Source organism: Actinoplanes italicus (genome assembly GCF_003001815.1).
Lineage (GTDB): Bacteria > Actinomycetota > Actinomycetes > Mycobacteriales > Micromonosporaceae > Actinoplanes > Actinoplanes italicus.
Genome location: NZ_PVMZ01000008.1, coordinates 57,672 through 115,342, shown reverse-complemented (window position 1 = coordinate 115,342; position 57,671 = coordinate 57,672). Strand labels below are relative to the sequence as shown.

52 protein-coding genes (2 of these 52 cut by a window edge) are annotated in these 57,671 nt (G+C 70.8%); 31 read left to right on the top strand and 21 right to left on the bottom strand.

Features of this window, described 5'->3' with window-relative positions; genetic code table 11:
- Positions 1–512: the 5' portion of a transglycosylase domain-containing protein gene (locus tag CLV67_RS20615; RefSeq protein WP_106320795.1), read on the bottom strand. The gene continues 1,900 nt to the left of window position 1, outside the view; the window shows 512 of its 2,412 coding nt (coding positions 1–512); the start codon lies at positions 510–512; its stop codon lies off the left edge, out of view.
- 307 nt (positions 513–819) lie between these two features.
- On the opposite strand from CLV67_RS20615, the gene CLV67_RS20610 reads away from it, so the two are divergent.
- Positions 820–1,122, top strand: coding sequence for a WhiB family transcriptional regulator (locus CLV67_RS20610; protein ID WP_041832981.1), 303 nt, complete (start codon positions 820–822; stop codon positions 1,120–1,122).
- Between the two features lie 35 nt (positions 1,123–1,157).
- On the opposite strand, the gene bagB is transcribed toward CLV67_RS20610, so the two are convergent.
- Genes bagB through CLV67_RS20595 form a run of 3 tightly spaced genes read right to left on the bottom strand, consistent with a single transcriptional unit; the run spans position 1,158 to position 4,124 of the window.
- Positions 1,158–2,297 carry an ArsA family ATPase gene (bagB, locus tag CLV67_RS20605; RefSeq protein ID WP_106320793.1) on the bottom strand — a complete coding sequence of 380 codons (1,140 nt, stop codon included), beginning with the start codon at positions 2,295–2,297 and terminating at the stop codon, positions 1,158–1,160.
- Positions 2,298–2,334: 37 nt separating this feature from the next.
- Positions 2,335–3,288 (bottom strand): ATPase BagA, encoded by a 954-nt coding sequence (bagA, locus tag CLV67_RS20600; protein WP_106320791.1) that lies wholly within the window; start codon positions 3,286–3,288, stop codon positions 2,335–2,337.
- Positions 3,289–3,311: 23 nt separating this feature from the next.
- On the bottom strand, positions 3,312–4,124 hold the full coding sequence (locus CLV67_RS20595; RefSeq protein WP_203737508.1) for an Rv0361 family membrane protein: 813 nt from the start codon (positions 4,122–4,124) through the stop codon (positions 3,312–3,314).
- 134 nt (positions 4,125–4,258) lie between these two features.
- Between CLV67_RS20595 and sp36 the strand changes: the two genes are divergently transcribed.
- From sp36 to CLV67_RS20570, 5 genes are all read left to right on the top strand, one after another.
- The gene (sp36, locus tag CLV67_RS51140) at positions 4,259–4,411 is read left to right on the top strand and encodes a Sp36 family protein (RefSeq protein WP_146169236.1); all 153 of its coding nucleotides are present in this window, start codon (positions 4,259–4,261) and stop codon (positions 4,409–4,411) included.
- Positions 4,408–4,899: a RidA family protein gene (locus tag CLV67_RS20585; protein ID WP_106320787.1), complete on the top strand. Its 492-nt coding sequence runs from the start codon at positions 4,408–4,410 to the stop codon at positions 4,897–4,899. Before sp36 ends, CLV67_RS20585 begins: the two co-directional genes overlap by 4 nt.
- Positions 4,900–4,994: 95 nt before the next feature.
- Positions 4,995–5,792 (top strand): MBL fold metallo-hydrolase, encoded by a 798-nt coding sequence (locus CLV67_RS20580; RefSeq protein WP_106321324.1) that lies wholly within the window; start codon positions 4,995–4,997, stop codon positions 5,790–5,792.
- Positions 5,789–9,391: an adenylate/guanylate cyclase domain-containing protein gene (locus tag CLV67_RS20575; protein WP_106320785.1), complete on the top strand. Its 3,603-nt coding sequence runs from the start codon at positions 5,789–5,791 to the stop codon at positions 9,389–9,391. The genes CLV67_RS20580 and CLV67_RS20575 overlap by 4 nt, the downstream gene beginning before the upstream one ends.
- 31 nt (positions 9,392–9,422) lie before the next feature.
- The gene (locus CLV67_RS20570; protein WP_106320783.1) at positions 9,423–10,418 is read left to right on the top strand and encodes a serine/threonine-protein kinase; all 996 of its coding nucleotides are present in this window, start codon (positions 9,423–9,425) and stop codon (positions 10,416–10,418) included.
- A 10-nt stretch (positions 10,419–10,428) separates the two neighbouring features.
- On the opposite strand, the gene CLV67_RS20565 is transcribed toward CLV67_RS20570, so the two are convergent.
- The 3 genes from CLV67_RS20565 to CLV67_RS20555 form a co-directional block, all read right to left on the bottom strand.
- Positions 10,429–12,435, bottom strand: coding sequence for an ATP-binding protein (locus CLV67_RS20565; RefSeq protein ID WP_106320781.1), 2,007 nt, complete (start codon positions 12,433–12,435; stop codon positions 10,429–10,431).
- A gap of 11 nt (positions 12,436–12,446) precedes the next feature.
- Complete coding sequence (locus CLV67_RS20560) at positions 12,447–13,790, bottom strand: carboxyl transferase domain-containing protein (protein ID WP_106320779.1); 1,344 nt, start codon at positions 13,788–13,790, stop codon at positions 12,447–12,449.
- Positions 13,791–13,950: 160 nt separating this feature from the next.
- Complete coding sequence (locus CLV67_RS20555; RefSeq protein ID WP_014447921.1) at positions 13,951–14,628, bottom strand: Crp/Fnr family transcriptional regulator; 678 nt, start codon at positions 14,626–14,628, stop codon at positions 13,951–13,953.
- A 206-nt stretch (positions 14,629–14,834) separates the two neighbouring features.
- Between CLV67_RS20555 and CLV67_RS20550 the strand changes: the two genes are divergently transcribed.
- Genes CLV67_RS20550 through CLV67_RS20530 form a run of 5 tightly spaced genes read left to right on the top strand, consistent with a single transcriptional unit; the run spans position 14,835 to position 19,358 of the window.
- Positions 14,835–16,001 (top strand): CapA family protein, encoded by a 1,167-nt coding sequence (locus tag CLV67_RS20550; protein ID WP_106320777.1) that lies wholly within the window; start codon positions 14,835–14,837, stop codon positions 15,999–16,001.
- A 22-nt stretch (positions 16,002–16,023) separates the two neighbouring features.
- Positions 16,024–16,899, top strand: a complete 876-nt coding sequence (gene nth / locus CLV67_RS20545) for an endonuclease III (protein WP_373873188.1) — start codon at positions 16,024–16,026, stop codon at positions 16,897–16,899.
- The gene (locus CLV67_RS20540) at positions 16,896–17,441 is read left to right on the top strand and encodes a TlpA family protein disulfide reductase (RefSeq protein WP_106320775.1); all 546 of its coding nucleotides are present in this window, start codon (positions 16,896–16,898) and stop codon (positions 17,439–17,441) included. The genes nth and CLV67_RS20540 overlap by 4 nt, the downstream gene beginning before the upstream one ends.
- Positions 17,438–18,151 carry an NUDIX hydrolase gene (locus CLV67_RS20535; RefSeq protein ID WP_106320773.1) on the top strand — a complete coding sequence of 238 codons (714 nt, stop codon included), beginning with the start codon at positions 17,438–17,440 and terminating at the stop codon, positions 18,149–18,151. Before CLV67_RS20540 ends, CLV67_RS20535 begins: the two co-directional genes overlap by 4 nt.
- A 28-nt stretch (positions 18,152–18,179) precedes the next feature.
- Positions 18,180–19,358 carry a MarP family serine protease gene (locus tag CLV67_RS20530; protein ID WP_106320771.1) on the top strand — a complete coding sequence of 393 codons (1,179 nt, stop codon included), beginning with the start codon at positions 18,180–18,182 and terminating at the stop codon, positions 19,356–19,358.
- Between the two features lie 261 nt (positions 19,359–19,619).
- Here CLV67_RS20530 and mycP read toward each other — a convergent pair whose 3' ends face one another.
- Both mycP and eccCa read right to left on the bottom strand, forming a co-directional pair.
- Entirely contained in the window at positions 19,620–20,879 is a 1,260-nt protein-coding gene (gene mycP / locus CLV67_RS20525; RefSeq protein WP_106321320.1) for a type VII secretion-associated serine protease mycosin, read from the bottom strand.
- 221 nt (positions 20,880–21,100) lie between these two features.
- Positions 21,101–25,042, bottom strand: coding sequence for a type VII secretion protein EccCa (eccCa, locus tag CLV67_RS20520; protein WP_106320769.1), 3,942 nt, complete (start codon positions 25,040–25,042; stop codon positions 21,101–21,103).
- 156 nt (positions 25,043–25,198) lie between these two features.
- Between eccCa and eccD the strand changes: the two genes are divergently transcribed.
- Positions 25,199–26,617, top strand: a complete 1,419-nt coding sequence (eccD, locus tag CLV67_RS20515) for a type VII secretion integral membrane protein EccD (protein ID WP_106320767.1) — start codon at positions 25,199–25,201, stop codon at positions 26,615–26,617.
- A 383-nt stretch (positions 26,618–27,000) separates the two neighbouring features.
- Here the strand turns inward: eccD and CLV67_RS20510 are convergent, their stop codons facing one another.
- Positions 27,001–27,507, bottom strand: a complete 507-nt coding sequence (locus tag CLV67_RS20510) for an inorganic diphosphatase (protein WP_106320765.1) — start codon at positions 27,505–27,507, stop codon at positions 27,001–27,003.
- Between the two features lie 944 nt (positions 27,508–28,451).
- Entirely contained in the window at positions 28,452–28,982 is a 531-nt protein-coding gene (locus CLV67_RS20505) for a hypothetical protein (protein WP_106320763.1), read from the bottom strand.
- Between the two features lie 1,642 nt (positions 28,983–30,624).
- On the opposite strand from CLV67_RS20505, the gene dacB reads away from it, so the two are divergent.
- From dacB to folE, 6 genes are all read left to right on the top strand, one after another.
- Positions 30,625–32,136, top strand: coding sequence for a D-alanyl-D-alanine carboxypeptidase/D-alanyl-D-alanine endopeptidase (dacB, locus tag CLV67_RS20500; RefSeq protein ID WP_307833889.1), 1,512 nt, complete (start codon positions 30,625–30,627; stop codon positions 32,134–32,136).
- Positions 32,137–32,203: 67 nt separating this feature from the next.
- Positions 32,204–33,244, top strand: a complete 1,041-nt coding sequence (locus CLV67_RS20495) for a zinc-dependent metalloprotease (RefSeq protein ID WP_106320760.1) — start codon at positions 32,204–32,206, stop codon at positions 33,242–33,244.
- Positions 33,245–33,246: 2 nt separating this feature from the next.
- Positions 33,247–34,221 carry a tRNA lysidine(34) synthetase TilS gene (tilS, locus tag CLV67_RS20490; RefSeq protein ID WP_106320758.1) on the top strand — a complete coding sequence of 325 codons (975 nt, stop codon included), beginning with the start codon at positions 33,247–33,249 and terminating at the stop codon, positions 34,219–34,221.
- A 65-nt stretch (positions 34,222–34,286) separates the two neighbouring features.
- Complete coding sequence (gene hpt, locus CLV67_RS20485) at positions 34,287–34,862, top strand: hypoxanthine phosphoribosyltransferase (RefSeq protein ID WP_106320757.1); 576 nt, start codon at positions 34,287–34,289, stop codon at positions 34,860–34,862.
- A 276-nt stretch (positions 34,863–35,138) separates the two neighbouring features.
- Positions 35,139–37,154: an ATP-dependent zinc metalloprotease FtsH gene (gene ftsH, locus CLV67_RS20480; protein ID WP_106320755.1), complete on the top strand. Its 2,016-nt coding sequence runs from the start codon at positions 35,139–35,141 to the stop codon at positions 37,152–37,154.
- A gap of 65 nt (positions 37,155–37,219) precedes the next feature.
- Complete coding sequence (gene folE, locus CLV67_RS20475) at positions 37,220–37,864, top strand: GTP cyclohydrolase I FolE (protein WP_203737520.1); 645 nt, start codon at positions 37,220–37,222, stop codon at positions 37,862–37,864.
- A gap of 53 nt (positions 37,865–37,917) precedes the next feature.
- Here the strand turns inward: folE and CLV67_RS20470 are convergent, their stop codons facing one another.
- The 3 genes from CLV67_RS20470 to CLV67_RS20460 all read right to left on the bottom strand — a co-directional run bounded on the left by CLV67_RS20470 (position 37,918) and on the right by CLV67_RS20460 (position 41,612).
- On the bottom strand, positions 37,918–38,178 hold the full coding sequence (locus CLV67_RS20470; protein ID WP_106320753.1) for a hypothetical protein: 261 nt from the start codon (positions 38,176–38,178) through the stop codon (positions 37,918–37,920).
- Between the two features lie 162 nt (positions 38,179–38,340).
- Positions 38,341–39,018, bottom strand: coding sequence for a hypothetical protein (locus tag CLV67_RS20465; protein WP_106320751.1), 678 nt, complete (start codon positions 39,016–39,018; stop codon positions 38,341–38,343).
- Positions 39,015–41,612, bottom strand: coding sequence for an FtsK/SpoIIIE domain-containing protein (locus tag CLV67_RS20460; protein WP_106320749.1), 2,598 nt, complete (start codon positions 41,610–41,612; stop codon positions 39,015–39,017). The genes CLV67_RS20465 and CLV67_RS20460 overlap by 4 nt, the downstream gene beginning before the upstream one ends.
- A gap of 193 nt (positions 41,613–41,805) precedes the next feature.
- On the opposite strand from CLV67_RS20460, the gene CLV67_RS20455 reads away from it, so the two are divergent.
- The 5 genes from CLV67_RS20455 (at position 41,806) to CLV67_RS20435 (ending at position 44,406) form a co-directional block, all read left to right on the top strand.
- Positions 41,806–42,159, top strand: coding sequence for a hypothetical protein (locus tag CLV67_RS20455; protein WP_106320747.1), 354 nt, complete (start codon positions 41,806–41,808; stop codon positions 42,157–42,159).
- Positions 42,156–42,485, top strand: a complete 330-nt coding sequence (locus CLV67_RS20450; protein WP_106320745.1) for a hypothetical protein — start codon at positions 42,156–42,158, stop codon at positions 42,483–42,485. Before CLV67_RS20455 ends, CLV67_RS20450 begins: the two co-directional genes overlap by 4 nt.
- The gene (locus tag CLV67_RS20445; RefSeq protein WP_106320743.1) at positions 42,482–43,477 is read left to right on the top strand and encodes a WXG100-like domain-containing protein; all 996 of its coding nucleotides are present in this window, start codon (positions 42,482–42,484) and stop codon (positions 43,475–43,477) included. The genes CLV67_RS20450 and CLV67_RS20445 overlap by 4 nt, the downstream gene beginning before the upstream one ends.
- Positions 43,478–43,494: 17 nt before the next feature.
- On the top strand, positions 43,495–43,779 hold the full coding sequence (locus CLV67_RS20440) for a hypothetical protein (protein WP_106320741.1): 285 nt from the start codon (positions 43,495–43,497) through the stop codon (positions 43,777–43,779).
- 123 nt (positions 43,780–43,902) lie between these two features.
- Positions 43,903–44,406, top strand: coding sequence for an Rv0361 family membrane protein (locus CLV67_RS20435; protein WP_239166710.1), 504 nt, complete (start codon positions 43,903–43,905; stop codon positions 44,404–44,406).
- 3 nt (positions 44,407–44,409) lie between these two features.
- Here the strand turns inward: CLV67_RS20435 and CLV67_RS20430 are convergent, their stop codons facing one another.
- Genes CLV67_RS20430 through CLV67_RS20400 form a run of 7 tightly spaced genes read right to left on the bottom strand, consistent with a single transcriptional unit; the run spans position 44,410 to position 52,617 of the window.
- Positions 44,410–45,012 (bottom strand): hypothetical protein, encoded by a 603-nt coding sequence (locus tag CLV67_RS20430; RefSeq protein WP_106320737.1) that lies wholly within the window; start codon positions 45,010–45,012, stop codon positions 44,410–44,412.
- Positions 45,009–46,127, bottom strand: a complete 1,119-nt coding sequence (locus CLV67_RS20425) for a M23 family metallopeptidase (protein ID WP_106320735.1) — start codon at positions 46,125–46,127, stop codon at positions 45,009–45,011. The genes CLV67_RS20430 and CLV67_RS20425 overlap by 4 nt, the downstream gene beginning before the upstream one ends.
- The gene (locus tag CLV67_RS20420) at positions 46,124–46,666 is read right to left on the bottom strand and encodes a hypothetical protein (protein ID WP_106320733.1); all 543 of its coding nucleotides are present in this window, start codon (positions 46,664–46,666) and stop codon (positions 46,124–46,126) included. Before CLV67_RS20420 ends, CLV67_RS20425 begins: the two co-directional genes overlap by 4 nt.
- A gap of 5 nt (positions 46,667–46,671) precedes the next feature.
- Positions 46,672–48,609: a DMT family transporter gene (locus tag CLV67_RS20415; protein WP_106320731.1), complete on the bottom strand. Its 1,938-nt coding sequence runs from the start codon at positions 48,607–48,609 to the stop codon at positions 46,672–46,674.
- 1 nt (position 48,610) lies between these two features.
- Positions 48,611–51,952 (bottom strand): ATP-binding protein, encoded by a 3,342-nt coding sequence (locus CLV67_RS20410; protein ID WP_106320729.1) that lies wholly within the window; start codon positions 51,950–51,952, stop codon positions 48,611–48,613.
- A gap of 37 nt (positions 51,953–51,989) precedes the next feature.
- Positions 51,990–52,352, bottom strand: coding sequence for a hypothetical protein (locus CLV67_RS20405; RefSeq protein ID WP_106320727.1), 363 nt, complete (start codon positions 52,350–52,352; stop codon positions 51,990–51,992).
- Position 52,353: 1 nt separating this feature from the next.
- A complete protein-coding gene (locus tag CLV67_RS20400) occupies positions 52,354–52,617 on the bottom strand; it encodes a hypothetical protein (RefSeq protein ID WP_106320725.1) in 264 nt (87 codons plus the stop codon).
- Positions 52,618–52,979: 362 nt separating this feature from the next.
- Here CLV67_RS20400 and folP point away from each other — a divergent pair, with 362 nt between their 5' ends.
- From folP to CLV67_RS20360, 8 genes are all read left to right on the top strand, one after another.
- Entirely contained in the window at positions 52,980–53,795 is an 816-nt protein-coding gene (gene folP / locus CLV67_RS20395; protein ID WP_106320723.1) for a dihydropteroate synthase, read from the top strand.
- Positions 53,792–54,154, top strand: coding sequence for a dihydroneopterin aldolase (gene folB / locus CLV67_RS20390; RefSeq protein ID WP_106320721.1), 363 nt, complete (start codon positions 53,792–53,794; stop codon positions 54,152–54,154). The genes folP and folB overlap by 4 nt, the downstream gene beginning before the upstream one ends.
- Complete coding sequence (gene folK, locus CLV67_RS20385; protein WP_106320719.1) at positions 54,151–54,672, top strand: 2-amino-4-hydroxy-6-hydroxymethyldihydropteridine diphosphokinase; 522 nt, start codon at positions 54,151–54,153, stop codon at positions 54,670–54,672. The genes folB and folK overlap by 4 nt, the downstream gene beginning before the upstream one ends.
- A gap of 59 nt (positions 54,673–54,731) precedes the next feature.
- Positions 54,732–55,199, top strand: coding sequence for a DUF3180 domain-containing protein (locus tag CLV67_RS20380; protein ID WP_106321314.1), 468 nt, complete (start codon positions 54,732–54,734; stop codon positions 55,197–55,199).
- 128 nt (positions 55,200–55,327) lie between these two features.
- Positions 55,328–56,563, top strand: coding sequence for an ABC transporter permease (locus tag CLV67_RS20375; RefSeq protein WP_106320717.1), 1,236 nt, complete (start codon positions 55,328–55,330; stop codon positions 56,561–56,563).
- Positions 56,564–56,567: 4 nt separating this feature from the next.
- The gene (locus tag CLV67_RS20370; RefSeq protein WP_106320715.1) at positions 56,568–56,861 is read left to right on the top strand and encodes a hypothetical protein; all 294 of its coding nucleotides are present in this window, start codon (positions 56,568–56,570) and stop codon (positions 56,859–56,861) included.
- A gap of 47 nt (positions 56,862–56,908) precedes the next feature.
- On the top strand, positions 56,909–57,400 hold the full coding sequence (locus tag CLV67_RS20365; protein ID WP_106320713.1) for a hypothetical protein: 492 nt from the start codon (positions 56,909–56,911) through the stop codon (positions 57,398–57,400).
- 132 nt (positions 57,401–57,532) lie between these two features.
- A protein-coding gene (locus CLV67_RS20360) for a hypothetical protein (protein WP_106320711.1) crosses the window boundary here: on the top strand, positions 57,533–57,671 show its beginning. It continues 1,121 nt past the right edge of the window; only the first 139 of its 1,260 coding nucleotides appear in the window; the start codon lies at positions 57,533–57,535; the stop codon falls past the right edge of the window.

Sequence of the window (57,671 nt, the reverse complement as noted above, 5' to 3'; positions counted from 1 at the left end):
TTGCGTTTCGGGCTGTCCTCCGTCGCGTCGATCACCTCCTGCGGGTTGGTGGCCGAGTAGGCCAGCGACATCCGCACGTACTGCATGGTCAGGGTGGAGGCACCCTGTTGCGATCCGCCGTTCTGATTGCTCACGAACGCGCGCGCGATGCCCTTGACGTCGACACCGTTGTGTTCGTAGAACTTGCGGTCCTCCGCGGCCAGGATCGCGGCCTGCATGTTCTTCGAGATGTCCTTCAGCGGGACGTCGCTGCGGAACTCGTCGTAGAACACGGCGATCTGCGTCTTGCCGTCGGACGCGTACACCCGCGTGATCTGTGGGGAGCTGAACTCCTTGAGCTCACTGGGCAGGCCCGCGAAGGTCTGACCGCCGGCCTTGGCGGCCAGACCGGTCATCGCCGCGGCCGGGAACGCGGCGGCGGCCACCACGACTCCGGCGAGCAGGCCACAGACCAGCAGCGAGGTCGCGTTCGTGAAGATGTTGTGATCGCGTCTGCGAAACCAGGAGGACACGCGAGCAGGGTACGCGAACAACGCACGCGACCGCCCGCCGAGAATCCCCCTCTCGCCCGAATCGAGTGTGACGTGTCACCCGTCCCGGCGGATCGATTTCCCACATCTGCACCAAAGATGCCCCCGTTCGGTCACCGTCACTCGGCCGCTATGCCCGGAACTACCGGCCTATACGTATTTGAGGGACAACGTTGCGTAATCACCCAACTACAGAGCATGATGGTGCGGCGAGACACGGACGCCGGTCGGGCATGGGGGAACAGGGGCCGCCGGCGTCAGGGGGTGACAGCAAGGGGGGACGTTTACCGTGGGGATGATCAGCGACTGGCCCAGCATGGCGGCGTGTCAGAGTGGCGACCCTGACGCGTTGTTCGTGCAGGGCGCCGAGCAGAACGTGGCGAAGAGGATTTGCCGCAGCTGCCCGGTCCGCTACGAGTGCCTCGCCGACGCCCTGGACAACCGCATCGAGTTCGGCGTCTGGGGAGGCATGACGGAACGGGAGCGGCGAGCCCTGCTCCGCCGGCACCCGCATGTGGCGAGCTGGCGGAAGATGTTCGAGGCCGCACTGCGGGAGAAGGGCGCCGACAAGGTGCTCGTCTCCACCCGCTGATCAGGCGAGGTCCGTCTGATCGGTGAAATCGCCGGTCAGGCGAGCAGCGCTCCGATCGTTCGCAGCCCGTCGACGTCGTGGACGTCGGCGGGCTGTGCCGTGATCCGCGCGGACGGCACCGCGGGGAACGCCTCGGTGAATCCGGCCGCGACCGCGGCCTCGCGCTCGACCTTGCGCAGCAGTGCGGCGTGGATGCGCAGCACGTCGGCGGCCGTCTGCTGGTCGCCGGCCTCGTCGAGCCGATCGGCCGCCGCCTCGCTCTCGGCCGCACCCAGCCCGGCCAGTTCGGTGTGGTGCATTCGGTTGAGCACCAGCCCGGCCAGTGGCATCCGCTCGGCGACCAGGCGCTCGGCGAAATATGCGGCTTCCCGGATCGCGTCCCGCTCCGGGGCCGCGACCAGCAGGAACGCGGTCTGCGGGTCCTGCAGGATCCGGTACGTCTGGTCGGCGCGCTGGCGGAATCCGCCGAACATCGAATCCAGCGCGGCCACAAAACCGGACAGGTCGGTCAGCAGCTGCGCGCCGAGAACCTTCTGCACGGTCTTGGAGAACAGCCCGAACGATGCGGTGACCAGGCTGAACACGCTGCGACCACCGGTCCGGGCGGGCGCCAGCAGCAGCCGCAGCATCCGGCCGTCGAGGAACCGGGACAGCCGGGCCGGCGCGTCCAGGAAGTCGAGCGCCGAACGCGACGGCGGAGTGTCCACCACGATCAGGTCCCACTCGTCAGCGGCCCGCAGCTGACCCAGCTTCTCCATCGCCATGTACTCCTGAGTGCCGGCGAAGGTGGAGCTCATGGCCTGGTAGAACGGGTTCGCGAAGATCTCGGCGGCACGTTTCGGGTTGGTGTGCTGCTCCACCACCTCGTCGAAGGTGCGTTTCATGTCCAGCATCATGGCGTGCAGCTCGCCGCCACCCGCCTCGGCGATGCCCTTGACCTGGCGAGGCGTGTTGTCCAGCTCGGTGAGGCCCATGGACTGGGCGAGCCGGCGGGCCGGGTCGATGGTGAGCACCACCGTGCGCCGGCCGTGCACCTCAGCGGCCCGCAGCCCGAGAGCCGCGGCCGTGGTGGTCTTGCCGACTCCGCCGGCTCCGCAGCACACCACGATGCGGATGGCCGGGTCGGCCAGCAGACCGTCGACGTCGAGCCGTGGAGCCGTCAATTCAGCCACCATTTCAGGGTAGTGCGTCTTGATCGGACATTCCGCTCGATCAGGCTCGCATCAGGAGCCCGGCGAGCTCGGTCAGGGAATCGCGGCTGACTCCGTCCGGGAGCAGCGGCAGCTCGACGATCGGGCGCCCGAGCTCGGTCAGCTCCAGACGCAGCGACTCCTCCAGCTCCCGCCGGGTCAGATGGGCCTGCGCCTCGGTGGCCAGCTGATTGACCGTGGCCGAAGCCGAGGACAACCCGGCCGCGACGAGTCCGCGCTTGATCTCCGCCTTCGTGACCCGGCCACCGGCCAGCAGCGGGGGCCGGGCTCCGTTCACCACGATCCGCCCGACCGGGATGTGCAGCGCGGAGAGCTCGGTGATGGCGTCCAGCGTCTCCTGGACCGGCATCTCCTCCAGCAGCGTCACCACGTGCACCGCGGTCATCGGTGAGCGCAGCAGGGACGCCACGCCCTCGCTCTGCGTCTTGATCGGACCCACCTTGACCAGGCGGGCGGTCTCCTCGGTCACGTTCAGGAATCGGCCGACCCGCCCGGTCGGCGGCGCGTCGAGGACCACCGCGTCGTAGACCCGGCGGCCGTCCTGCGTCCGGGTGGTCGACTCCTTCACCTTTCCGGTGAGCAGCACGTCGCGCAGGCCGGGGGCGATCGTGGTGGCGAAGTCGATGGCGCCGACCTTGCGCAGCGCCCGCCCGGCGGCGCCGAGCTTGTAGAACATGTCCAGGTACTCGAGGAGGGCCTCCTCGGGGTCCACGGCCAGTGCGCGGACCTCACCGCCGCCGGTCGTGGTCGCCACCCGGCGCTCCGCGTAGGGGAGTGGCTCCAGGCCGAACAACTGGGCGATGCCCTGCCGGCCCTCCACCTCGACGAGCAGCGTGCGCCGGCCGCCCGCTGCCAGGCCCAGTGCCAGGGCCGCGGCCACGGTGCTCTTTCCGGTGCCGCCCTTGCCGGTCACCACGTGCAACCGTTCCGGCCAGTTGCGGTGTTCGTCGCCCATGGGATCCACGTTACGGCGACCTGTCAGCCGGCGACCTCACACACCAGCCAGCCGGTCTTGCGGACGACGGTGAAACGGAGATCCTGCGAGGCGGTCCGCTCGTCCTCCGTCGACATGACGACGCGTACGTCCACCCGCGCCCGGTCGTCGTCGCGGTCGGCCACGGCCGGCTCGTCCCAGCGGAAGGCCGGGCCCTGATAGCCGTCCGCGTACGTGCTGATCTGTTCCACCCGGCTCGCGAGTTTCGCCTCGTCCCGCGATTTGCTGCAGACCAGATCGCGGGCCGCCGTCGCGTCCTGTTGCGTGTAGACCGCGGTCAGGAAGCGGTTGACCGCGGTGGTCGGATCGGGTGAACCGGGATTGTCGGCGTCCCTGAGCAGGTAGTACGCCGAGACGGCGCCACCACCGCAGAGCGCCATCGTGGCCACCGTCGCCATCGACAGGAACACCGCCGAGCGCTGTCGTGAGTCGATGCCCGCGGGCGGGCGGCCGGTCGGCTCGCCCACCCAGATCGGCTCCGGCTGCGGCTGGATCTCGGCCGGCGGCGAATGTTCGTACGCCAGATGTTCCGGGGGTTGGTGTCGCCACTCTCCGGGTTTCTCGTGCCGGGCGTGCCAGGGACCGGTGGGCGGCGGCTGATGCCACACCGGCGTGGGCGACATCACCTCGGCGGAGATCGCGGGTAATTCCGAGGTGGCGTCCGACGCCGCGGCCTCGTGCGGCGGCTCCGGCACCGGGATCGGCTCGTCGGGCGGGATCGGTGTGGGCGGCTCCGGCTCGGGCGTCGGCGGCGGCTCCGGGTGCCCGCCGGGCTCGTTCCGTGCGTGCTGCGTCATGTCATCCTCCGCTCATCGCATTCAGTGATGGCATGTGCGCTGTGCGTGCACAACTCCCCGGTCAGCCTAGCCAACGGCCGTCCGTCCCGCGTCCTAAGCTGATCGCGACATCCGACGTGAGGAGAGCACTAGCCATGCAGAAGTGGGAGTACGTGACCGTGCCCCTGCTGGTCCACGCGACCAAGCAGATCCTCGACAACTGGGGCGAGGACGGCTGGGAGCTCGTCCAGGTGGTCCCCGGACCGAACCCGGAGCAGCTGGTCGCGTACATGAAGCGGCCCAAGTGACCACGCCCGCCCCGGTCGCTGGGGACGGCGCGGTCGACGCCTACGCGAAGCTCACCGAGCTGGGTCTGACCCTGCCGGCGGTGGTGCCGCCGGTCGGGTCGTACGTGCCCGCCGTGCAGTCCGGCAACTACGTCTACACCTCGGGCCAGCTGCCGTTCGTCGACGGCAAGCTGCCGCAGACCGGCAAGGTCGGCGCCGAGGTGAGCCCCGAGGAGGCGGCCGGGCTGGCGCGGCTCTGCGCCGTCAACGCCCTCGCCGCGATCGACGCCCTGGTGGGCCTGGGCCGGATCGTCAAGATCGTCAAGGTGGTCGGCTTCGTCGCCTCGGCGCCCGGCTTCACCGGCCAGCCCGCGGTGATCAACGGGGCCTCGGACCTATTCGCCGCGGTCCTCGGCGAGCAGGGCCGGCATGCCCGCAGCGCCGTCGGCGTCTCCGAGCTGCCCCTGGGCTCCCCGGTCGAGGTCGAGGTCATCGCCGAAGTGGCGTGATCTTGCGGTGATTCGGCAGCATTTGCTCACCGATGGTGACCGGATCGGACATCGTGTCTCGGTCACGGTCGCCGGGCCGACGTACGATTCGGGTCATGCGGGGTGCTGAGCCCGAGTCGGCCGAGGTCGACCGGCTACCGGGTTGGGTGACGTTGCTGCGGGCACCCAACCCGGGGCCGATGACGCTGGACGGCACCAACACGTGGATCCTGCGGGCGCCCGGCGGCGGAGACGCGACGGTGATCGACCCCGGCCCGCTCGACGAGGGCCACCTGCGGCGGATCGCCGAGCACGGGTCGATCGGGCGCATCTTGGTCACACACGGTCATCACGACCACGTCGAGGGCGCCGCCCGGCTCTCCGAGCTGCTCGGCGGCACTCCCGTTCGGGCGGGTTCACCGGCACACTGCGTGGGTGGTGAGCCGTTGGACCCACGCGAGCCCCTGGATGGGAACGGGCTCGAAATACGCGTGCTCGACACTCCGGGGCACACCAGCGATTCGGTGTCGTTTCTCGTCGAGTGTGGGGACGACCGTGCGATGTTCACCGGTGACACCATCCTGGGGCGCGGGACCACCGTGGTCGCCCGTCCCGACGGCGACCTCGGGGCCTACCTCCGCAGTCTCGAGCTGCTCAGCGCGTACCCGGCGGTCCTGATGCTGCCGGGTCATGGCCCGGTCCGGGCCGATACGGCCGAGCGGGCGCTCTTCTACCTGGATCACCGCCGGGAGCGGCTGGCGCAGGTGACGGCAGCCATGGCGGCCGGCGCGGACACCCCCGCGGCCGTGGTCGACCTGGTCTATCCGGACCTCGATCCGGCGCTGCGGTTCGCCGCCGAGTGGTCCGCGGATGCCCAGCTGGAATATCTGCGCCGACAGCAGGACGCGCCGTGACCTGCCCGGTCTGCGGGACCGTCCCGGTCCCCGGCGCCCGCTTCTGCCACCACTGCGGTGCCGGGCTCCCGGCCGCGGCCGTGCTCCCGGCCGCCGAGCGGCGCATCGTCACGGTGCTCTTCGGCGACCTCTCCGACTTCACCTCGTTCTCCGAGGACCTGGATCCGGAACGGGTCGGCGCGGTGACCGACCGGGTGCTGGCCTCGCTGGCCGGCGCCGTGAAGACCTTCGGCGGGCACGTCGACAAGCTGACCGGTGACGGGATCATGGCGGTCTTCGGCGCCCCGGTGGCGCACGAGGACGACGCCGAGCGGGCCGTCCGGGCCGCGCTGAGCATGCAGCGTGCTGTCCGCCGGGTGCTCGACGACGAACGAGGTGGCGGGGCCCCGCTCGGGCTGCGGATCGGACTCAACACCGGCGAGGTGGTCGCCGGCATGCAGGCCGGCATCGAATACACCGTCATCGGCGACACGGTGAACACCGCGGCCCGGCTCGCCGACGCCGCCACCATCGGCGGCGTCTACGCCGGTGAGCGGACCAGCGCCGGTACCCGGCACGTGGCCTCCTGGCGGCAGTTGCGGCCGCTCAAGCTCAAGGGAAAGCGGGAGCCCGTCCCGACGTACGAGCTGCTCGGTCTGCACGACGCCCCCGGCACCCGCTCCGGCCTCGGTGACGAGGCGCCGTTCGTGGGCCGGGAGGCCGAGCTGGGCCGGGTCTCCGGCCGGCTGGCCGAGGCGATCGACACCGGTACCCCCAAGATCCTGGTGATGACCGCGGAGGCGGGCATCGGCAAGTCCCGGTTCGCCGGTGAGGTCAAGCGCCTCGCCGCCGGGTACTCCGGGCACGGCGCCCGGGTTTTGCGGGTGCGGTGCCGGGCCTTCGGCGAACGCCGCCGGTACGCGCCACTGGCCGACCTGGTCCGCAAGGCGGCAGGTCTGCCCAAGGACGTGGCGACCTCGGTGGCCCGCACCGTGGTGGACGAACGGCTTCGTAAGCTGGGCGGCCGGCTCGGCGTCACCCTCGACAACGATCGGCTGCTGGTCCTGCTCGGGTACGGCGAGGCGCCGGACCGCAAGGTCGGGCCCACCGCGCCCGCCGACCGCCCGGCCAGTGCGCGCCGGACCGACGCCGAGGCCATCTCGATCGCGGTGGCCAAACTGCTCGACGCGATGGCCGCCGAGGAACCGCTGATGGTGATCGTGGACGACCTCCACGACGCCACCGACACCACGGTCGACGCGATCGGGCGCACCCTCAACCTGCTGGACGGCCCGGTCGTGGCGCTGCTGCTGGCCCGGCCCGAGCTGGTGCGGTCCGCGGGTGCGATGGCGCGGCTCGCCGACGCCGAGGTGCACGCCCTGCCTCCGCTGCGCGGCGCCGACGCGTCCCGCCTGCTCACGTCCTATCTGCACGGCGGCAAGCTGCCACCGGCCGACAGCGACCGGCTGCTCGCCACCGCTCAGGGCAACCCGTTCTACCTGGCCGAGATGGTCACCCTGCTGATGGAGCGCGGCGCGCTCACTCCCGCGGTCGGAGCCAACGCGGCCGGCCGCTGGCAGCTGGCGGCCGGATCGCTGGGCAGCAGGCTGCTTTCCCGTGACCTGGCCGCGGTCCTCGCCGCTCGTATAGACGCCCTCTCGCCGGATCCGCGGTCGGTGCTGCGGGACGCCTCGGTAGCCGGCACGACCGTGCCCAGCGGCGTTCTGGAGGCCCTTCAGGAGCGTCGTGCGCTCGCTGACACCCGGCCCGGTGTGGTGGTCGCCGTCGAACTCGAACGGGCCGTCGACGAGCTGCTGCAGCGCCGCATGCTGCACCGGTCGCGGTCCGGGGGCTACCAGTTCTCCACCCCGCTGATGCGGGAGGCGGCGTACGCCGGGATCGGCAAGGGTGACCTGGCCGAGCGGCATGCCTACCTGGCCTCCTGGGCGGCACCGGAGAGCGTGGCGCAGCCCGGCCACGACGGCGCGGTCCGGCTCAACCTGGTCGGCGGCGAGCGCGACGCGTTCATCGCCATGCACGCCGAGCACGCGGTCGAGCTGGCCGACGCGGTGCGGCTGCGGCCGGACGCACCGGCGCGCCAGGTGGCCCCGCTCGGTGTCGCCGCGCTCGGCCGGCTGGCCCGCCAGGCCCTCGCCGACATCGAACCGGCAGCCGCCATCGAGTACGCGGACCGCGCCACCGCCCTGTCCAAGGACGGTTTGCCGCTGCCGGACCAGCTCGTGCTGGCCCGGGCACTGCTGCGGCTGGGCCGTGCCGAGGAGGCGCTGGCGCTCGGCGAGAAGATCTCGGTGGCCGCCTCCGGGGAGCCGGTGTGCCGCGCCGAGGCGATGATCGTGGTGGGCCGGGCATATGAGGCGCTCGGCGACACCGGGCGGGCGGTGACCTCCTGGCAGGAGGCGCTCGACGTGGCGACCGAGGCGCAGCTGCTGCCGGAGCGGGCCAACGCGATGCGCCGGCTCGGCATGGCCGACTTCCTGAACGGGCGGCTCAGCCAGGCGAGCAGCCGGTTCGCCGCCGCCTACCAGGTCACGCTGGCCGCCGGTGACCGCCACGGGCAGGCCTGGGCCCTGCAGAGCCTGGCCTGGGTGACCACCACCCGTGGCGACTTCGCCGGCACCGACGCGGTGCTGGGCCGGGCCGCGCGGCTCTTCGCCGAGTTGGGTGACCCGGTCGGGCGGGCCTGGCTGCGCGGCACCACGGCGTTCGCCCGGCTGCTGGCCGGCCGGCTGCAGGAGGCGCGCCGGCTGGCCCGGCTGTTCCTGCCGTTCGGTGACCGGGTCGGCGAGGGCTGGGCGGTCGGCACGTTGCGGGTCGTCGAGGCGTACGCGGCTGCGGAACTCGGCGATCTCCGCGCGGCCGACGGTCAGGCGCGCCGGGCGTACAGGGAGTTCCTCGACGTCAACGACGACTGGGGCTGTGGGCTGGCGCTGGTGGTGCGGGGCGCGATCGCCCGCGGGCTGAACGAGCCGGAGCACGCGTACGATCTGCTCACCGACGCACTCGGCTATGCCGACAGGACCGGCCACCCGCTGCTGCTCGGGATGGCCGGGACGTTGCGAGGGTTCGTCGCCCTGCAGAGTGGCGATCTGGAGGCGGCCGAGGCGGACGCGCGACGGGTGATGACCGCGGTCGAGCCGCACAACCCGCTGGCGCCCGCGCAGGTGGGTCCACGGGTGCTGCTGGCCGAGGCGCGCAACCGGGCCGGTGACGCGGCGACCGCGATCGGGCTGCTCGCGCCGATCGCCAGTGACACGTCCACGCCCTCCCTGCTCTTCTCGCGGCGGCACGCGCTGGCGTCGTACGCCTCCGCTCTGCTCGCCGACGGCCGGGTCGACACGGCACTCACCTGGATCGAGCGGGCGACCGCCGCGCCGGCCGAGGACGTGCGCAGCTCGGTGATCGCCGCCATGGTCCGCGCCCGGGTGCTGGCGGCCGCCGACCGGTGCGACGAAGCCCGGGCCGCCGCCGAGGAGGCCGTCCGGCTGGCACACGCGACCGAGCAGGCCAGCGAGCGAGGGGTCGCCGCTGAGCTGCGGGAAACCCTTTCCGTGACGGTCGTCGAGGAAACTGTCGCCTACGCGTCTGACGTGCCCGGATGATCTTCCGGGTGACTGGCGTATTTTCTATTCCGTGACGGAGACTCCGCCTGGTGCCCTGCCCGTACCGTACGTGCCAGGCATGTCCGGCTTGTCGGTCATGGCGCGGGGCGGTTATGCCACCGTGTACCGGGCCACCCAGGATTCAGTCGGGCGCGATGTCGCCATCAAGATGGAAAATCGGACGCTCGACAATCCGCGCGACCAGGCCCGGTTCCTGCGCGAGGCGCGGGCGGCCGGGCGCATGTCGTCGCACCCGCACGTCGTGGACCTGTTCGACGTCGGTGTCACGGTCGACCAGCACCCGTACCTGATCATGGAGTTGTGCGACGGGTCGTACCTGGACCGGATGCGCGTCGCCCCGCTCAACGCCGTCGAGGCCCGTGACGTCGGCATCAAGATCGCCGATGCTCTGGTGCACTCGCACGCCAACGGGGTGCTGCACCGCGACGTGAAGCCGGCCAACATCCTCTACTCCGAGTTCAACGCCGCAGTCCTCGCCGACTTCGGCCTCGCCGTGCTCGGTGAGATGCGCGACTCCTCGGTGACCCTCGAGGTGCTCACCCCGGCGTACGCGCCGCCCGAGATGTTCCGCCACGACACCCCGTCCGGCGCGGCCGACGTGTACGCGCTCTGCGCCACCCTCTACGCGGTGATGAGCGGCCGGCCGCCGCGCTGGGCGACCAACCGCAGTCCCAGCCTGCTCACCCTGATGGACCTGTTCCACCAGCCCATCCCGGAGCTGCCGAACGCGCCGAAGGCGCTGACCGACGTGCTGCGATACGGCATGAACAACGACCCGGCCTCCCGGCCGACCGCTCAGCAACTGCGCGACCTGCTCAACAACCTGCACCTGGACCCGAGAACACCGCAGCCGCCGCCGACCGTGTACCCCACGCCGTCGGCCGGCCACGTGCCACCACCGCGACCACGACCGGTCCCGCCGTCCACGCCGACCCTCGACGAGACGCCCACGGTCCACCAGAACCAGAAGAACAAGGGGTTCTTCCAGAAGTGGTTCGGCGGCTGACGCGCCCGGCCTACTCGGGGTCGAGGACCGCCAGCAACTCGCCGGTGTCCACCTCGGCCCCCGGCTGAACCGGCAGTGACGAGACCACGCCGGCGGACGGCGCGTGCACCGGATGCTCGAGCTTCATCGCCTCCAGCGTCAGCAGCAGCTCGCCGGCCCGGACGCGTTGCCCCGGCACGACCAGCACCCGCCGGACCGCACCGGGAAGCGGCGCGATCAGGGAGCTCTCCGCCGCCTCGGGAGCCGGCAGCGGGAACCGGGAGATCTCCCGCAACGCGACCGACCCCTCCGGACTGTCGACATAGGAGACGTCGCCGACCCGGTGGACGTGCACGGCCATCCGGATGCCCTGCACGTTGAGGACCACCCGCTCCGCGCCGGCCTGCACCACGACCACGGGCGGGTGCTCGTCGGCGACCGGTGCCTGACCCAGCCCGGCCAGATCCAGCTCCTCGGGGTCGACGGCGCGGACCCACCAGCCGGCCAGGTTGCCCTGGCGGTTCATCCGGTAGCCGACCTCGACCGGGCCGGTGGGGCCGTCGTACACCGCCGTCTGCGAGCCGGAGGGGACGTTGCGCCAGCCGGACGGCAGCGAGTTGAGCACCGGCGCGGCGGCCCGCCGTGCCGCGGCGCCGGCGAGGGCGGCGGCGAGGCAGGAGAGCCGGACCGCGTCGACCGAGGAGAGCAGCGGGGCGAACACCTCGGGATGCCGGTCCAGGAACCCGGTGTCCACGTCGCCTGCCCGGAAGGCGTGATGCCGCAACACCCGGACCAGCAGATCCCGATTCGAGACAACACCATGCAGATGGGTACGGGCAAGCGCGGACGCCAGCATGCGAGCGGCCTCCTGGCGGCTCGGCGCCCAGGCCACCAGCTTCGCCAGCATCGGGTCGTGGTGCATGCCGATCACCGAGCCGTCCGAGACCCCGGCGTCCAGCCGCAGACCGGGCTGTGCCAGTGGGCGGAACTGCCCGGCGATGTCCGGCACCGCGAACCGGTGCAGCGTCCCGGCCGCCGGCAGCCAGGCGTAGGCCGGGTCCTCGGCACAGATGCGCACCTCGATGGCGTGCCCGCGGATCGGCGGCGGGCCCGGCATCGGCACGCTGCCGCCCTCGGCCACCAGCAGCTGGAGGCGGACCAGGTCGTAGCCGGACACGCACTCGGTGACCGCGTGATCGGCCTGCAGCGTCGGGGTGAGCTCGAGGAACCAGAAGTCGCCCTGTGCGTCGAGCAGGAATTCGACCGCTCCGGCGCCGACGTAGCCCAGCGCCCGGACCGCCACGATCGCGGCCCGGCACAGGTCCTCGCGCAGTGCCACGTCGACCGCGGGGGACGGGGTCTCCTCGACGATCTTCTGGTAGCGGCGCTGGACCGAGCATTCGCGCTCACCGAACGGCACGACCGCGCCCTGGGCGTCGGCCAGGATCGGCACCTCAATGTGGCGGACGTTGCTGACGTACGGCTCACAGAAGACGTCGCCGCCGACCTCGCGCCGGGTGGAGGCCACCGCCTCGGCCAGGGTGCTCGCGTCGCGTACCACCCGGATCCCGTGCCCGCCGGTGCCGGTCGCCGGTTTGATCAGCACCGGGAAGCCCGGCACCCGGTCCGGGTCGGTGAAGGTCGGCAGCACCGGGACCTGGGCCTCGGCGACCAGCTTCTTCGTCTCGATCTTGGCGGCCAGGGTGCGCAGTGTGGCCGGCGGTGGACCGATCCAGATCATCCCGGCGTCGACGACCGCCTGCGCGAAAGCGGGATCCTCGGCGAGCATTCCGATACCCGGATGTACGGCGTTGGCGCCGGCCCGCTGGGCGGCCGCGATCAGCGCCTCGGTCTGCAGATAGGTCGCCGACGGCGTGTTGCCCGGCAGATGGACCGCGTAGTCGGCCTCGATGACGTGCGGCGCATCGGAGTCGACGTCGGAGTAGACGGCGACCGTCTCGATGCCGACCAGCCTGCAGGTGGCGAACACCCGGCGGGCGACCTCTCCACGGTCAGCCACCAGAAGTCGTCGGATCACTGGTCTACCTTTCAAGATCGGAACACGCCGACGTGGCCGGCACCCTCCACGGCCGCGCTGTGCACGGCGGAGAGGCAGAGGCCGAGGACCGTACGGGTGTCGCGTGGGTCGATGACGCCGTCATCGGCTCTGCTCGTTTCGGCCGACGGCCAGCTGAACCGGAAGCGAGGCTCATCGCTGCGCTCCCCGTTGGCCTCGCCGACGGTGAGCACCAGGTGAGGCACGGTGGACCGGGCGATCGCGTGCGCCATCGGGGCGTCGTGCCTGGTGTCCGGCTCGTCGGCGGCCGGTGCGCCGGCGTGCAGCAGGAAGAGGACCGGGGTCGAGGTCGTGTTCGCCAGGTGCAGGAAGTGGACCACCTTCTGCGCCTCGACCGCGGTGTAGGAGCGGCATGGCACGGCTATCACCGCGATCGGGTAGCCGTGCAGCTCACCCCAGCCGGCCACCAGAGCGGTCGCCATACCGGGCTTGAACTCGTCGAAGTCGCTGTCGTCGAGGATCCGGGCGAGCACCTCGCGCGGCTCGAACACGGCCGGATCGGCGGCGGCCAGGGTCAGCAGGCCCTCCACGTCGTGCCGGGGCGGCCGCGGACGCCGTGTGCTCGCCGGCCGGCCGAGCTTGCGCCAGTTCAGCCGCCGGACACACTGCCGGGCCAGGCGCAGCCCGTCCCGCTCGTCCTCGGCCAGCTGGTCCGCGGGTCCGTCCGGTCCCGCCGGGACGACCGGCGTGGCGCGTACGTCCACGCTGGTGTGACCGTTTATCGGCTGTGGGTGGATGGTCAGCACCTTGGCATGCCCTCGTACCCGGATCGTGTAGTCGCAGAGCGCCGGCAGGTAGGCGGCGTCCCCCGTGGCGGCACCGAAGACCACGCAGATCGAGGGGACCCGGTCCGGTGGGAACAGGCCGCCGGAGGAGGTGTCACCCGCCGATTCCACCAGGTTGACCATCGGCAGGCGGTTGGCCGAGGCGATGGTGGTGGCCCGGCGGATCTTCTCGGCGGTGTACGGGTTGACCGAACCCTCGTCCACGGTTGGGTCGTTCGCCATCACAACGCACTCGACGCCCTCGATCACGCCGATCCCGGTCACCACGCTGGCCCCGACCGGGAACTCGGATCCACGAGCGGCGACCGGGCACAGCTCGAGAAATGGGCTGTCCTGGTCGAGCAGCATCTCGATGCGCTCGCGGGGCAGCAGTTTGCCGCGGGCGTGGTGCCGGGTCACGTACTTCTCGCCGCCGCCCGCACGGGCCTCGTCGAGGGCGGATTCGAGCTCGGCGAGGCGTTGCATGGTGGTGCCGCGCCCCTCGAGATAGGCGGGGTCACGCGTGTCCAGCGTGGTGTCGAGCACGGTCATCTCGCCACACCCCTGCCTGCCTTCAATGCCGCGCCCTTCCCTGTCCATACCGATGCCTCTCGGCCACCTCCGTAACGAGTGGCCGAGGTGATGCGACACGGACAGGTGTAACGACACGATTAAGGGGCTGTCCTTTCGGACAGCCCCTTATAAGCGAAGGTCAGACGCGTGCGCGGCGGGCCAGGCGCTCCGGGTCGAGGATGATCACGCTCTTGCCGTCGAGCCGCAGCCAGGCGCGCGAGGCGAAGTCGGCGAGAGCCTTGTTGACCGTCTCGCGGGAGGCACCGACCAGCTGGGCCAGCTCCTCCTGGGTGAGGTCGTGGGTCACCCGCAGGACGCCGCCGTCACGGGTGCCGAAACGGCCCGCCATCTGCAGCAGATTCTTCGCGACGCGACCGGGCACGTCTGTGAAGATCAGATCAGCGAGTGCGTCGTTCGTACGACGCAGCCGCCGGGCCAGAACGCGGAGCAGTTGCTCGGCGATCTCCGGCCGGTTGTTCAGCCACGGGCGCAGTGACGACTTCTTCAGCCGGGCCAGCCGGCTGTCGGTCACCGCGGTCGCGGTTGCCGTCCGCGGCCCCGGGTCGAACAGGGAGAGCTCACCAAGCATGTCCGACGGGCCCATGATGGAGACGAGATTCTGCCGGCCGTCCGCGGCGCGGCGTCCGAGCTTGATCTTCCCCGACAGAACGATATACAGGCTGTCGCCGGCCTCGCCCTCGTTGAAGACGACGTCGCCCTTACGGACTTCGATCGTGTCCATCTCCTTGGCGAGCGCCTCGGCGGCTTCCGGGTCAACGCCCTGGAAGATTCCGCTGCGAGCCAGTACCTCATCCATCGCCGCACCTCCGAAAACGCGCAACGTCTGCGCTCGATCAGTCTAGGCGCATGCGGGCGGGAAACGGGCGGCCACCCCTTGATCCAGATACTGGACGGTAACCAGAAATGCCGTGACCGGTGCTGACAATTCAGCGGTCCGGGCATATCAGGACAGGCCTTTCGTCTGTCGATCCCGCTTGCGGAACGAAGGTATCGTCCGCGTCGATGAATCCGCACCCCCCGACCCACCGTAAAAAGCGACCCGTTTCGGTCGTCGCTATTGCCGCTCTTGTTCTGGTAGGGGCCGGTTTGGGGGGATGTGGCCTCACCGGAGGTGACCCGGAACCAGTCTGGAATCCCCCGGCCGGCACGTCGGCGTCGAGCGGATCCAGCGCGAAACCCGTCGAGGAGTCCGCGCAGGTCGAGTCGATCAGTCTCTCCGCCACCGGCGACATCATGATGAGCAGCGCCCCGGGCGGCCTCCCGCCGAACAACGGCGAGGGCTTCTTCGACTCGGTCACCGAGGCTCTGAAGTCCGATCTCGTCATGGGCAACCTGGAGCAGCCGCTCACCGCCGACACCGGCACCTCCAAGTGCGGCAGCCCGAAGTCGGCCAACTGCTTCGCCTTCCGGTCGCCGCCGTCCTACGCCGGGCACCTCAAGGACGGCGGGTTCCAGCTGCTCAACACGGCGAACAACCACGCCAAGGACTTCGGGTCCCAGGGGTACGAGAACACCGTGGAAGCCCTGGAGAAGGCCGGGCTCGAACACACCGGCGCCGAGGGCCAGATCACCGTGGTCGACGTCAAGGGCGTCAAGGTCGCGGTGCTCGGATTCTCGTCGTACGCCGGCGCGAACCCCCTGAACGACCTGGACGCGGCCGCGACCGTCGTCGAGAAGGCGGCGGATCAGGCCGACCTGGTCGTGGTGCAGGTGCACATGGGCGCCGAAGGCTCCGAGAAGAACCACGTGAAGCCGGGCACCGAGACCTTCTTCGGCGAGAACCGGGGCGACCCGATGAAGTTCAGCCGCACCGTCATCGACGCCGGGGCCGACCTGGTCGTCGGACACGGGCCGCACGTGCTCCGGGGCATGGAGTTCTACAAGGGCAAGCTCATCGCGTACAGCCTCGGCAACTTCGCCGGCGGCGGGCGGACACTGTCGCGCAACGGCGTCCTGAAGTACGGCGGGGTGCTGCACGTGTCGCTCACCAAGGATGGGAAGTACGTGGGTGGGAAGTTCGTCTCCACGTACATGAACGACAACGGCCTGCCCACCCGGGACAAGGCGAACGAGCGCGGACGGAAGCTGGTGGCCGAGCTGTCCGAGGCCGATTTCGGCGACACCGGGGCGGTCGTCGGCACCGACGGAAGCATCAAACCGCCGGCGTGAAGTGCCGACGTACTCTTTACCGGTGACTCGACCCCGCGCAGCGACTCTCGCACCCAAGCGCTTCGCGGGCGAGACGGTGCTCGGCCGCAAACGCCGGGCCCGCAAGATGGCCCGGGTGCTGGCCGAGACGCATCCCGACGCGCACTGCGAGCTCGACTTCACCAACCCGCTCGAGCTGGCCGTCGCGACGATCCTGTCTGCGCAGACCACCGACGTCCGAGTCAATCTGGTCACCCCGGAGCTCTTCCGGAAGTACCGGACGGCCGCCGACTACGCGGGCGCCGACCGGGCCGAGATGGAGACGCTGCTCCGGCCGACCGGCTTCTTCCGCTCCAAGACCAACTCGCTGATCGGGCTCGGTCAGGCGCTGCTCGAACACCATGACGGGCAGGTCCCGCGCAAGCTGGAGCAGCTGGTGAAACTGCCCGGCATCGGCCGCAAGACCGCCAACGTGGTCCTCGGCAACGCGTTCGACGTACCCGGCATCACCGTCGACACCCACTTCCGGCGTCTGACCAACCGGTTCGGCTGGGTCGACGAGCAGGACGAGGTGAAGATCGAGTTCCTCGTCGCCGAGCTGATCGAGAAACGCGACTGGACCATGCTGTCGCACCGGGTGATCTTCCACGGGCGCCGGGTCTGCCATGCGCGGACGCCCGCGTGCGGGGCGTGCACCCTGGCCGCGATGTGTCCGTCGTACGGGACCGGGCCGACCGAGGCGGCTCCGGCGGCGAAGCTGCTGAAGGGGCCGCGGGCGCGCGATCTGGCCGCGGCCGCCGGTGTCGACCCCGACCTGGTCCCGGCCTCCGCCCTGACGCCCGTCCTCTCGCCCGTTCCGGAGGACGTCGTTTCGTCGACCCCGGAGGACGCTGTTTCCTCGGCCCCGGAGGGCCTGTGAGAGGGCTTCTCCCGGCTCTGGGTGCCTTTCTGGTCCTCTCCGCCTGCACCGCCGAGGTCGACGCCCCTGAGGTGCCCTCGCCGTTCGCGGCCTGCGACGGTCTGAGCGGCGCCCCGGCGGCGGGTGGTCGTCTGCCCGATGTGGCGCTTCCGTGCTTCACCGGCGGCACCGAGGTGCGACTGCGAGATCTGCGCGGTCCCGCGGTGATCAACATCTGGGCCTCCTGGTGCGCCCCGTGCCGCGAAGAGCTGCCGGTCATGCAGGGACTGGCCGACCGGGCCGACGGCCGGTTCACCGTCATCGGCGTGGACAGCGGTGACCGCCGGTCCGCCGCGGCCGACTTCGCCACCGACCGGAGTGTCACCTTTCCGACTCTCTTCGACGAGGGCAAGAAGTTCGCCGACGCGCTCGGGGTGGCCACCCTGCCCGCCACCGTGTTCATCGATGCCGACGGGGGGATGAACGTGCATCGCACAGCCATGGACGTCGACCAGTTGATCGAACAGATGAAGAAACACACCGGCGTTACGGTGACCCGATGAGCAAGGGCGAGGTGCTGGCCCGGCCGGATGGGCTCCCCGACTGGTTCGAGCCGCTGCTCACCAGAGTCGACCAGTGCCGGACCGAGGACTTCACCACCCTGCGCAAACCGTCCGGGACGGGCGGCCGGTCCAGCGCGGTCCTGGTACTGCTGGGTGAGGACGAGCCGGGCCGTCCCGATCTGCTCATCCTCCAGCGCGCCGCGACCATGCGGAACCACGCCGGGCAGCCCGCGTTCCCCGGCGGCGCCACCGACCCGGACGACGCCCACGCGCCCGCCACGGCTTTGCGTGAGGCCGAGGAGGAGGTCGGTCTCGACCCGTCCTCGGCCGAGGTGCTGGCGCTCCTGCCGGACCTCTGGATCCCGGTCAGCGGCTTCGTGGTCAGCCCGGTTCTCGCATGGTGGCGAAAACCACATCCGGTGCATCCGTTGCAGCCGGCCGAGGTCGCTCACGTGGCCCGTCTGCCGATCAGTGAACTCGCCGACCCCGCGAACCGTATCCGGGTGCGACATCCGAGCGGCTGGATCGGTCCCGCGTTCCAGGTCCGAGGCCTGCTCGTCTGGGGATTCACGGCGGGAGTGATCGCTGCGTTGCTGGACATGGCCGGTTGGTCGCTCCCGTGGGAGCCGGGCCGCCTCGTCGAACTTCCGGACGCCACCGCCCCCGTTCCGGCCGCCCGCGGCGGTGCGCCGGATGAGGTGGTGCCGTGAGATGGCCTCCGACTTCTACGCTGAGTGAGTGCCTGTGGTCGATATTCTCCTGATCGTGGTCATGGTGCTGTTCGCGATCAGCGGATACCGCCAGGGCTTCGTCATCGGCGCGCTGTCGCTCGGTGGCTTCTTCAGCGGCGTTCTCATCGGTCTGCAGCTCGGTCCGCTGCTGGCCCGGCAGTTCGAGAACGGGACGGTGCGCCTGGTCGTCGCGCTCGGCGTCATCCTCGTGCTCGCGGTCCTCGGCCAGACCCTCGCCGGCTGGCTCGGCACCAATCTGCGGCAGGTGATCGAGAGCCGGCCCGTGCAGTACCTGGACGACGCCGGTGGCGCGCTCGTCTCGGTGGTCGCGGTGCTCTTCGCCGCCTGGCTGGTCGCGGTTCCGTTCGGCTCGACGCCGTTCCCGGCGATCAACGCCGCGGTCCGGGACAGCGCCATCCTCGGCGGGGTCACCGAGTTGGTCCCCGAGGAGGTGCGGTCCCTCTCCTCCGGTCTGCGCGACACCCTGGACACCAACGGCTTCCCCGACGTGTTCGGCGGTCTTGCCCGAACCCAGGCACGTGAGGTCGCCGCCCCCGACCCCGCGCTCGCCGGATCCAAGGTCGTCAAGGACTCCAAGAGCTCGGTACTGAAGATCCTCGGCTCGGCGCCGAGCTGCTCCCGTCGCATCGAGGGCACCGGGTTCGTCTACGCCAAGGAGCGCGTGATGACGAACGCGCACGTGGTCGCCGGCACCCGTGAGGTGGTCGTGGAGAGCGGTGGCCGGGAGGTCGAGGGCAAGGTCGTCGTCTACGACCCCAAGCGTGATCTGGCCGTCCTCTACGTGCCCGGCCTCAAGGCACCGGTGATGTCGTTCGTCGGCAAGGAAGCGGCGACCGGTGCCAGTGCGATCGTGCTCGGCTATCCGCAGGACGGGCCGTACAACGCCCAGTCCGCCCGGATCCGCGACGTCGGTGACATCACCGGCCCGGACATCTACGAGTCCGGCGACGTGACCCGGGAGATCTACACGATCAAGTCGCTGGTCCGCAGCGGCAACTCGGGCGGCCCGCTGATCGACCCCAACGGCGACGTCCTCGGCGTGATCTTCGCGGCGGCCGCCGATGACAAGAACGTGGGCTTCGCCCTCACCGCCGACGAGGCCGCCGGGGTGGCTCAGGCCGGCCGGGCCAATACCCAGGAGGTCCGCACCGGCGAGTGCGCCTAGCCAGGCCAGCCTGCCCGACGGTGGCTAGCTGTGCCCGCCGACGGCTAGGACAGCCCGTGGGGTGGCGCTGCTCGGCGAAGCGGCGGCACCGCTCGGCCCGTGGCGGCGAAGCGGCGGCACCGCTCGGCGTGGCGGCGAAGCGGCGGCACCGCTCGGCGTGGCGGCGAAGCGGCGGCACCGCTCGGCGTGGCGGCGAAGTGGCGGCACCGCTCGGCCCGTGGCGGCGGTCAGCCGGTGGTGGCGGTCAGCCGGTGGTGGCGGTCAGCCGGTGGTGGCGGCGAAGCGGCGGATCGTGATGGCGGCGGCGATCGCTGAGAGCAGGAACAGGGCGATCGCGATCCACCGGGCCATCGGGGTGCCGGTCGGTTCGGGTTTGGCCGGGGCCGCCCATCCACCGACGTTGCCGCCGGGCACCGCCGGTGGGACGCCGGCCGGCTGGGTGCTCTCCTGCGGAGCCGACTGCGCCTGCCCGGAGACCGGAGCGCTGCCGAACCGTGCCACCCCGGGCGACGGCGTGTTGTCGAGCGGGTTGCCGGTCACGAACGGCACGTCCGCGGTGAGTGCCGCGACCGGGTTGATCAGGCCGTACCCGAACTCCGGATCCCGGCCCGGTTCGCCACGGTCGTCGGCGGTCCGGATGATCCGGTTGATCACCTCGCCGGCCGACATGTCCGGCCAGCGGGACCTGATCAGAGCAGCGGTGGCCGACACCATCGGCGCCGCGAAGCTGGTGCCCTGGATCCGCCAGTATCCCAGCGGCCGGGCGCCGACCAGATCGGTCGCGGGGGCGGTCACGACGGTCTCCTTGCCCCGGATCGAGCCGCTCCACAGGCCCTGGCCGTCGCGTTCGGTGCCGCCGACCGCGATCACGCCGGGCTCACGGGCCGGGTACCACACGCCGACGTTCGAGCTCTTCTGCGTGCTCGTGCCGGTGGCGTTGCCGGTGCACGCGATCACCACGACGTCCTTGGCGAACGCGTAGTCGATGGCGGCGGCGAGAGTCGGGCTGGAGCCGCTGCCGCCGAGCGACAGGTTGATCACCTTGGCGCCGTTGTCGACCGCCCAGCGCACGCCCTTGGCGACGATCAGGGAGTCGTCGTACTTGTTGTCCTCGTCGAGCACGCGTACCGGCAGAATCTTGGCTCTGGGAGCGATGCCCACGACGCCGGCCTGGTCATCGGACTTGCCCGCGATGATCGCCGAGACCGAGGTGCCGTGACCGACGGGGTCGCTCTCGCCGCTGTCGGTCTTCCGGTCGACCAGGTCGATGCCGGTCAGCACCTGGCCCTCCAGATCGACATGGTGCGCGTCGACACCGGAGTCGATCACCGCGACGGTGACGCCGGAGCCGTCCGCGTAGTTCCACGCCTCGGTCAGGTTCAGCGCACTCAGCTGCCACTGATCGGCCCGGACCTGGTCGCCGGTGAGGATCGGCTCGTTGAGGGGGAGTGCGGGCGCGGCGGAGGCGGCGGTGGCCGGGGCGCCGAACGCGATCAGACCGGCCAGGGCGGCCGCTCCCATCCGCCGGAGGGTGCCGACGGCCGTGGCCTGTCCGGCCCGGTCTCGATGCTCACTGGTCACTGGTCGGCGTCGCCATTCTGAAACGGTCGGCAGCTTCGGTCAGTCACTACAGGTTCGATGAGTCGCCTCGATGGGTGCGTCGTCAGTCGATGGAGGGAGATTACTCCTACACATCGGCGTGTCGCTGCGGTCCGTCATGACCAATCGCACGCTGTGTCTGTTCATTTCCCCGAATCGCGGAACGGTGGCACGTGCGCGACCTGAATCAGTCGCGTACCCTCACGCCGCGTGATCAGGCGACCACGGCCGGGTGGCAGCGGCGTGGGTTTGACGTTGCCGATGAGCGCGCCCTCCTCCGGCGAGCCGGACATGACCATGCCGGGTGCGGACAGCTCCCGCAGGCGCTGGATCACCGGCTCGTAGAGCGCGCGCCCGGCGCCACCGGAGCGCCGGGTCAGCACCAGGTGCAGGCCGATGTCACGGGCCTGCGGGAGGTACTCCACGAGTGGCGTCAGCGGGTTCGTCGGGCCGGACACCACCAGGTCGTAGTCGTCGACCAGCACGAACAGCTCCGGACCCGTCCACCACGAGCGCTCCCGCAGCTCGCGGGCGGTCACGTCGGGGCCGGGCAGGCGGCGCTGCATGTACCCGGCCGCGGACAGGATCAGATCCTGTGTCTGCTGAGCCTGCATGCCGTACCCGATCCGGTGTTCTGATTCTGGAAGGTCCATCAGGCTGCGCCGATAGTCGACCAGGATGATCCGGCACTCCTCGGGCCGGAACCGTTGGGTCAGCGTGGTCGCGATCGACCGCAGGAACGACGTCTTGCCGCTCTCACCCTCGCCGAAGAGAAGGAAGTGCGGGTCGGTCGCGAAATCGATCTCGACGGGCCGCAGATCCGCCTCGGCGATGCCGATCGGAATCCGCAGGCCGCTGCCACGGTCGGCCTCCAGAGCGGTGTACGGAACCGAGGCCGGGAGCAGCCGCACCCGCGGCGCCGGCTGGCCGTCCCACGCCGACGCGATCGACTTGACCAGCGCCGGGGTCTCGCCGATCGAACTGACCTCGGGCCGGACCGTGAGCAGGTGCAGCCCCTTCGTCCGATCGGTCGGGTGCGCGATCATGCCGCGGCCGGGGGTCGCGTCCGGCACCGACTCCGCGGCCCGCCGGGCGATGATCGAGTCGGACGGGTCGCCGAGCCGCAGCTCAAGCCGGGAGCCGAAGAGATCCCGGACCGCCGGGCGGAAGTCCATCCAGCGGGACGCGGCCGCCACCAGATGGATGCCGTAGGACAGGCCCCGGGTGGCGAGATCGGTGAGGACCGGCTCCAGCTCCTCGTAGTCCTTGCGGACGCTGCTCCAGCCGTCGACCACCAGGAACACGTCACCGAACGGGTCGTTGCCGCCCGTCCGCCGGCTCCGGTAGGCGGCCATCGACTCCACGCCGAGCTCGGTGAACCTGGCCTCCCGCTCGGCGAGCAGGGTCGTCATCTCGCCGACGGTACGGCGTACGCCCTCCGCCTCGAGCCGCCCGAACACCCCGCCGACATGCGGCAGGTCCCGTAGCGTCGCGAGACCGCCACCGCCGAAGTCGAGGCAGTAGATCTGCACCTCGGCCGGGGTGTGGGTGAGTGCCAGCCCGCAGACCAGGGTGCGCAGCGCCGTCGACTTGCCGCTGAGCGTGCCACCGACCACGGCCACGTGCCCGGCCGCGCCGGCCAGCTGCAGCCACATGACGTCGCGCAGCTGGTCACGCGGCTTGTCGATGACCGCGATCGGCACCTGGAGGCGGTTGTGCAGCGCCGGGTTGGTGAAGGTGAGCCCGCGCCCCGGCGTGACACCGACCGGGCCGAGCAGGTCGTCGAGCACCGCCGATTCGTCCAGCGGCGGCAGCCACACCTGGTGTGCCGGTGGGCCCTGGCCGATCAGCTTCTCGATCAGCACGTCGGCCAGTTTCGGCCCGTCCTGGTCGGCCACCGGCGTGGGCGCGGCGGCCGGTGCCGCCACGTGCTGAGTGGTCCACGGGAGCACCTGGACGCTGCCGTGGTCGGCCCGCCGGCCGGAGCCACCGGAGCGACGCACCGGCCCGCCCACGTAGGCGGCCTTGAACCGGATCATCGGCTCGGTGCCGAACTTCATGTAGCCGTTGCCGGGGGAGCGCGGCAGCTCGTACGCGTCCGGAACGCCGAGCACGGCCCGCGACTCCAGCGCCGAGAACGTCCGCAGACCGATCCGGTACGACAGATGCGTGTCCAGGCCGCGCAACCGGCCGTCCTCGAGCCGCTGGCTGGCCAGCAGCAGGTGCACGCCGAGCGACCGGCCGAGCCGCCCGATCTGCAGGAAGATGTCGATGAAGTGCGGCCGTTTCTCGAGCATCTCGGTGAACTCGTCACAGACCACGAACAGCGTCGGCAGGGGAGCCAGCGGCGCACCACCGGCCCGTGCCTTCTCGTAGTCGAACTGCCCCGCGTAGTTGCCCGCCTTGCGCAGCAGCTCCTGCCGCCGGCTCAGCTCGCCCTCCAGCGCGTCGGCCATCCGGTCGACCAGGGGCAGCGCGTCCTCCAGGTTGGTGACCAGCGCGGCCGTGTGCGGCAGCCGGTCACAGGCGGCGAACGCGGCGCCGCCCTTGAAGTCGATCAGGACGAAGTTCAGGATCTCCGACGAGTGCGATGCGGCGAGTGCCAGCACCAGCGTGCGCAGCAGCTCCGACTTGCCCGAACCGGTGGCGCCGACGAGCAGCCCGTGCGGGCCCATGCCGTCCTGCGCCGACTCCTTGAGGTCCAGCTCGACCGGCATGCCGTCGTCGCTCACCCCGATCGGCACCCGCAGCCGGTCCCGGTGCGGGCGGGCCGGCCAGCCACGGGACACGCTGAAGTTCTCCGGGTCGCCGATGCCGAGCAGCTCCGGCAGGCCGGTCTCGGTCGTGGACGGTGCGCCGCCACCCGGGTCCGGCGCGGTGGCGAGCCGCAGCGGCGCCAGCCGCCGGGCCACCGACTCGGCCTCGTCGACGGTCAGCCCGTCGGCCCGGCCCGCCTCGCTCTCGTGATCCATCGTCCAGGTGCCGAGGATCCCGTCGGTGCGGACCTCCAGCACCAGCGACGACCGGTCGAGCAGCCGGGGCGGCATGGTGTCCAGGTCGAGGACGGTCAGCCCGTCCAGCGCGTCGTCGAGCCGGGTATTGGCCGGCTCGGCGCCGTCGACCACGACCAGGACGTGCGGGGTGCTCCCACCGCTGTGGCCGGGCTGGAACCGTGGCCGCGAGCCGATGACCTGCTCCAGGAGCTCGGCCAGCCGTGGCTCGTCACCGGCCACCAGGCGCACCGCGCCCAGTGCGTCGGTCAGTGACGGATGCTGAGCGTGCGGCAGCCACTTGACCCACTCCCAGTACTGCCGGGTCTCCCTGCCCGCGCAGACCGCGATCACCAGATCCTCCGGCGCGTGGAAGACGGTCAGTTGGGCGAGCACCGCCCGGACCAGCGCCCGCGGTCCCTCGGCTCCCGGTGCGTCGCCTCGGACGAACACCCGGGCGAAACCGCGCAGCGACATCGCCACCGGCAGGTCCGGAACCACCGAATAGGCGTCGAGGAACCGGCGCAGCGCACCCGCGGTCATCGGCTCCAGCTCGTCCAGTGGACGGGTCACCGGTGGCACCAGCGGCGTGGCCAGCGTCTGCGGGCCGAGCCCGACCCGGACCACCCCGAAGTCCGGGTCGCCGGGGCGCCGCTCCCACACCCGGTGGCTGTCGGCCGTCGACCACAGCCGCTCCGGATCGGGATGCCGATAGATCAGGCCGAGCCGCTGCAGGCGCGCGGTGTCCCGGACGCGTTTGCGCAGCGAGGCCAGATGCCGCAGATACTCCCGGCGGGCGGCCATCATCTCCGCCTTGCGTGGCGCGCCCGCGGAGCCGAACGAGGTCATCAGCATGGCAAGGGACGAAACACCGAAAAGGCCACCGATGACGTACGAATAAGCGCCGCCCCGTCCCTGGCCCATCATCATCGCCATCGCCATGGTGCCGCCCAGCATCGGCAGCGCCATCAGCCACTGCTGCCACCGTGAGCCGACCGCCTCGGGGATCTCCGGCGGCGCCTCGACGGTCAGCTGCCCCTCCGGGATCTCGGGAGCCGGTCGACGGGCCGCCCGCTTGATCATCACGGTGCCCATCCCCGCCCCCTTGCAATCCGGCTCCGGCAGCCCCGCCAGATCTCGGGACTTCACGACCGGCCCACTCTAGGTAAAGTTCCGTCGATCCCGCAGCCTCGTCCCGGTCGATGTGGATAACCTCCGTCACTGGCTGTGGACGAACGGAAGGATTGCCTGGTGAGCGTCGGTCTGGCCCGCGTGACGATCAGTGCGCCGCAACGGCGGGTCGACGTGGCCCTCCCCGAGCAGGTGCCCTTGGCCGAGCTGTTGCCCGAGGTGCTGCGCCACGCTGGCGAAGGCCTCGCTGACCAGGGCGAACGACACGGTGGGTGGGTGCTGCGGCGCGGCGACGGCGTCGCCCTCGCGACCGCTCAGGGACTTCATCCCCAGGGCGTACGCGACGGCGAGGTGCTCCACCTGGTTCCGGCCGGTGAGGAGTGGCCCGAGCTCGAGTACGACGACGTGGTCGAGGCCATCGCCGAGGGCGCGCGCCGCCGTGGCGGGATCTGGACACCGGCCGCGAGCCGCACGGCCACCCTCGCGGCCGCCGCCGTGCCGCTCGGGCTCGGCCTGCCCACCCTGCTCGCGAGCGGGTCCGGGGGCGGCGTGCCGGGGATGATCGGGCTCGGCGTGGCGGTTCTGCTCGCCCTGGTCGGGACGGTCGCCTCCCGGGCGTACGGGGACTCGCGTGCCGGAGTCGCGCTCGGTGGGTACGCGCTGCCGTACGCCTTCGCCGGGGGTGCCCTCCTGATCACCTCCTACGACCGTGCCGGAGTGCTCGCGCCAGTGCCCTGGCTGGGTGGTCCGGAGCTGCTCGCCGGATCGGTCGCGGTGCTACTGGTGTCGGCGCTGGCCGGAGCCGGGGTGGCCGCCGGCGCCCGGTTCTTCACCGCGGGTGTCGTGGTCGGGCTGCTCGGCGCGCTCACCGCCGCCACGGGGCTGTTCACCACGGCCGCCGGTGGCGCGGCGATCCTGATATCGCTCCTGGTCTGCGGAATCGGGATGCTGCCGCTGCTCGCCGTCCGGTTCGGGCGCACTCCGCTGCCTCCGGTCACGCTGCCGCCCGGCACGGAGTCGATCAACGACGAGGTCGTACGGCCGGGCGCCGACCAGGTGCGCAGACTGCCCGAGCGCGGCGCCGTGTTCGCGTCCGTGGCTCGTACCGACGAACTTCTCGCCGGGATGCTCCTCGGCCACGCCGTCCTCGCCGTCGGCGCCTTCGCCGTGCTCGCCACCGCCGGGACCCTCGCGTCCCGCGTGTTGATCACGGTGAGCGCGCTGGCGTTGCTGCTGCGCTCGCGTCTGTTCGTCACCCAGCGTCATCGGGCTCCGGTGCTGACCGCCGGGCTCGCCGGTGGTGCCGCCCTCGGCGTCGACCTGCTCGCGGGCGCCGGTGACGCCCTTCCCGTGGTCATGGCGGGCGCGGTCGTGGTGGCGTTGATCACCGTCGCCGCCGGAGCGCGGTATGCGGACCGTCCGCCCTCGCCCTACCTGGGCCGTGCGGCCGACATCATCGACGCGTTGATCGTCATCTCGGTGATCCCGGTGGCTTGCGCTGTGACGGGCCTCTACAGCGCCGTCTCCGGCCTGACCTGATCGCGCGCAGCCGCCCACCCATCTCCCCCACCCACCCACCCACCCACCCACCCACCCACCCACCCACCCACCTCGCAGATCTTGTGAGGTTCGGGTCGAGATGACGGCCGAACCTCACATGATCTGTGGGATTGCGGGATGTTCACCGTCGGCCGGCCGCCGTGGTCCTTGGACTCCAGTGGTCGCGGGAGCGGAAGATCGAGCACAACATCGCTGCTGACGGTGGCGGATGTCCAAGATCGGTGTGCGGGAGAGCCGGAGGCCCTGACGTTCTGGCGCTCTCCGGATCGCGCGTCTGGCGACTGCAGGCGCAACAACGACCGCACCTGCGGGGCACGTGCCCCGCAGGTGCGGTCGTCAGCGGTATTGGTGGGAGCGAGAGGTCAGTGCTCGTGCTCTCCCTCGGCCTGCGCGGCCTCCTCGCGCTTGAACGAGGCGCGGATCTCCTGCTCGGCCTCGATGCGCCCGACCCAGGTCGCGCCCTCGACCGACTTGCCCGGCTCCAGGTCCTTGTAGACCTGGAAGAAGTGCTGGATCTCCAGGCGGTCGAACTCGCCCAGGTGGTGAATGTCGCGCAGGTGCTCCTGGCGCGGGTCCTCGAACGGCACGCAGATGACCTTGTCGTCGCGGCCCTTCTCGTCGGTCATCCGGTACATCCCGATCGCGCGGGCGCGCACCAGGCAGCCGGGGAAGGTCGGCTCCTGGATCAGCACCAGAGCGTCCAGAGGGTCGCCGTCCTGCCCCAGGGTGCCCTCGATGAAGCCGTAGTCCGCGGGATACTGTGTCGCGGTGAAGAGGGTCCGGTCCAGCCGGATACGTCCGGTCTTGTGGTCAACCTCGTACTTGTTGCGCTGCCCCTTGGGGATCTCAACCAAGACGTCGAAATCCATTATTCGCTCCCCTTTTGCTTGCCCGCTTGAATAGACCGGTCCGCCGGGCGGGGAAGCGGGGCATGGAAGCAGGGCCCGCAGGATCCGCGCGCGACGGTGTGCCGGATGTCGCTAGTCTCCCCTAAGTCTGACGCCACGGGTGAGGAGGGGCGTGTGACGAGGCAAGATTCACATGACAGTTCGGACGAACACGGCGTGTCGGGTTCGCAACCCGGCTCTGAAGAGGCTAAGGGAGTCGCCGACTCGGCAGCTGCATTTCCGTCATACCCGAATAATTCGGGCGCTGCCGACGCTCTGCGCTCTCCCGTGTCGCCGTCCGGCCGGGCGGCCGTACCCCCGCTGTCGGGTGAGACCCGGCGGCCGTTTCCCTGGCAGCAGGACGACCCCGCCGGAGGTCAGGCATCCGGGTCGTCGCAGGCCGGGCCTCCCTCGTTCGGGTCCCGCGAGACCGGCTTCCTGCCGCCGCCCTCACCCGCCGCGGGTCGGCCGGTGCCGGGCCCGGCCGCGCGGGCCGTCCCCGGATCGTCGCCGCCCGGTTCATCCGGTTCGTCTGTTCCGGCGGCTCCTGTCTCGTCGGCGCCAGGTCGGGCCGCCGTTCCCTCACCCGCCGCCCAGCCGTCTCCGTCGGCTCCGGTGAGTCCGGGCCGTGCGAGCGTCCCGCCGCCATCGGCCCCCGCCTCTTCCCCGCAGGGATCAGCGGGCGTCCCCTCTGCGGGCGCGGCTTCGGCTTCGTCCGGATCTGGTCGGGCAAGCGTGCCGAATCCAGGTTCGTCGGCTCCGACGGCACCCGGCCGAGTGAGTGTTCCGGCAGCTGAAGCGCCGTCCGCCGCAGCTCCGGCCGGTTCCGGTCAGGCGGGAACGTCCAGCCTGGGGACGCAGGCGCCGGGCGGTCAGACCGGTGGTCCGCAGGTGCCCAGCGCGGGTAAGGCGTCCGGTGGTTCAGGTCAAGGGCAGAATCCGCTCTCGCTGGCCTTTCTGCCGGGGAAGGCGTCCCCGGCAGACGGCGCCGCCTCGCGGCCGGTAGCCGGAGGTCCGGCTCCCGAGCGGGGAATGCCGGCCGCCGGAAAGACCCCCGCCACGGGTGGGTCCGCTTCCGCCTCCGAGGGTGTGGGCACCCGGCCGTCCTCGACGCCGCCATCGCCCTCCGCGCCGCCGCCCTCCGCGCCGCCGCCCTCCGCGCCGCCGCCCTCCGCGCCGCCGCCCGTGCCCTCGACGCCGCCGGCGGCCTCGCCGGAAGCAGCGTCGGCGTCACAACCAGGCGGCTCGGGGAAGCCCTCGATGTCGGAGGAGGCGACCACCCCGGTGGCAGGCCCCGGCGAGGGCTCAGCACCGGGTACCGGGACGACCGCGGCTGAAACGATTTCGAAGCCGGCCGCTTCACCGCCGCCCGCCGGCGTGACCTCGCCGGATTCGGTGGACCAAGCATCTGCCGCGCAGGCCGGTCCGTCGGAGCCTGCCCGGACGGGGAACGTCACTCCGCCCGGATCCGTGCAGAAGCCGGTTGTTCGTCCGGATCAGGCGCCTGTACCGAAGGATGGGGGCACCTCCGCGCCACCGGTCGGTGGATCGGAGCCTTCATCTCCAGCGGTCACGGGAAGAGCGCCGGCGGCGGCCCGGCCGACCTCGTTGGGTGATTCCGTCGGCAGGCCGGTCCCGGGGCAGGGGTTGTCGAGCCCTTCTGCAGGCCAAGGGTCGTCGGGCCATTCGAGTCAGGGGGCGCCGGGCCCTTCCGGCCCGGAGGCGTCGAGCCCTTCAAGCCCGGGGGCTGTCCCGGCCGCCTCCGGTCAGGCGTCGGCCGCATCGCCGTCCGGCACCGAATCTGAAACGGCTGCACCGTTGCCCGCCCCCGAAGCTGAGAAGGCTGCCTCCGGTCAGGGCTCGGGCCATGGCCGGGCAAACGGCGCCGGCCAGGGGACGGCTTCCGCTCGGCAAGCCGTCTCCGGACAGGAAACCGTTCGCGGTGAGCAGGCCGCTCCGCGGCCGGATCGCCCCGTGCAAGGCCCGTCGCCGGCCGCCGCATCCGCTCACTATCCGCCGAGTGGGCCCGATCCTGCCGGGAACTGGCCGGGTGGACAGCTCCAGGCCGCTGCGGGCGGCAATCGCGGTACCGGTCCGGACGCTGCTCGCTCGGTCCCGCCGAGTGAGAAGGCGGACCCCGACCTGGCTCGATCAGCGCCTTCCCGTGGGGAGAGCCACGCTTCTCACCCGGTTCCGCCGGGTGAGAAGGCGGGCCCTCCGGGCGGGGCGGTGGACCCCGACCGGACCGCCGCCCTCACTCGTCCAGCACCTTCCGGCGGAGAAGCCGACGCTGCTCGCCCGGTCCCGCCGGGCGGAAAGGCAGTCGCGCCGGCCGGGAGGGCAGTCGCGCCGGCCGGGAACGTGGACCCGCCGGGTGACAGGGCGGACCCCGATCGGACCGCTGCCCTCGCTCGCCCTTCGGGTGTGGAGCAGTCCGGCGGCCGGAACGACGGCGTCGGAGGACCAGCCGATCCGGACCACACCGCACGCCTGGATCTGCCGACGGGCTCCGCCGCCGGTTCGAGCCCGGTCGCCGTTCCGAAGCCGGTTGCCGCTTCGGGATCCGCTACGGCTCCGAAGCCGCCCGCCGGGTCGGACCATGGTGTCGACCTGGACCGTACGGTCAGCATGGAGCGGCCCGCCGGGGCGGATCGGGTCGCCGGTCTCGGCGATCCCGACCGGACCGCCAACCTGGGTCCGGCAGGGAGCGGTCCTGCTACGAAGAGCCCGGCCGGACCCGGCGAGCCGGCCGCTCCAGGCACCTCGGGCCAGGCCGCGAAGGCGTCCGCAGGTCCGGCCGCGAAGGCGTCCGTGACAGTTCCCGGCACCCCGAGTCCTACGCGAGCCGGGCCGAGCGTCGGCTCCGCCCGCGTAGGAACTCCGGCTGCCGGAACTCCGGCTGCCGGAACCGCGGCCGCCGCGTCGGCGGGCATCGCAAGCCCAGCGGCCGCGAAGGCAGGGACCACGCAGGCGGGGACCGCGCAGGCAGGGACCGTGGGAGTGGCCGGAAAGGCCGGCTCGGCGGAGGCCGGAACATACGGTCGCGCCTCCGTGGCGGCCGGCGCGGCGAGGGCGAGTGTGCCCGCGACCCTGCCCGGCGTGGCCCCAGGTGTCGGGACCGGGCCGGGCATCGGAACCGGAGCGGGCGAGAGTCCCGCCGAGACGAAGACGCGACGCGGACTCCGTACCAAATTGGTCGTCGCGGTTGTGGTCTTGGTGGCGATGGCCGGCGCCGTCGGCATCGTGGTGCGCCCCGGACCCGTCGACGGATGGCTGGACGCGCTGAGCGGCGAGCCGACCAGCACACCGACCCCGGCGGCGACCACGCCGGAACCTTCGCCGACGCCGGTACTGGTCGCGGCGGAGGCGGACGGCTCGGCCCCCGATCCGGTGGCGGTCAAGGCCGCGCTGGATCCGCTGGTGAACGCGAAGGAACTCGGCCCGACCGTGCACGTTCAGGTGGTCGATGTGGCGAGTGACACGATTCTCTACGAGCGCAATCCCACCAAGCCGACCACGCCGGCCTCGACCACCAAGGTTCTGACGGCGGCTACGGTGCTGGCGGCGCGGGGGCCGGCCTACCGGCTGGAGACGCGCGTGGTGGCCGGTGCGAACCCGGGCGAGGTCGTGATCATCGGTGGTGGGGACGCGTCGCTCGCGGTGCGTGAGAGCGACAAGGACCTGTTCCCGGGAGCGGCCCGGCTGGACGACCTGGCCGCGCAGGTGAAGAAGGCGCTGGGCGGTACGAAACCGACCCGGGTGCTGGTGGACACCTCGCTGTTCGAGGGGCCGGAGACGGCGACCGGATGGGACGCCGGGGACATCCCGGGTGGCCAGGTGGCCCGGATCCAGTCTCTGATGACGAACGCGGGCCGGATCGAGCCGGTGCACAACGAGTTCGGTGGTGATCCGCGGTCCGGTGATCCGGCGCTGGCGGCGGGGAAAGCCTTCGCGAAGATGATCGGCGTCTCGCAGTCGGCCGTCAGAAGGGGCACCGCAGGTCCCGCGCCGACGGCATCGGCCGCCACGACCTGGACTCCCGGCGCCGAGCTGGGCAAGGTCCAGTCGCCGCCGCTGGTGCAGGTCGTCGACTGGATGCTGCAGCAGAGCGACAACGTGCTGGCCGAGGTGCTGGGCCGGCAGGTGGCGCTGGCGGCAGGCAAGGAGGCGAGTTTCACGGGCGCGGCCGAGGCGATGGGCGACAAGCTCACCGAGCTCGGTCTGCCGGCGGAACAGGCGAAGCTCTTCGACGCGAGCGGTCTCTCGACCCGTAACGGCATCACCCCGACGCTGCTGGTTCAGACGCTGGCGCTGGCCGCCGGGGGTAGGCAGCCCGCGCTGGGCAACATGTTCAACGGGCTGCCGGTGGCCGGCTGGTCGGGCACGCTGGAGACCAGATTCGCCACGCCCAGCGACAACGAGACGGCGCAGGGCGTAGTCCGGGCCAAGACGGGGTCGCTGAGCGGTGTGAACACACTGGCCGGTGTGCTGATCACCCGGGAGCAGCGGGTGCTCGCGTTCGCGATCATGGCGAAGGGCGGTGCGGACGCGACCACGGCCCGCTCGGCGCTGGACGAGGTGGTGGCCAGGTTGGTGGCCTGCGGCTGCTGACCCCCGCGGCTGTGATCGGGGGTTTCACCTGAGTGCGGTCTGGAACCACGCGGGTACGGTGGGCTGCATGGCGCAGTTCGTTGACTGGGATCTGGCCGCCGCCACCGCGGGCGCGCTGTCGAAATCCGGACCCGCGGTCTCCTACGAGGAAGCCACTCAGGTGGTGCACGAGCTCCGGGCTCTGACCGATGAGGCGGCCGTGCACGTCGCGGCGTACACCGGTCTGACCTCGCAGACGCCGGTCCCACCCGTCCGGGTGGTGGACCGTCGTGACTGGGCGAAGGTGAACATCGCCGGTCTTCAGCGGATCATCGGCCCGCTGGTCACCCGCCTGTCGGGCGACAAGGAGCCGGGGCCGCTGGCCGACGCGATCGGGTCCCGGGTGACCGGTGTGCAGGCGGGGACGGTGCTGGCCTACCTGTCCGGCCGCGTCCTCGGACAATATGAGGTGTTCTCCGGCGATCCGGGTCAGCTGCTGCTGAACGCTCCGAACATCGTCGAGGTCGAGCGCAAGATCGACGCCGACCCGCGTGACTTCCGGCTCTGGGTCTGCCTGCACGAGGTGACCCACCGCACACAGTTCACCGCGGTGCCGTGGATGCGGGGCTACTTCCTGGGCGAGGTGCAGGCGTTCGTCGACGCCTCGCAGGGTGGCGAGCACATCCTGGAGCGGCTGCGCCGCGGCGTTGCCACGCTCTCCGACGCGCTGCGCGACGAGGAGAGCCGGGTCTCGGTGCTGGACATCGTGCAGACTCCGGCCCAGCGTGCGGTGCTCGACCGGCTGACCGCGCTGATGACCCTGCTGGAGGGCCACGCCGAGTTCGTGATGGACGGCGTCGGCCCCGAGGTCATCCCGTCCGTCGAGTCGATCCGGGCCAAGTTCAACCGGCGCCGCGAGGGCGGCAACCCGCTGGAGAAGGCGGTGCGCCGGGTTCTCGGCATCGAGGTCAAGATGCGGCAGTACGCCGAGGGCCGCAAATTCGTCCACGGGGTGCACGAGCGGGTCGGCATGGACGGCTTCAACAAGATCTTCGAGTCGCCGCTGACCCTGCCGCGCCTGGAGGAGCTCGGCGACCCGGACGCCTGGGTGGCGAGGGTTCACCACTAGCCATGGCCAGGATCCCGCCGCCGGTGGCGGCAGTGCGCATGGCGGTGCGCCGGGGTCTGGCCGACCTGCCCGGCGACGCCCTGATCCTGGTGGCGTGTTCGGGCGGAGCCGATTCACTGGCACTCGCCTCGGCGGCCCGTTTCTCGGGTCGCCCTGTCGGACTGGTCACTGTCGACCACGGTCTGCAGGAGGGGTCCGACCGGCGGGCACGGTCGGTGGCCGCGTGGGCCCGCGACTCCGGGTTCGACCCGGTGCGGATCGAGACGGTCTCGGTCGCCGGGCTGCCCGGTGGTCCCGAGGCGGCGGCCCGCAGCGCGCGTTACACCGCGCTCAGCGACGCCGCGGCCGAGCTGGGCGCGGCCGCGATGCTGCTCGGGCACACCCGCGACGACCAGGCCGAGACGGTGCTGCTGGCGCTGGCCCGGGGTGCCGGGCCGCGGGGCCTGTCCGGGATGCCGGCGCGACGCGGGATCTTCCGGCGCCCGCTGCTGGACGTGGCCAGGGCCGACACCCGCAAGGCGTGTGCCGCGCTGGGCCTGGCGCCCTGGGAGGATCCCCACAACACCGATCCGGCGTACGCGCGGTCGCGCGTCCGTGCTTCGGCGCTGCCCTCGCTGGTCGACGCACTGGGCCCGGCGGTGCTGGCCAACCTGGCCCGGACGGCGTCGCTGGTCGCGGCGGACAACGCCGCCCTCGACGAGTTGTCGGCGGAGGCGCTGGAGTCGGCCCGGTCCGCCGCGGGGCTGTCGGTGCCGGTGCTGGCCGGCTTCCGCCCGGCGATCCGTGGCCGTGTGCTGCACCGCTGGGCGGGGGAGTTGGGTGCTCCGGGCGGCGCGCTGGCGTACGCCCATGTGGTCGCCCTGGACGCTCTGGTGACCGACTGGCACGGTCAGGGGCCGGTGTTCCTGCCGGCCGGAATCAGTGTGGAACGCCGCTCCGGGGACCTCGTTCGGGTGGTTCTGCCCAATATCAGCTGAGGCATCCGGTTCGGAAAGAGGCCCCGTTCGCCGAACGGTAACTTCGATACGGCAGGCTAGGCGTCATGGCTGATGGCTCTTGGTACGACGCCGACATCGACCACGTGATCATCTCGGAGCAACAGATCCGGGACAAGATCGACGAACTGGCCAAGCAGGTGTCCGTGGACCACACCGACGCCGACGGCGGCATCCTTCTCGTCTGTGTGCTGAAGGGCGCGGTCATGTTCATGGCCGACTTCGCCCGTGCGCTGGGCAAGCACGGCCCCTCGACCGAGATGGAGTTCATGGCCGTCTCGTCGTACGGGCAGGGGACGACCTCCTCGGGCGTGGTGCGGATCCTGAAGGACCTGGACCGGGACATCACCGGCCGGCACGTGCTCGTCGTCGAGGACATCGTGGACTCCGGACTGACACTCTCCTGGCTGATGAAGTACCTGGAGTCGCGTCAGCCGGCGAGCGTCGAGGTGGTGGCCCTGTTCCGCAAGCCGGACGCGGTCAAGGTGCAGGTCCCGGTGCGGTATGTGGGCTTCGACATCCCGAACGAGTTCGTGGTCGGCTACGGCTTGGACTTCTCCGAGAGGTACAGAGAGCTCCCTTATGTGGGCGTTCTCAAGCCCGAGGTGTACGCCCGTAGCTGAACCGCTTTCTCAGCGTGTTCTCAGTATTGGTTCAGTATGGGCGTTTTTGCACCTGAACCGCCCTGATTTAACCGTGCGTACGTGTCGTTAGCCCTGCGGGCTCACGGGTTCGTAATCGGCACGTACGGTGTACCGTCGAGTGACCGATGGCGTGGTGTCACGAGCGCTGGAGGGGCTGGGGCCGGAAACGGCCTCGGCAGCCGCCGGTGGGCGGTGACGTTGAGGTGACCAGGACGCCGATCAGGAGGGTCCGGGCGCTTGGCGCCCGACAACAGTATGGAACGTACGCGTTTCTTCCGCCGCCCGGTGGTCTGGATCATTCTGGTGATCATCGGCGTAGTCGCGCTGAGCACTGTATTCACCAGTGGTCCCAGCTACCAGAGGGTCGAGACATCGGTCGCGCTGGACCGTCTGAACCAGCCCGGAATCAAGAAGGTCGTCCAGAAGGACAAGGAGCAGACGCTCCAGATCGATCTGGAGCAGTCGGCCACGTTCGACGGCAAGAGCACCGACAAGATCGAGGCTCAGTACCCGTACGAGCTGACCGACGAGATCTTCAATCAGGTCGACCAGGCCAAGAAGCAGGGCCGGATCTCCGGTCCGGTCGACACCACGGTGTCCGGCGACAACATTCTCCTCAGCATTCTGATCAACCTGCTGCCGATCGCGATCCTCGTGGTCCTGCTGCTGCTGTTCATGTCGCAGATGCAGGGTGGCGGTTCGCGTGTGCTCAACTTCGGCAAGTCCAAGGCGAAGATGATCACCAAGGACACGCCGAAGACGACGTTCGCCGACGTGGCGGGTTCGGACGAGGCGGTCGAGGAGCTGCAGGAGATCAAGGACTTCCTGCAGAACCCGACGAAGTACCAGGCACTCGGTGCCAAGATCCCGAAGGGCGTGCTGCTCTTCGGCTCCCCGGGTACCGGTAAGACGTTGCTGGCGCGTGCCGTCGCCGGCGAGGCCGGTGTGCCGTTCTACTCCATCTCCGGTTCGGACTTCGTCGAGATGTTCGTCGGTGTCGGCGCGAGCCGGGTCCGCGACCTCTTCGAGCAGGCCAAGTCGAACGCTCCGGCGATCGTCTTCGTCGACGAGATCGACGCAGTCGGCCGCCACCGTGGCGCCGGCATGGGCGGCGGTCACGACGAGCGCGAGCAGACGCTCAACCAGCTGCTCGTCGAGATGGACGGCTTCGACACCAAGGGTGGGGTCATCCTGATCGCGGCCACCAACCGGCCCGACATCCTCGACCCCGCACTGCTGCGTCCCGGCCGTTTCGACCGGCAGATCCCGGTCGACAACCCGGACATGGAAGGCCGCAAGGCGATCCTGCGGGTGCACGCCAAGGGCAAGCCGTTCACGCCCGACGTCGACCTCGACTCGGTGGCCCGCCGCACGCCCGGTTTCTCCGGCGCCGACCTGGCCAACGTGATCAATGAGGCCGCGCTGCTGACCGCCCGTAACGAGAAGCGGGCGATCTCCAACGAGTTCCTCGAGGAGGCGATCGACCGGGTCATCGCCGGCCCCGAGCGCCGTACCCGGGCGATGAGCGACAAGGAGAAGAAGATCACCGCGTACCACGAGGGTGGACACGCGCTGGTCGCCTACGCTCTGCCGCACTCCGCTCCGGTGCACAAGGTGACGATCCTGCCGCGTGGCCGCTCACTGGGTCACACGCTGGTGCTGCCGACCGAGGACAAGTACACCCAGACCCGTGCCGAGATGATCGACACCCTGGCGTACGCGCTGGGTGGCCGGGCCGCCGAGGAGCTCGTCTTCCACGAGCCCACCACCGGCGCCGGCAACGACATCGAGAAGGCCACCAGCCTCGCCAAGGCGATGGTCACGCAGTACGGCATGAGCTCCAAGCTGGGCGCCGTCAAGTACGGCAGCACCGGTGACGAGCCGTTCATGGGTCGCAGCATGGGGCACGAGAAGTCGTACTCGGACGCGGTCGCGGCCGACATCGACGGCGAGGTCCGGGCCCTGATCGAGCTGGCGCACGACGAGGCCTGGGAGATCCTGGTCGAGTACCGCGACGTCCTCGACAACATGGTCCTCGAGCTGATGGAGAAGGAGACCATCACGCAGGAGGACATGAACCGGATCTGTGCCCGGGTCGCCAAGCGTCCGCCCATGTCGCCGTTCAACGGCTTCGGCAAGCGGCTCCCGTCCGAGGCACCGCCGGTGCTGACTCCCGCGGAGCGGGACAAGCTGAAGGCTCAGGCCGAGGCCGACGGGCAGATCGCGGTCGGGCACAACCCGAACGCGAACGGTTCGGAAGGCAGCAACTAGTGAACGTTTTTCAACCTGGCATCGAGCCGGAAACTGCGGGGCGTCGCCACGTTGAAAAAAGTTCAATCAGTACGTCAGGCGAACTCGACTACCTGGCCGCCCGTCTGGTCGACGGCAAGCTCACCGGAACCCCGGTGGAGGATGCCGTCGACCTCGGGCGGATCGAGAAAGCGGTCCGGGAGATCCTCATCGCCGTCGGTGAGGACCCGGACCGTGACGGGCTGCAGCGCACCCCGGCCCGCGTGGCCCGGGCCTACGCCGAGCTCTTCGCCGGGCTCCGGGTCGACCCGGCCACCGTGCTCACCACCAGCTTCGAGGCGGACCACGAGGAACTCGTGCTGGTCCGCGACATCGAAGTGCAGAGCATGTGCGAGCACCACCTGCTGCCGTTCAAGGGTGTGGCGAGCATCGGCTACATCCCCGGCACCGACGGGCGCATCACCGGCCTGTCGAAACTGGCGCGGCTCGTCGAGGTCTTCGCCCGCCGGCCCCAGGTCCAGGAACGCCTCACCTCCCAGATCGCCGACCTGCTCATGGCGCAGCTCGGCGCCCGGGGCGCGATCGTCGTCCTGGAGTGCGAGCACCTCTGCATGGAGATGCGCGGCATCCGTAAGGCCGGCGCACGGACCGTGACGAGCGCGGTGCGCGGCGCTTTCCAGACCGACGGCAAGGTCCGCGCCGAAGCGATGGCGTTGATAAACGCCCGCTGAGCGACAGCTTCCAGGCCGGTCCACCATCGAGGGCCGGCCTTTCTGCATCCCCGCTAGATCATGTTGCGGTACTGGTTGGCCGAGTCGACGGCCGCGTGGGTGAGCTGAACCGCCTCGTCCAGCCGGGTCCGAGCCTGCTCCAGATGCGCGATCGCGGCCGCCGCAGCCGGATGGAACGAGCCGACGGCCGTCATCCGCATCCGGGCCAGCGCCTCGTCCAGCTGATCCGACACGGCCTTGATGCCGGCGACGGCCCGCTGCGCGCCGTCAACCGTCGCCGCGACGCTGACCTTGACCTCTTCGACATTTGCCACCGTTTCTCCTTTCCCGGTTGGAAGTGCTTCGGAGCCGGGCGGGAGGGGTGCGGGTTCCCGGCCGGAAGAGCTTTGGGAGCTGGGCGGGAGGGGTGCGGGTGCCCGGCCGGAAGTGCTTTGGGAGCCGGGCGGGAGGGGTGCGGGTTCCCGGCCGGAAGAGCGTTACAAGAGCGCCTGCAGGCCGGTTCCCGCGCACGTCAGCAACACCGGCGTCAGACACGTGATCAGCCCCAGCACCGGCGTCCGATCGACCTTCACACCCTCGCCGCCGTAGACGAACCCGATCGTCGTCCAGCCCAGCCCGAACGCCAGCAACGGCATGCTCAGGCCGCACAGCAGCGCATAGGTGGACGGTGAGTCGGGCGGTGCGACCAGGAACAGCAAGACCTGCACCAGCAGCACGGCGCCGGCGAACGGGCCGTACACCAGCATGTTGCGTGCCCACGGCCGCTCCGGACCGACCGGCGCGGGCCCGATGAAGGCGTTGTCCGCGGCGTCCGCGGTGGCCCGGGCCTCGCGCAGCGCGGCCAGCACGGCCGGCGGCCCCCCGGCCACCCGGTCCATTGCCGCCGCCTGCTCCGCCGGGTGCGGGATCAGTTCATTCTCGGGTACGCGGAAATCGCGTGCCAGCCGCGCGCGTTGCGGTGCGAGCCGCGCCCGTACCGACGTCAGCTCCTGCCGTGCCGCCGCCACCGTCGTGGCATGCTCACCCGCCACCGAACTCGCCACCCGGCGAACCGCGTCCAGCTCCCGTGCGGCGGCCAGATAGTCGTCCCACGGACCCGGCGCGGGTGGCCCCGACTGTGCCGGGATCAGATGCTGTTCGGCCTGCTCGGTCACGACTCGTCACTCTCAGGGTCTACGAACGGGACCACGGTCACCGTGCGGTCGGCGTGCCTGTCGTGCAGCAACGCCCGGTTCTCCCGGGGCTGCCAGTCCACGGGCCGCCCCAGCAGCAGCGACACATCGGACTGCGGCACGTTCAGGAAGACCAGCCCGGCCACGTCCTCGCGGCCCATGCTGCCGCCGATCTCCTCACTGAACCGGCGCACGCCGCGCCACCACGACAGCAGGTGCGCCCCGGCGCTCGGTCCCTCCCGCAACAGCGCGCGCAGGCCGCCCAGCGTGCCCGGAGGGGCCGCGTCCATGCCGAAGACCACCCGGTAGCCGGGCCGCTCGGCGGACAGCTCAGCGGCCAGCCCGGCCGCGTCGACCATCTCGACGTCCTGCCGGTGGCCGATCTCGGCGGCCAGGGCCGCGGCCCGCTCGTCACCCTCGGCGACCAGCGACGCGATCACGAAACGGGCGGTCCGCGGCGCGTGGCAGGCGGCCAGGCTGCGGGCCGCCGCGTCGAGCACCTCGGCCCCGGCCGTCTGCGAGCCCAGGACGGCCAGATGCCGGCCGGGCGACGAGTCCAGCGGGAACGCCGCCGACGTCAGCGGTACGTCGATCACCCGGCCCACCAGCGCGGCCGGCCGGGACACCCGGCCCGCCAGCGCCGCCCGGTAGGTCGGATCGTCGGCCAGGTGCTGCTCGGCGTAACCGGCGAAGACCAGGGGCTGCTGCGACTCCGGATCGCGCGCACCCCACAGCCGGTGCCGCAGGTCGCTGAGCAGCTTCTGATCGGCGTGCGGGTCGGGGAACCGGACCACCCGCTCATGACCGCGGGTCGCGCCGCGCGGGCCGCCCAGGCCTCCGGCCGTGTTCACCACGGCGCTGCCCATCGGCAGGCCCGCCGCCGAATCGTTCGTCGGCTCCAGCACGTCACCGCCGCCCGGCAGTGCGATCCGCACCGGGAACTGGCCGAAGATCGAATCGCGCTTCGCGTACAGCGCCTCGACACCGAGGACGGTCTGGCTGGCCAGGACCAGATGGATGCCGTACGACCGGCCCTTGCGCGCCAGCGACTCGAGCAGCGCGACCGCCTCGGCAGCCATCGGGTCGTTGCCGGCCAGCAGCACCTGGAACTCGTCGATCACGCAGAGGATCCGGGGCAGGGGACGGCCGCGACCCTCCTCCTCGGCGACCGCGCGCAGATCCGCGAAACGCGAGACCCCGGCCCTCTTGTACGCCAGCGAGCGCCGGCCCATCTCCGCGTCCAGCTCGCGCAGCACGGCCAGGCCGTACTCCCGGTCGGACTCGACACCGACCGCCCGCGCGTGCGGCAGCCACGTACGGTCGCGCTGGGTCGGCACGAACTCGGAGAACGACACGCCCTCCTTGAAGTCCAGCAGGTAGAGCGCCAGCTGGTCGGGGCTGTACCGGGTGCCCAGGCCGTACAACACGTTGATCAGGAAGGCGGTCTTGCCGGCACCCGACCGGCCGCCGATCATCCAGTGCGGGGTCAGGTCGTTGAAGCGCAGCACCAGCGGCACCTCACCGTGATGCCCGACCACCGTCTCCACACCGGCCGCCGCGTCCTGCGACCACATCTCCTCGGCCGGCTCCGGCAGCAGGTCGGTCAGCGTCACCCGGGACGCCACCTCGGAGTCGGCGGCCAGTTCCCGGCAGACCGCGTCGATCAGGTGCGGTGGCGGATCCTCGTCGAGGAAGACCGGGGCGTTCAGCCACGGGGCGTCCGCCGTCGAGCCGAACGTGCCGCCGGGCGGATCGCCGACGATCGCATACGGATTGCGCACCGAGATGGCCGTCGTCCGCGGCAGCGGCGCCTGCGTCGTCTCGGCGGTCAGCGGAGGCGGCGGCCAGCCCGCCACGATCAGGTGCAGGCCGGAGTCCGGGCCCTGCTGGGCCAGCGCGGCAATCCGCCGCAGTTCCTCGCCCTCGGTCATCTCCGGCAGGCTGGCGATCACCACGAGCAGCATCCGGTCGCGCCGGTCACGGCGGCCGGCACCGGCCCGCGCCGGGCGCAGCCACTTCTCCGCCTCGGACAGCACGTCACGCAGGCCCTGCCGGTCGGTGGCCGGCGGGGACAACAGACCCGCGTCGGCCAGTTCCTCGAACGGCGCGAACACCGAACCGCCACCCACCCCGTCCACCGCGCGCACCAGCAGCGATCCCGCCGGAGCGGTCGCCAGCAGACGCAGCAGCAACGATCGGAGCAGGCCGAAAACCCGGGGATCGGTCGCCGTCGCGTCGACCGTCAGATGGCCCGTGCCGAGCAGCGGCACGACGGCGGGGAACCGCACGTCATCCAGCGGCTGCGCCAGACCCACCCGTACGAACCGCGGCAACGCCGGCCCGCCCAGCGGCGCCACCGGGGACAACGCGTCGAGCGTCGAACCCAGCCAGCCCGGCGCCAGCGCCGAGGCCGCCGCACGCAACCGGTCGGCGAGACGATGCTGCTCGCGAGGGTCGGCGGCGGCCGGCGCGAACGCCTCCAACGCGACAGCGGCCGCATCCGCCGTCGCTACCGCCTGCCGGTGCAAAGCAGCGGCCTGCCGGACCCGCAGAGTCGAATCCGCCACTGCCGTCACCTCCTATCCCGCGGAATAAAACCTATCCCAGACCCGACCCGACTCCGCGTTGCGTCCCCGGTGCGACTTTCGTGCCGGACCCGGCCGCATCCGTCCAATCTCGACTTCAGGCGGGACGTTGCGTACTGGTTTGAACTCGGAGCGTGCATCTGCGGTATTCGCATGTACAGGGAACCGCACGAAGGAGGTAGAGGTGGACGCCACCCGGGGCTACGACGGACAAGCCCGCTCCACGAACGAGGCGGAATCCTCCCCCGACTACATCGCCTCGGCCGGGGAGGGTGCCGGCGGACTCGTGCGCATCGAGCTCGACGGCGCCGGCCGGCTGTGGGACGTCGTCCTCGATCCGCAGGTCACCGAACTGACCGTCGACGAACTGCGGACGGCCCTCTTCGACGCCGTCACCGAGGCTCAGGACGGGATGCGGATGCCCGAGCCGCCCTCCTTCGAGGACGCGGTGGCCGACGTCAACACCGCGGCCGAGCGACGCTTCGCCGAGATCTCGGAAGCCCTCCACGACCTCTCCCGGCGGGCGGTGCGGCGATGAGCGTACGGCTGAATCTCGATCCGGCGAACGTGGCCGCCGCGGGCAGCACCCTGGCCGGAGTCGCGCAGCGGATGGCCGACGACGTCGCCGCCCTGGAGTCCACCGTGATCGGCGCCGGGAACCCGTGGGGCGACGACGAGAGCGGCAGCGTGTTCGCTCTGGCCTACCAGGCTGTCCTCGGCCACGCACTCCAGGCACTCGGCTCACACGTACAGCAGATGGGCGAAGCCGCCCTTGATCTTCACCTGCAGGCCCGGGCCATCGCCTCGGCCGATCTGACGGGCGCCGCCGACCTGACCGGCGCGGATCCCGGGCGGCGCTCATGACCATCGAGCTGCCCGCCGAACTCACCGAGCCGCTGGAGTGGCTCGGCCTCAGCTGGCCGCAGGCCGACGAGGACCGCCTGCACGCTGACGGACTCGCCTGGATCGAGCACGGCACCCGGCTGCGCCGGCACGCGGCCGAGGCCGACGCGGCCGCCCGCCGGGTGTGGCTGGAGAACGAGGGCGCCTCCGTCGACGCCTTCGAGCAGTGGTGGAACGGCGCGGACGGCCCCGGGCGCCACCTCGACGACGCCGCCACCGCCGTCGAGCTGATCGGTGCCGGGCTGATCGCCATGGCGGGTGTCACGGTCGCCCTCAAGACCGCCTACCTCGCCCAGCTCACGCTGCTCGCTTTCCAGGTCGGGCAGGCGATCGCCACCTCGGTCGCCACCGCCGGGGCCACCCTCGCGGAGATCCCGATCTTCGTGGCGGCCAGCCGGCTCGCCTGCCGGCAGCTCGTCCGCAAGGCGTTGCAGGTGGTCGAGGGCGAGATCGCGCAGATGTTCCGTCAGGCGGCCGAACTGCTGCGTACCGCGGGCACCAAGACCGCCGCCCGGCACGCCGGGGATCTGGCCACGCACTTCGGGCAGAACTCGGAGTTCCACCGGCTGATGCGGGAGGTCGAACTCGCCGACGTCCGGAGCCCTGTCGACGGCGCCAACTTCTATTCAGGCAAGGCCACCGACGGTACGCCGATGCGCGTCTTCGCCGAGAAACACACTGACGGCGTGACACGGGTGACGCTCGAACAGACCCCGGGTGGCGAGAGGTTCGACGATCTGCTGCTGTTCGAGAACGGCTCTCCGATCCGAACCGGCCAGGCCGAGGACATCTGGAGACGCCTCTCCGAGCGGTACGCCGAAGGCGCTCAGGGTGAGGTGACGGCCTGGTCGCACAACCCGCGTGTCAACAGCATCTGGAACACCGTTGAGAAGCCGGCCTTGGAGCAGAATTCGGCAGTGACGAAGATAAGTGTCATCGATCCCGACGCATGATGGTGGACGGAGTAGGGATGGGTGTGCAGGAGCTCGACAGCCAGGCGGCGCGGACCGACACGGGAGTGGTCCTGCTCAGCGTCGATAGGGAGACGATGCGGGCGGAGTATCGGGGCCGCAACGTCATCCTGCCGGTGGACCGGGGGATCGGGAGTCACGGCATCTATTTGCCGCGTGTACCGGCCTGGGACGACGGTGAGCCGATCCCGGCCGAGGACCTCGCCGTCATCAAGGACGCGGTGGTCGAGGTGCTGCGGCACTGGGGTACCGACACCGAGTTCATCACGCTGGGCGGGGCGTGACCGTGGACGGCGATCAGGGATGAGTCCGATGGACGAACTACTGTCGTACACATGGGACCGCGAGAGCCTGAGACCGACGCCGGCTTCACGCCCCCGGCGCCGCGGCCGTCCGAGAGTGGCAGTGTGACGACGCCGGCGGTGCCTGGTGGTCGTCCGGCCGGGCGGGGAGGCCGGTTTCAGAGTCGGCGGGCCCGCCTGATGCTGGCTCTCACCGGTGGGGTGATGGCCCTGCTCTGCGCGGGTGGGGTGGGCACGTTCATCGTCCTCTACGACGAGGCCACCGAGATCAAACGATCGAACCCGGACGCGGTGGTCAATGATTTTCTCGGCGCATATCTGAGGAACCGGGACGACAACGCGGCACGGCTCTACCAGTGCGATTCGGGCGACTTCTCGCAGCTCACGTCGTATCGAGGCGACACCCAACAGCGTGAGCAGCAGTTCTCGACCACCATTTCGTTCTCGTGGTCGATCGTTGCTCTGAACGTCAACGGGACTGCGGGTGCGGTGAACGTCGATGTCACCCGCACTCTCGCCGGCCGCGCGGGCCGCGACGGAAGCACCTGGCAGCTCGCGGTTGTGGATCAGGATGGCTGGCGCGTCTGTGGAGCTGAGCAGACGTCGTAGGCGTTACTCGACCCACACCAGGTGGGCCGGGACCTCGAGCGTGCGGGGGAGCTTGCCGCTCCAGCCCCAGCGGTACCAGTCGAGTTCCTGTGCCACCCGCACGGTGACGGTCCCGTCGTCGCTCACGTGCGACTCGGTCACCGCCCGCAGGCCACGGCGTTCGGTCCCGTCGTCGAGGATCTGTGTGACCCGGCGGCCGGTCAGCGAGTCGGCGTCGATGGCCGACACCGGCGGGCGGCGCGGTGGCTCGTCGAGGGAGACCAGCTGATTGACCTTTGCGCCGGGCGTGGTGGTCCCGGAGAAGCCGAGCTCCTCGACCCAGACGCGTTCGACCGGAACCAGCGCGGCGAAGACCTCGGTGCGTTCGGACTCGGCGCGGTACCACTCGGCCTCGGGCATCACCGGGACGTACGTACGGCTGCCCTGTATGACCTTCTCGTCGGCCCGCAGATCACCCCGCCAGCCGTGGCCGGGCAGCCCGACCAGGACCCGACGGCCCCGCAGATCTCCCGCCATGGTCGCCGGAGTGGGCACTATCGGACGCGGTGACTCCAGCGCCCCCTCGCGCCGGCCGTTGAACGGGTCCGGCATCGATCCGCTGCTCATTCCTCGTTCCCCAACGGAGCGCCCTGCTGCTGCATGAACCTGACCGGGTCGGTTGCTCCGGCACTCGACCGGTCGTTGCCGAGATGCACCTCGAAGTGCAGGTGCGGACCGGACGAGTTGCCGCTGCTGCCCACCCGTCCGAGAAGCTCACCGGCCGCGACCTGCTGGTTCTCGCGCACGAAGGGCCGTTGCACCATGTGACAGTAGCGCGTCATCACGTTGCCCGCATGGATGATCTCGACCATCCACCCGCACCCGCCCTTGCCCGGGTATCCGTCCACATTGCAGGTCTTGCGGCCGCGGAAGTCCTCGTCGCACTTCACCATCGACACCACGCCGCTGGCCACCGCGAAGATCGGCCGGTACTTGTCCACACTGATGTCGACACCCTGGTGGTTGGGGCGGGAGCGGCTGCGGAACCCGGAGCCGACCGGCCCTTTGAGCGGGATCGTCCAGCCGGACGCGGCGACCGCCCCGGACGCCGCGCACTCCATGGCCACCGAGTTGCCGACCGCGTTGGCCGCGCCGTCCGCGAGCATGTTGACGATCTGGGTGGCCAGTGGCTCGTGCTTGGCGTACGCGTCGGGGTAGGCGCTGATCTGCACCGCCTGCGCCGCGTCGGTCAGCGGCATCTTGTCCCATCCCGGGATCGTCTGGAGCTTGCTGTAGAACTTCGTGCTGGCGTAGACCGGGTCCCGCACCTGGGCCGGCGTTCCCCAGCCGGAGCTGGGCCGCTGCTGGAAGAGCCCCTGCGAGTCGTGGTCGTTCCTCTTGCCGAGGTGTCCGAGGTTGACCAGCGCGGACTCCTGCATGGCGGTCGCCACCGCGATCACCCAGGCGCGCGGCGGCAGGCCCAGGTCGGAGCCGACGTTGATGATGATCGCGGCATTGCGGATCTGGGATGCGTTGTACCCACTGATGTCGGGCATCTTGGAGTCCGGATCGACGGCCCCGCCCTTGCCGCAGCCGAGGGAGGCGTTCAGGAAGCTGCGTTCATTATCGTTGATCACCCCGTTCAGCAGCAGAACGGTGACGCTGCCGCCGCAGCACAGCAGGGCGAGCGTGACGACCAAGGCGACCATGAGGACCGCCTTGCGCGGCCGCCGGAACTTCATGCCGGCGTCCAGTCGATGCCGTCGACCAGCCAGTGTCCTTCCGGCGCCACCAGGCGGAGACCGAGCTTTCCGCTGTCCATCGTGACGGTCGCGTTGACCATGGTGGCGTTGATCGTGACCAGGCTGGGCCGGCCGATGATCCGGTCGGCCGGTATCCCGGCCGGGTCCGCGCCGCGCAACTGGTCGGTGAGCCGCGGTGTGGCGTTCGGCTGGAGCCGGTTGAGCCACTTCTTCGCGGTCACGCCGTCGTGGTCGACCCACGCGGAGGCGAACGCGTAGGCGACGGCCTCCGGCTGAGCCCGTCCGGGACTGGTCCGGGGTGTGGGTGGCGGATCGGAGGAGACGACGCTGTCGTCGTCGGAGGGGTTGATGCTGATCGCCGGAGCCGGACTGCCGTTGCCGAGCGGCGAGGTGGAGTCTCCGTCGGAGAAGACCCGTCCGATTCCGACCACCGCCAGCACCATCACGGCGATGACGACGGCGATGCCCCAGCGGGACCGGAAGATCCCGTTGAGGGTGCGCGCTACCAGACCGGACATCCCACTCACCGTGCCTCGGAGCGCACCCGCGGGCTGGCCGGCTCCTCACTGGTCGCGCCGGTCTCGGGCCGGTAGATCGCGAACGATGACGGCCGTTCCGAGACGTCCGGCTCGGTCCAGTCGGAGGCGCCGCGCGTCCGGGACGGGGCGGCCCGGCCCTTTCCGGTCTGCGCCGGGGCCGGACTGTCGTCGCGCACGCTCTCGTTGCCGTCCGGCCGGGTCGGCGGACCGGCGACCGGGACGATCTCGGTGCTCTCCCGGCGCTGGTTCGTCGAGGCGTCCTCGAGCCGGGCCTCCGGGCGCAGATTGCGCTGCTCCAGCATGTTGCCTTTGCCGAAGGTGGGTTCCCGGGTACCTCCGGGCTCGGCGATGTCGAGCTTGGCGGCCTCCCGCATGTCGCGGAAGAAGCGCCGGTGCCAGGATCCGCCGGAGGCGATCGCGGCGGCGCCGTCCTTGCCGCCGAGCTGGGTGATCCGCCGGTACGGCCGGAGCAGCAGCCATCCGACCACGCCGCAGAGCCAGACCAGAACCACCTGGAGCCAGCCGGCCAGGCTCGCGGTGTTCATGATCAGGTCGACGGCGAACAGGTAGATCGCCGCGCCCGTACCGAAGATCGCGATGTTGAACAGCGCCGCGACGACCGCGTTGCCCAGCCGCCGCACGCCGCCGCTCGCCGGCCGCAGGAGGCCGATGGTGCCGAGGATCGGCGCCGCGATGACGGCCCAGCGGAAGATCAGGAAGCCGAGCAGGACCAGGAGGGAGGCGGTGATGTCGAACATCGCGTACATGATCGCGGCGAGCATCGCGATGAAGCCGGCGCCGACCCGCTCCATCCCCTTCGCGCCCTGGAGGTACTCGTAGGCTTCCGGATCCTCGGTGCGGATCTGCTCGGCGACCTTCGACCACTGGGTCTTCTTGAGGTCCAGCGTCCCGTCGCGAGTTGCGGGGAACGCGCGGATCTGTTTTACCTCTTCCCAGCTCAGCGAGCGGGCGTCGTAGAGCGCTTCACCGTACTTCTTGGCCGTCTGGCTGTCGGCGGAACCGAGAACGCCCCGAAGCCAGTTGCGGTAGAGCATGGTCTCGGTTGCGGTGTCACTGGCGCGCACCGCGGGTGGGCGCTTGTCGGCACATGCGTCAGGTCCGAGGGCGCATTCTCCGACGCGTTCCTTGGGCTGCGGTCCTACTGCTTCGTGCACCACGCCGAGCGAAGTGATCAGGCTCTGGTCGGCGATCTTGGCTGACTGCACCGGCCATGAAGCGATGGCGGTGACCACGACCATGATGAAGATCGCCCAGCCCGCGGTCGTCGTGGCGGCGCCCATCTCGGCCTGCCGGGAGCGCCAGAGCAGGTAGAGACCGACCACCGCGAGGGTGATCACGCCGAAGACGGTGAAGACCTTCTGGTAGACGGCCTTGGTGGCCTGGTCGACCAGCGGGTCGGCCCAGCCCCAGAGGGTCTCCGGGTTCCAGGCCCGCTCGCGCAGTGCGTTCGAGGCGCCGATCACCGCCGTGGCGATCATGAACTCGCCGTTGGCGATCGTCGTCTCGAACTTCTGATCGGCGGCGACGACGGTGGAGGCGCAGCCGCCCTCCATGTCGTAGGTGACGAAGTTGTACCCGGCGTAGCCGTAGTCGCTGTAGAGGCCGGGGAAGCTGTTCTTGGTCGACGAGGCGGGACGTTCGGCGAACCAGCCGGCCAGGCCGGAGTCGGGCGTGCTCGGTGTCGGCGGGTCGAGGCACGTGGCCCGCGCACCGGTGACCTCGGCGAGCCGGTCGACACAGGCCCGGAAGTCCTGCTGCCACTCCTCGACGCTGCAGGCGCCGCCGGGAACCTGTGCCGGTGGGGCCGCCGCCGCCCCGCTCGGTGCGGCGACCGCCCAGGCGATCGACGCCACCATCGCGACGACCAATGTCGTGAGAAACGCCAGCCCCCGCCGCACCATCTCAAACCTCCAGGTCGGACGGGAGAGGCACGACCTGTGTCGGTGCCACGCCCGGTGTCGTGTCCAGGTGTTCGAGCAGTCCGTCGACGTACGAGACGTCGACGCGTACCTTCTGGACCCGGCCGTCCACGTCCCGCATCACGAACTCACGGAAGCCGAGTCGCTGCTGGGAGGATGTGTCGACCTGGGAGAGGGACGCCAGCGTCGCCTCGTACCCGTCGTGGACCGGGACCCGCAGCAGCCGCAGTGCCTCGGAGGCGATCTCCTGGTCCTCGGCGATCCGGCCGACGAAGACCGTGGAGACCAGGTTCTGCACGTCGAGGCCGAGGATGTCGCGCGGGTTCTGGGAGGCCACGAGGGCGGCCAGGTTCCATTTACGGGAGTCGCGGGCGAGACGGACCAGGAACGACCGGCCGGAGCGCCAGCCCTCCATGAAGTGGGCCTCGTCCAGGCCGACCATCTTGCGGGAGGACATCGAGCCGCCGTAGCAGCGCCGGACCGCGAGCCGGTGTGCGGTGTGCAGCATCGGCAGGGCCAGTGACTCCTCGGCCGACCAGTACTCCCGCTCGATCTTGAGGTCGGGTAGCCGCAGTCCGGCCATGGTGATCACGGTGAGGGCCGCGTCGGCGCCGAGCAGGTGCGGCGGCGGGTGGCCGAAGAACAGCAGCGCCAGCGGCATCTCGGCGGTGTCGAGGAGCAGGTTGGCGAGTTCCCGGCCCTCGTCGTTGTCGAGCGCCTGGAGGGTACGCACGACGTCGTCGAGAGTGGACGTCTCCTCGGCCGGCACCTGCCGCACCGCGTGCCGGAGCAGGGTGGCGGTGGACGCCTCCTTGGCGACCTGCGGCGGCACCAGCATCGAGCAGATGTCCTGCACGAGCATCCGCCGCTCGGCGCGCGCGTTGGAGACGGCGATCTCGTACTCCCGGTCGCCGGCCGGTCCGGTCGGGAATTCCGAGCGCACCGGGGTCGGGATCAGCGAGTAGGGAGCGAGGGTGCCCTGTTCCGAACCGGTCAGATTCAGGACCCGGCTGTACGGCCGGAGCTCGGGCATCTGACACAGGCGGGCGAGTGGGCCGGACGGGTCGAGCAGGGTCACCTGCACGCCGCGGCGGGCGTTGAGGTAGCCGAGCGCACCCATCAGGGTCGACTTGCCACCGCCCGGCTCGGCCACGAACACACCCAGACCGGAGCGCTCGCGTACCTCCATCGGGAAGTGCAGGTCGAGGAAGACCGGACGACGGCACGTGCCGGACGTACGCCCGATGAGGTCTCCCCGGCGGTCGCCGACCGTCGAGGCCGCCTGCGGGAGCGCCGCGGCCAGCAGCTTGACCGGCATCCGCCGGACGTAGCCGGTGTTGGCGATCGGCTCGCCCGGGATGAACTCGCGGGCCAGCTGGTCCTGGTTCTTCGGGTGCTGCAGGGAGATCCGCAGCTCGCGCGAGTAGAGCTGGATGAGCCGCCGGGCCCGCTCCAGACACTCCTCGCGGGTGGCGCCGCTGACCGCGAGCCGGTGCCAGCCATGTGCACGGGCCGACTCGACGGGCAGCCCGGTGGTCATCTCGTCGCCGATGACCAGGGCCCGCTTGGCGAGGCGCTCCAGCTCGGGCGGCGCGTCGATGCCGTGCTCGGCGTAGTCGAGCTGCTGGGACCGGATCATCCGGAGCCGGTGCTCGAGATTCTTGAACGAGCTGTTGGAGCCGAGGATGTCGATCCGCGACGACAGCTCCATGGGCCAGGGAAGCCGCTCGTGGAAGTGCATCCACGGTTCGTGCTTCTCCGGGATCTCCAGCGGCTCCATCCGGCCGACGGAGAGCACGGCCACGTGGCGTTCCTCGCCGGACATGCGGTTGACGAGCTTCACGGTCGAGCCGTACGGCGTCCGGTAGCGCTCCACCGCCTCGGTGAGCGCGAGCAGGTCACCGGTCTCCCAGTGCCCGTTGGTGACCGGGGAGAGCAGTCCCGGCGGGGCCATGCCGAGCGCCACCGAGCGGTAGAGCAGCCACTCCAGCTCCTGCGGGGTGACCCGCCGCCCGCGCATGCCGAACGCGTTGAGCACCTCGTCGAACTGCTCGACGGTCCGGCCGAGTTTGCGCCGTTCGCCGTCCGAGGTGCCCTTGCCGAAGGCGCGCAGGATCCGCTCGGAGAAGGTGTCGCCGAGCGACCGCCGCGCGAACGTGACGCCGAGGAAGGTCTGCCCCTCCGCGTGGTTGACCGAGAGCAGGTGCCGCTGGGCCGCGACCAGGTGGTCCGACCATGAGGTGGCACCGTGCACGTCGGCCAGCGGTTTGGTGGTGAACGAGTCGACGGTGCGGGCCCACTCGTCGGCCGGGAAGGGGCGGGTGGTGCGGCGCAGGTGCAGCCGGAATCCGGCGAGGCCGGCGTACTGCTCGGAGATGGCGCTGAGCAGCGCCTCGCGCTCGGCGTCCGGGCGGAAGGCCCAGCGCACCTCGGGCAGGTAGTACCACGCCGTCACGGTGCTCTGGGTGAACGTCAGGTGCCCGGCGATCTCGCTGATCGCCAGCTCGACGGACGGGTCCCGGTCGTTGAACTTGAGCTTCTGCGGCCGCAGCGGAGCCGGCGTCGGCTCCTTCTTCTCCTTGCGCTTGGCGGGCGCCTTCTCCTTGCGCCGGGCCGGGGCCTTCTCGGGGACCGGGACGGGCAGCGGCGCCGGGTCGGCGGCCGGCATGGGCGCGATCGGAGCGGGCGCCGCCGCGACGGCCGGCTGCTCCCAGGACAGGGGGCGGGCGATCGGCTGGGCGGGCGGCCAGTCCTCGAAGTCGAGCAGCTCGTCGTCGTCCACCGGATCCGGCGCGACCACGTGGCCGTTCTCGTGGACGTGGCCGTTCTCGGGGAAGTAGGCGGGTTCCGGCGCGGCCGGTGCCGGGGTGGGGTACGAGGTGCCGTTCCAGCCGTGGGGCGGCGCGGCGACCGGCGGCGGTCCCGCGACCGGCGCGGGCGGAGCCGAGATGGCCGGCGGGGTGGAGACCGGCGCCGGTGAGACGGGGGCCGGTGCGACCGGCGGCGCTGCCGGGATCGGGGGTGTCGCAACCGGACGTGAGGCGGGTGGCGTTTGCGGATCACTCTTCGGGGTAACCGCTGCTCCACCGAACAGGTCCAGGAACGGCGAGTCGATGTCCATACTGGTGTCGACGGCGCCACGCGGCCGCACCGGTTGCGGTGCCTGGAAGACGCCCACTCCACCGTGTCCGGGCGCGGCGACGAACTCTTCGGCGTCGTCGAGCGAATCAGGCGAGGAGTAGTTGTCCGAACGCACACCGTTACTCTGCCTGCCCGGGGACGATGCGTCCGCGCGGGGATGCCCGTGCGGATACGTTCCGGTCATGCGTGGACCTCGTATGCGCGGACGACCTGGCAACTGGTCATACCAACTCCTCCCGGACGCGGATGCGAGTGGCGACAAGTCGGGGATCGCGCTGTTCCACGGCCGGCTCGCGGGTGCGGCGCCAGTCGGTGAGCGCGGTGCGGATGACGACGCGGGCCGGTCGGTCCGGGTCGACATGCCGGAACACGTACGAGGTCGACACCATGGCGAGGGCGATCTCCCAGGCCGGGAACGGGTCGAACTCGAGCGTGAGCGCGTAGTGGATGGCCATGAAGAGCGGCACTAGAACGACGAACATGCCGTACTGCGCGTAGGGCAGGTGTACGGGCAGTGTGTAGCCGGGCGGGCCGAGGTAGACCAGGCGCGCCCGGTAGATGTCGTCGTCGGTCCGGAGCCGCATCTCAGTTGAAGATCAGGTCGATGATCGACTCGCCGACGAAGAACAGCGTCGCGGCGCCGGCGATGAACGCCAGGCCCACGATCGCGATCGCCGAACTGGTGAGGACCTTCGAGATCTCACCTCTGCTGGCCCGGCCGATGAAGATCACGCCGAGCACCGCGAGCAGGATCGGAGCGATGTTGCTCGCGAAGAAGGTGACGATGCCTTCGGTGTTGATGCTGCCTGATGGCTCTGCCGCCAGGATGGCGATCTCGGTGGCGATCATCGGTAAACCTCCCGGTGTCCGTGGGGGGTACGGACACGCTGCAGTTGTGAAGCCGTACGGCAACGCCCATATGGTGCTACCTCTGACTCACCGCGTCGAGTGAGCCGTTCGGGCACTGCCATGCTCGTCTCTGCTCTCTTCGGTCACTTCATGATGCCCAGTTCCGAAGAGTACGGCCCGTACTTGCGAGCAACAAGCGCCCGTTTCGTTACCCAAGGTGAAGGAGTGCGTGATTCACAGTCACACGGCATCGTACGCCTGTTCGAATCACCCGTGCCCCGTACCCTTCACGTGTGTCCAATTCGCCGACAGACGCGCAGCTCACAGGGGCTGAACTGCTTCGCCGGGATCACCCGGTCGTGATGGGTGTCCTCAACGTCACGCCGGACTCCTTCTCTGACGGTGGTAGATACACCGGTGTCGACGCCGCGGTTCAGCACGGTGTCTGCCTTTTTCAGGAGGGCGCGCACGTCATCGACGTGGGTGGCGAGTCGACCCGGCCGGGCGCCGAGCGCGTGGACGCGCAGACCGAGATCAGCCGGGTCGTGCCGGTGATCGAGCGGTTGTTCGCCCAGGGCGTACCGGTCAGCATCGACACCACCCGCGCGGCGGTCGCCGAGGCCGCGCTGAAGGCCGGCGCCGTGGTGATCAACGACGTCTCCGGCGGCCTGGCCGACCCGGACATGGCGTCGGTCGCCGCCGCGGCGGGCTGTCCGTGGATCCTGATGCACTGGCGTGGCCACTCCCGCGACATGCAGCGGCTCGCCGTCTACGACGACGTGGTCCGCGAGGTCCGCGACGAGCTGCGGGCCCGCGCCGACGAGGCGGTCGCGGCCGGTGTCGACCCCGGCATGATCGTGCTCGACCCGGGCCTCGGCTTCGCCAAGCTGCCCGAGCACAACTGGGCGCTCAGCGCGAACCTCGGCAGTCTCGTCGGGCTCGGCTTCCCGGTCCTCTTCGCGGCCAGTCGCAAGACGTACCTGGGCCGGCTTCTCGCCGGACCGGACGGCACGCCGCGGCCGGTGGACGAGCGCGAGGCGGCGACGCTGGCCACCTCGGTACTGGCGGTCGCCGCCGGCGCCTGGGGCGTACGGGTCCACGAGGTGCGGGCGACCGCCGACGCGCTCGCCGTCTGGCGGGCGACGGGCTCACCCCGACTGGGAACGGAGAACAGATGAACGGGCGGATCACCCTCACCGGGCTGCGGGCCAAGGGCAACCACGGTGTGTACGACTTCGAGCGCGAGCAGGGCCAGGACTTCGTCGTCGACGTGACCCTGGACCTGGACCTGGGCCCGGCCGCGCGCAGTGACGACGTCACCGACACCGTTCATTACGGCGAGCTCGCCACGGCACTGGCCGGGGTGCTCACCGGCGAGCCGGTCAATCTGCTGGAACGGCTCGCCGACCGGCTCCTCGACGTGTGCCTGGCCGACCCGCGGGTGCAGGCCGCCGAGGTGACCGTGCACAAGCCACAGGCACCGATCCCGCACGAGTTCGCCGACGTGGCCGTGACCGTGCGCCGGATCCGCGGGTGACCCGCGCCGTGCTGTCCGTCGGCAGCAACCTCGGCGACCGGCTCGCCCACCTGCGTGCCGCGGTCACCCTGCTGACCCCTGTGGAGGTCTCCGGGGTCTACGAGACACCGCCGTGGGGGGACGCCGCGCAGCCGTCGTACCTCAATGCGGTCCTGATCGTGGACGACGTCACGGTGACCGCCCGGGAGTGGCTGACCCGCGCACAGGCTTGCGAAGCGGCCGAGGGCCGCGTCCGGGACCCGGAGCGCCGCTTCGGGCCGCGCACCCTCGACGTGGACGTCATCGCCGTGCGGGACGACCGCGGGACGCCGGTCGTCGACGACGATCCCGAGCTGACGCTGCCGCACCCGCGCGCCCACCTGCGTGCCTTCGTGCTGTTGCCGTGGCACGCGGTCGAGCCGGACGCCGAGCTGCCCGGCCACGGCCCGATCGCCGCCCTGCTGGACACGCCGGCGGTCACGGCCGATCTCGCCGGTGTGACGCCGCGTCCGGACCTGTCGTTAGAGTCGATGGAGTGAGCGTCAACCCAGACGGCGGTTCCCCGCGCCGGACCGACCCCTCCCTGCGGCCGACGAGCATGTCGACGCTGGTGGTGGCCGCCCTCGTGGCCGCCGCCGTGGCGTGGCTGCTGATCTCCACGAACGACCTCTTCTACCGCATCTCACCGCTGCCGTGGACCGGCGCCGGGGTGCTGGCCGTGCTGGCGGTGGCCGAGGCCTACCTGGCGCAGAACACGAGTGCCCGCATCCAGCGCAAACCCGGCTCGCTGCCGGTGCACGCGCTGTCGGTGGCCCGGTTCGCCGCTCTGGCCAAAGCGTCCTCGCTGGTCGGCGCGCTGTCCGGGGGGTTCACCGCGGGGCTGCTCGTCTGGCTGCTGCTGGAGCCGACCGACGAGGCCGCCTCCAGCGTCCCGGTCGCGGTCACCACACTGGTCGCCGCGGTCGCCCTGATCGGCGCCGCGCTCTGGCTGGAGCGGGCCTGCCGCGTACCGGAGGACCCCGACCGGAGGGACGACCGCTCCGATCCGCCGGCAGCCGCGTACTGACGATCTTCGAAGAGACTTGTGCTCTGAACTGACATGGTCTCGGATCCGTATGCTTTGCGGCGGGCGGGGACGAAGCCGGAGTAGCGTGCGCCTCGAACCGCTCGTGGAGGCGTAAGGAGGCGCGGACCATGGCGTACGACGACACCACCTTCCGCCGGACCGGTGACGAGACCACCGAGTCCGATCCGGCCGCCTACCGGCGCCGGGTGCAGTACGACGACACCGCCGGCACCACGCTCGACCAGTCGCTGCGCAGCCCCGTGACCGCCACCGGGGCGACCCAGTCTGCCGAGGAGGACGGGCGCGACCGGCTCGGCATCCACCTCAGCTGGGAGGTCATGCTCCTGGTCGCCGCCGCGGTCATCGGCTTCCTGCTCCAGCGCGAGGACTCGGCCGCCCTGCAGCGCCCGGCTCTGGACGCGCTGCTGGTCACCGGCGCCTCGATCGGTCTGCTCACCCTCGGCGCGGGCCTCACCCTGCGGGCCGGCGTGCCCAACCTGGCGATCGGGCCGATCGCTCTCGCGGCCGCCGTGCAGTACGCCGAGAACAGCGACAAGGGCCTGGTCCAGGCGATCGTCCCGGCGATGATCGTCGCCGCGGCCGCCAGCCTCGCGGTCGGACTGATCGTGACCGTCCTGCACGTGCCCGGCTGGGCCGCCACCCTGGCCGCCGCCTTCGGCGTCATCGTCTACATCCAGCTGCGGCCCGGCCCGGTGAACGTGCAGGGCGACTGGGACCCGACCAGCCAGGCCTTCCTGCTCTTCGGCGGCTTCGCGGTGCTGGCCGTGGTGGGCGCCGGGCTCGGCGCCATCGGCCCGGTGCGCCGCTTCCTCGGACGGACCCGGCCCACCGGTGACCCGGCCCAGCGGCGCGGCGTCACCGCCGCGGTCCCGGCGATGCTCACGCTGCCGCTTTCGTCGCTGTTCGCGACCGGCGCCGGTGTGCTGATCGCGGCCGGCGCCGACGGCCCGATCGCCCCGGAGACCGGGTTCGAGTGGACCGGCATCGCCATCGGACTGGCCCTGCTCGCCGGGACCAGCGCCTACGGGCGGCGTGGCGGCATCTTCGGCACCCTGTTCGCGGTCACCGCGCTGACCCTCTTCCTGCGTTATCAGGTGCTGCTCGAGCTCGACATCGCGCTGTTCGCGATCGCCGGCTCGCTGATGGTGGCCGGTCTGGTGGTGACACGCTTCGTCGAGTCGTACGGCAGCCCGTACGCCGGCCGCACCCCCGAGGAGTGGAACGCGGCACCGTCCGGCGGCGCCAACTGGTCGCCGACCCTGCCGGAGACCTGGAACACGCCGGCCACCCCGGCCCCGCGCAGCGACCGTTGGGACGACGGGCCGTGGGGCGCCAACCGCTGAAAGTATGCTTTCGGACATGACCTCGCCCAGCTTCGCCGAACTGGACGCCCTGCCCACCGACACTCTGCGGGAGCAGGCTTTCGCCAAAGCCCGCGCCAAGCACGACGTCGCCTTCTTCTGGTCGGTGCTGGGACACCTGCCGGACGCCGGTGACGCCGCCTCGCTCGACGGTGCGCCCAACTCGATCGGACCGACCGTGGACGAGGCGGTCGCCCTGTGGCGCGAATTCGAGGGGCGCGACCTCGGTGCCCAGGAACCCCTGCTGCGGGCCGCCTTCATCGACTATCTGAGCAGATAGCGACAGTCGTCGTTTGAAACTGAGTGTCCGCTGGGAATTTGGCGGGCATGGCTCTCGGTAACCGTTACAAGACCGCACCCGGTGCGGGAACACTCGCCGCACTGATACTCGTCCTGGTCTTCGGCAGCCCGTGGTACGCGGACTGGGCCCAGGAGAACACGAACCCGGCCACCGCCGGCGGATGGTGGCTTCGTCTGCTGGCGTGGCCGGCCTGGAGTTTCGACACCGACGACTCACTGCGCGACGTGATCGTCGGTGACCTCAAGGCGATCCTGGTCGTAGTGCTGACCTTCGTCTTCCTCTACCTGCTGCCCGGTTCACAGCTGGCCCGGGCCCGCGGCACGGTCAGCCAGTTCCTGGCCGGCTGGGCCGCTTACATCTTCGCCGGGGCGTTCGCCGCCCTGTTCGCGACCCTGTTCCTCACCAACCCGTCGCTGCTCGGCGCCTTCAACGCGGCCGGTTCCGGCGCGGGGTACGGCTTCTTCGTCGGCTGGATCATCGGCCTCGCCTCCCTCGGCGGCTGGCGCGGCACGCGCTGACGGCTTCTCACCGCTGCCCGGTCATCGGGGCAGCGGTGAGAAACAGCCGGGTTTCCGCTGGAGGCTGACCGAACGTGCCGTACCGGGTTCAACTATTTTGTCGGAGACGTGCTCTCGGTAACATCTGCGGCCATGCCGGAACGGGACGACCAAGCGGGACACAGCGTGCGGCTGCTCCGTGGCCTCGTCTGGGCGGGCGTGGTCCTCGCCCCGATCGCGGCCGCCGTGGTGCTGATCGGTGGCAACTCCAACACGGTTCGCTTCGCGGTGC

Bases quoted from the DNA above. Each gene is read 5' to 3' on its own strand.
- CLV67_RS20440 (WP_106320741.1), top strand. From the start codon at position 43,495: ATGGGTGTGCAGGAGCTCGACAGCCAGGCGGCGCGGACCGACACGGGA.
- bagB (WP_106320793.1), bottom strand. From the start codon at position 2,297: ATGGTGGCTGAATTGACGGCTCCACGGCTCGACGTCGACGGTCTGCTG.
- CLV67_RS20445 (WP_106320743.1), top strand. From the start codon at position 42,482: ATGACCATCGAGCTGCCCGCCGAACTCACCGAGCCGCTGGAGTGGCTC.
- CLV67_RS20560 (WP_106320779.1), bottom strand. From the start codon at position 13,790: ATGACCGTGCTCGACACCACGCTGGACACGCGTGACCCCGCCTATCTC.
- sp36 (WP_146169236.1), top strand. From the start codon at position 4,259: ATGCAGAAGTGGGAGTACGTGACCGTGCCCCTGCTGGTCCACGCGACC.
- CLV67_RS20365 (WP_106320713.1), top strand. From the start codon at position 56,909: ATGGCTCTCGGTAACCGTTACAAGACCGCACCCGGTGCGGGAACACTC.
- CLV67_RS20415 (WP_106320731.1), bottom strand. From the start codon at position 48,609: ATGGTGCGGCGGGGGCTGGCGTTTCTCACGACATTGGTCGTCGCGATG.
- CLV67_RS20420 (WP_106320733.1), bottom strand. From the start codon at position 46,666: ATGTCCGGTCTGGTAGCGCGCACCCTCAACGGGATCTTCCGGTCCCGC.
- CLV67_RS20430 (WP_106320737.1), bottom strand. From the start codon at position 45,012: ATGAGCAGCGGATCGATGCCGGACCCGTTCAACGGCCGGCGCGAGGGG.
- CLV67_RS20580 (WP_106321324.1), top strand. From the start codon at position 4,995: ATGCGGGGTGCTGAGCCCGAGTCGGCCGAGGTCGACCGGCTACCGGGT.
- tilS (WP_106320758.1), top strand. From the start codon at position 33,247: ATGGCCAGGATCCCGCCGCCGGTGGCGGCAGTGCGCATGGCGGTGCGC.
- CLV67_RS20380 (WP_106321314.1), top strand. From the start codon at position 54,732: ATGTCGACGCTGGTGGTGGCCGCCCTCGTGGCCGCCGCCGTGGCGTGG.
- CLV67_RS20375 (WP_106320717.1), top strand. From the start codon at position 55,328: ATGGCGTACGACGACACCACCTTCCGCCGGACCGGTGACGAGACCACC.
- CLV67_RS20595 (WP_203737508.1), bottom strand. From the start codon at position 4,124: ATGACGCAGCACGCACGGAACGAGCCCGGCGGGCACCCGGAGCCGCCG.
- folP (WP_106320723.1), top strand. From the start codon at position 52,980: ATGGGTGTCCTCAACGTCACGCCGGACTCCTTCTCTGACGGTGGTAGA.
- CLV67_RS20425 (WP_106320735.1), bottom strand. From the start codon at position 46,127: ATGAAGTTCCGGCGGCCGCGCAAGGCGGTCCTCATGGTCGCCTTGGTC.
- eccCa (WP_106320769.1), bottom strand. From the start codon at position 25,042: ATGGGCACCGTGATGATCAAGCGGGCGGCCCGTCGACCGGCTCCCGAG.
- CLV67_RS20410 (WP_106320729.1), bottom strand. From the start codon at position 51,952: ATGACCGGAACGTATCCGCACGGGCATCCCCGCGCGGACGCATCGTCC.
- CLV67_RS20535 (WP_106320773.1), top strand. From the start codon at position 17,438: ATGAGCAAGGGCGAGGTGCTGGCCCGGCCGGATGGGCTCCCCGACTGG.
- CLV67_RS20450 (WP_106320745.1), top strand. From the start codon at position 42,156: ATGAGCGTACGGCTGAATCTCGATCCGGCGAACGTGGCCGCCGCGGGC.
- ftsH (WP_106320755.1), top strand. From the start codon at position 35,139: ATGGAACGTACGCGTTTCTTCCGCCGCCCGGTGGTCTGGATCATTCTG.
- CLV67_RS20400 (WP_106320725.1), bottom strand. From the start codon at position 52,617: ATGATCGCCACCGAGATCGCCATCCTGGCGGCAGAGCCATCAGGCAGC.
- hpt (WP_106320757.1), top strand. From the start codon at position 34,287: ATGGCTGATGGCTCTTGGTACGACGCCGACATCGACCACGTGATCATC.
- CLV67_RS20555 (WP_014447921.1), bottom strand. From the start codon at position 14,628: ATGGATGAGGTACTGGCTCGCAGCGGAATCTTCCAGGGCGTTGACCCG.
- bagA (WP_106320791.1), bottom strand. From the start codon at position 3,288: ATGGGCGACGAACACCGCAACTGGCCGGAACGGTTGCACGTGGTGACC.
- CLV67_RS20405 (WP_106320727.1), bottom strand. From the start codon at position 52,352: ATGCGGCTCCGGACCGACGACGACATCTACCGGGCGCGCCTGGTCTAC.
- CLV67_RS20370 (WP_106320715.1), top strand. From the start codon at position 56,568: ATGCTTTCGGACATGACCTCGCCCAGCTTCGCCGAACTGGACGCCCTG.
- CLV67_RS20550 (WP_106320777.1), top strand. From the start codon at position 14,835: ATGAATCCGCACCCCCCGACCCACCGTAAAAAGCGACCCGTTTCGGTC.
- folB (WP_106320721.1), top strand. From the start codon at position 53,792: ATGAACGGGCGGATCACCCTCACCGGGCTGCGGGCCAAGGGCAACCAC.
- mycP (WP_106321320.1), bottom strand. From the start codon at position 20,879: ATGGGAGCGGCCGCCCTGGCCGGTCTGATCGCGTTCGGCGCCCCGGCC.
- CLV67_RS20495 (WP_106320760.1), top strand. From the start codon at position 32,204: ATGGCGCAGTTCGTTGACTGGGATCTGGCCGCCGCCACCGCGGGCGCG.
- CLV67_RS20510 (WP_106320765.1), bottom strand. From the start codon at position 27,507: ATGGATTTCGACGTCTTGGTTGAGATCCCCAAGGGGCAGCGCAACAAG.